60 protein-coding genes (1 of these 60 only partly in view) are annotated in these 55665 nt (G+C 61.4%); 2 read left to right on the top strand and 58 right to left on the bottom strand.

Annotated features, from left to right (window positions below):
• From phnH to ccmA, 16 genes are all read right to left on the bottom strand, one after another.
• Positions 1-156 carry the start of a phosphonate C-P lyase system protein PhnH gene (gene phnH / locus FIV38_RS13415; RefSeq protein WP_092234602.1) on the bottom strand. 435 nt of this gene lie to the left of the window's left edge, so the window shows 156 of its 591 coding nt (coding positions 1-156); its start codon is at positions 154-156; the stop codon falls past the left edge of the window.
• Positions 156-593, bottom strand: a complete 438-nt coding sequence (phnG, locus tag FIV38_RS13410; RefSeq protein ID WP_092234599.1) for a phosphonate C-P lyase system protein PhnG — start codon at positions 591-593, stop codon at positions 156-158. The genes phnH and phnG overlap by 1 nt, the downstream gene beginning before the upstream one ends.
• 11 nt (positions 594-604) lie before the next feature.
• Positions 605-1309 (bottom strand): phosphonate metabolism transcriptional regulator PhnF, encoded by a 705-nt coding sequence (gene phnF / locus FIV38_RS13405; RefSeq protein WP_166647836.1) that lies wholly within the window; start codon positions 1307-1309, stop codon positions 605-607.
• Between the two features lie 35 nt (positions 1310-1344).
• Positions 1345-2127 carry a phosphonate ABC transporter, permease protein PhnE gene (phnE, locus tag FIV38_RS13400; RefSeq protein ID WP_032859104.1) on the bottom strand — a complete coding sequence of 261 codons (783 nt, stop codon included), beginning with the start codon at positions 2125-2127 and terminating at the stop codon, positions 1345-1347.
• A gap of 142 nt (positions 2128-2269) precedes the next feature.
• A complete protein-coding gene (gene phnD, locus FIV38_RS13395) occupies positions 2270-3271 on the bottom strand; it encodes a phosphonate ABC transporter substrate-binding protein (RefSeq protein WP_092234596.1) in 1002 nt (333 codons plus the stop codon).
• A 32-nt stretch (positions 3272-3303) separates the two neighbouring features.
• The gene (gene phnC, locus FIV38_RS13390; protein WP_092234593.1) at positions 3304-4137 is read right to left on the bottom strand and encodes a phosphonate ABC transporter ATP-binding protein; all 834 of its coding nucleotides are present in this window, start codon (positions 4135-4137) and stop codon (positions 3304-3306) included.
• Between the two features lie 307 nt (positions 4138-4444).
• Complete coding sequence (locus tag FIV38_RS13385) at positions 4445-4840, bottom strand: flagellar basal body L-ring protein FlgH (protein ID WP_092234590.1); 396 nt, start codon at positions 4838-4840, stop codon at positions 4445-4447.
• 16 nt (positions 4841-4856) lie between these two features.
• Positions 4857-6050 carry a c-type cytochrome biogenesis protein CcmI gene (gene ccmI, locus FIV38_RS13380; protein WP_092234587.1) on the bottom strand — a complete coding sequence of 398 codons (1194 nt, stop codon included), beginning with the start codon at positions 6048-6050 and terminating at the stop codon, positions 4857-4859.
• Positions 6043-6516, bottom strand: a complete 474-nt coding sequence (locus FIV38_RS13375) for a cytochrome c-type biogenesis protein (protein WP_029292601.1) — start codon at positions 6514-6516, stop codon at positions 6043-6045. The genes ccmI and FIV38_RS13375 overlap by 8 nt, the downstream gene beginning before the upstream one ends.
• Entirely contained in the window at positions 6513-7049 is a 537-nt protein-coding gene (locus FIV38_RS13370) for a DsbE family thiol:disulfide interchange protein (protein WP_029292599.1), read from the bottom strand. Before FIV38_RS13370 ends, FIV38_RS13375 begins: the two co-directional genes overlap by 4 nt.
• Positions 7046-9034 (bottom strand): heme lyase CcmF/NrfE family subunit, encoded by a 1989-nt coding sequence (locus tag FIV38_RS13365; RefSeq protein ID WP_029292597.1) that lies wholly within the window; start codon positions 9032-9034, stop codon positions 7046-7048. Before FIV38_RS13365 ends, FIV38_RS13370 begins: the two co-directional genes overlap by 4 nt.
• Before the next feature lie 3 nt (positions 9035-9037).
• A complete protein-coding gene (gene ccmE, locus FIV38_RS13360) occupies positions 9038-9493 on the bottom strand; it encodes a cytochrome c maturation protein CcmE (protein ID WP_092234584.1) in 456 nt (151 codons plus the stop codon).
• Positions 9490-9666, bottom strand: coding sequence for a heme exporter protein CcmD (gene ccmD / locus FIV38_RS13355; protein WP_029292593.1), 177 nt, complete (start codon positions 9664-9666; stop codon positions 9490-9492). Before ccmD ends, ccmE begins: the two co-directional genes overlap by 4 nt.
• Positions 9663-10418 carry a heme ABC transporter permease gene (locus tag FIV38_RS13350; RefSeq protein WP_029292590.1) on the bottom strand — a complete coding sequence of 252 codons (756 nt, stop codon included), beginning with the start codon at positions 10416-10418 and terminating at the stop codon, positions 9663-9665. Before FIV38_RS13350 ends, ccmD begins: the two co-directional genes overlap by 4 nt.
• A gap of 85 nt (positions 10419-10503) precedes the next feature.
• On the bottom strand, positions 10504-11172 hold the full coding sequence (gene ccmB, locus FIV38_RS13345) for a heme exporter protein CcmB (protein WP_029292588.1): 669 nt from the start codon (positions 11170-11172) through the stop codon (positions 10504-10506).
• A complete protein-coding gene (ccmA, locus tag FIV38_RS13340; protein ID WP_029292586.1) occupies positions 11169-11804 on the bottom strand; it encodes a cytochrome c biogenesis heme-transporting ATPase CcmA in 636 nt (211 codons plus the stop codon). Before ccmA ends, ccmB begins: the two co-directional genes overlap by 4 nt.
• A gap of 197 nt (positions 11805-12001) precedes the next feature.
• Between ccmA and fliK the strand changes: the two genes are divergently transcribed.
• Both fliK and FIV38_RS13330 read left to right on the top strand, forming a co-directional pair.
• Positions 12002-13579 carry a flagellar hook-length control protein FliK gene (fliK, locus tag FIV38_RS13335; RefSeq protein ID WP_092234581.1) on the top strand — a complete coding sequence of 526 codons (1578 nt, stop codon included), beginning with the start codon at positions 12002-12004 and terminating at the stop codon, positions 13577-13579.
• On the top strand, positions 13576-13905 hold the full coding sequence (locus FIV38_RS13330) for an EscU/YscU/HrcU family type III secretion system export apparatus switch protein (RefSeq protein ID WP_029292582.1): 330 nt from the start codon (positions 13576-13578) through the stop codon (positions 13903-13905). The genes fliK and FIV38_RS13330 overlap by 4 nt, the downstream gene beginning before the upstream one ends.
• Positions 13906-14131: 226 nt before the next feature.
• Here FIV38_RS13330 and FIV38_RS13325 read toward each other — a convergent pair whose 3' ends face one another.
• The 42 genes from FIV38_RS13325 to FIV38_RS13115 form a co-directional block, all read right to left on the bottom strand.
• On the bottom strand, positions 14132-14524 hold the full coding sequence (locus tag FIV38_RS13325) for a DUF2802 domain-containing protein (RefSeq protein WP_029292580.1): 393 nt from the start codon (positions 14522-14524) through the stop codon (positions 14132-14134).
• On the bottom strand, positions 14525-15010 hold the full coding sequence (locus tag FIV38_RS13320; protein ID WP_029292578.1) for a chemotaxis protein CheW: 486 nt from the start codon (positions 15008-15010) through the stop codon (positions 14525-14527). It lies immediately after the preceding gene.
• A gap of 75 nt (positions 15011-15085) precedes the next feature.
• Positions 15086-15886, bottom strand: a complete 801-nt coding sequence (locus FIV38_RS13315; protein ID WP_092234578.1) for a CheW domain-containing protein — start codon at positions 15884-15886, stop codon at positions 15086-15088.
• An 84-nt stretch (positions 15887-15970) separates the two neighbouring features.
• Positions 15971-16759 (bottom strand): ParA family protein, encoded by a 789-nt coding sequence (locus tag FIV38_RS13310; RefSeq protein WP_029292574.1) that lies wholly within the window; start codon positions 16757-16759, stop codon positions 15971-15973.
• Positions 16760-16810: 51 nt separating this feature from the next.
• Positions 16811-17698, bottom strand: coding sequence for a flagellar motor protein MotD (gene motD, locus FIV38_RS13305; protein ID WP_029292572.1), 888 nt, complete (start codon positions 17696-17698; stop codon positions 16811-16813).
• A 298-nt stretch (positions 17699-17996) separates the two neighbouring features.
• On the bottom strand, positions 17997-18737 hold the full coding sequence (locus tag FIV38_RS13300) for a flagellar motor protein (protein WP_029292570.1): 741 nt from the start codon (positions 18735-18737) through the stop codon (positions 17997-17999).
• The gene (locus tag FIV38_RS13295; protein ID WP_029292568.1) at positions 18737-19858 is read right to left on the bottom strand and encodes a protein-glutamate methylesterase/protein-glutamine glutaminase; all 1122 of its coding nucleotides are present in this window, start codon (positions 19856-19858) and stop codon (positions 18737-18739) included. Before FIV38_RS13295 ends, FIV38_RS13300 begins: the two co-directional genes overlap by 1 nt.
• A 49-nt stretch (positions 19859-19907) precedes the next feature.
• Complete coding sequence (locus FIV38_RS13290; protein WP_092234575.1) at positions 19908-22115, bottom strand: chemotaxis protein CheA; 2208 nt, start codon at positions 22113-22115, stop codon at positions 19908-19910.
• 12 nt (positions 22116-22127) lie between these two features.
• Positions 22128-22916, bottom strand: a complete 789-nt coding sequence (locus tag FIV38_RS13285) for a protein phosphatase CheZ (RefSeq protein ID WP_029292564.1) — start codon at positions 22914-22916, stop codon at positions 22128-22130.
• Between the two features lie 18 nt (positions 22917-22934).
• Positions 22935-23309 (bottom strand): chemotaxis response regulator CheY, encoded by a 375-nt coding sequence (locus FIV38_RS13280; RefSeq protein WP_162473193.1) that lies wholly within the window; start codon positions 23307-23309, stop codon positions 22935-22937.
• Positions 23310-23477: 168 nt separating this feature from the next.
• Positions 23478-24218 (bottom strand): RNA polymerase sigma factor FliA, encoded by a 741-nt coding sequence (gene fliA, locus FIV38_RS13275; RefSeq protein ID WP_029292560.1) that lies wholly within the window; start codon positions 24216-24218, stop codon positions 23478-23480.
• Complete coding sequence (fleN, locus tag FIV38_RS13270; RefSeq protein WP_092234572.1) at positions 24215-25048, bottom strand: flagellar synthesis regulator FleN; 834 nt, start codon at positions 25046-25048, stop codon at positions 24215-24217. The genes fliA and fleN overlap by 4 nt, the downstream gene beginning before the upstream one ends.
• Positions 25049-25148: 100 nt before the next feature.
• Positions 25149-26465: a flagellar biosynthesis GTPase FlhF gene (gene flhF, locus FIV38_RS13265; RefSeq protein WP_029292553.1), complete on the bottom strand. Its 1317-nt coding sequence runs from the start codon at positions 26463-26465 to the stop codon at positions 25149-25151.
• Between the two features lie 11 nt (positions 26466-26476).
• Positions 26477-28591, bottom strand: coding sequence for a flagellar biosynthesis protein FlhA (gene flhA, locus FIV38_RS13260; RefSeq protein ID WP_169852090.1), 2115 nt, complete (start codon positions 28589-28591; stop codon positions 26477-26479).
• 134 nt (positions 28592-28725) lie between these two features.
• Positions 28726-28929 (bottom strand): cold-shock protein, encoded by a 204-nt coding sequence (locus FIV38_RS13255; protein ID WP_092234569.1) that lies wholly within the window; start codon positions 28927-28929, stop codon positions 28726-28728.
• Between the two features lie 328 nt (positions 28930-29257).
• Positions 29258-30394 (bottom strand): flagellar biosynthesis protein FlhB, encoded by a 1137-nt coding sequence (gene flhB / locus FIV38_RS13245; protein WP_029292547.1) that lies wholly within the window; start codon positions 30392-30394, stop codon positions 29258-29260.
• Between the two features lie 3 nt (positions 30395-30397).
• The gene (fliR, locus tag FIV38_RS13240; protein ID WP_029292545.1) at positions 30398-31183 is read right to left on the bottom strand and encodes a flagellar biosynthetic protein FliR; all 786 of its coding nucleotides are present in this window, start codon (positions 31181-31183) and stop codon (positions 30398-30400) included.
• A gap of 4 nt (positions 31184-31187) precedes the next feature.
• On the bottom strand, positions 31188-31457 hold the full coding sequence (gene fliQ / locus FIV38_RS13235) for a flagellar biosynthesis protein FliQ (protein WP_003192936.1): 270 nt from the start codon (positions 31455-31457) through the stop codon (positions 31188-31190).
• Between the two features lie 4 nt (positions 31458-31461).
• The gene (gene fliP / locus FIV38_RS13230) at positions 31462-32205 is read right to left on the bottom strand and encodes a flagellar type III secretion system pore protein FliP (protein ID WP_029292538.1); all 744 of its coding nucleotides are present in this window, start codon (positions 32203-32205) and stop codon (positions 31462-31464) included.
• Complete coding sequence (gene fliO / locus FIV38_RS13225) at positions 32205-32639, bottom strand: flagellar biosynthetic protein FliO (RefSeq protein ID WP_029292536.1); 435 nt, start codon at positions 32637-32639, stop codon at positions 32205-32207. Before fliO ends, fliP begins: the two co-directional genes overlap by 1 nt.
• A 1-nt stretch (position 32640) precedes the next feature.
• Complete coding sequence (gene fliN / locus FIV38_RS13220) at positions 32641-33108, bottom strand: flagellar motor switch protein FliN (RefSeq protein ID WP_029292534.1); 468 nt, start codon at positions 33106-33108, stop codon at positions 32641-32643.
• Between the two features lie 55 nt (positions 33109-33163).
• The gene (gene fliM, locus FIV38_RS13215) at positions 33164-34132 is read right to left on the bottom strand and encodes a flagellar motor switch protein FliM (protein ID WP_029292532.1); all 969 of its coding nucleotides are present in this window, start codon (positions 34130-34132) and stop codon (positions 33164-33166) included.
• Between the two features lie 9 nt (positions 34133-34141).
• Positions 34142-34645, bottom strand: coding sequence for a flagellar basal body-associated protein FliL (gene fliL, locus FIV38_RS13210; protein WP_029292530.1), 504 nt, complete (start codon positions 34643-34645; stop codon positions 34142-34144).
• A gap of 348 nt (positions 34646-34993) precedes the next feature.
• A complete protein-coding gene (locus tag FIV38_RS13205; protein ID WP_092234566.1) occupies positions 34994-36316 on the bottom strand; it encodes a flagellar hook-length control protein FliK in 1323 nt (440 codons plus the stop codon).
• A gap of 90 nt (positions 36317-36406) precedes the next feature.
• The gene (locus FIV38_RS13200) at positions 36407-36748 is read right to left on the bottom strand and encodes an Hpt domain-containing protein (RefSeq protein WP_092234563.1); all 342 of its coding nucleotides are present in this window, start codon (positions 36746-36748) and stop codon (positions 36407-36409) included.
• 30 nt (positions 36749-36778) lie between these two features.
• Positions 36779-38479, bottom strand: coding sequence for an ATP-binding SpoIIE family protein phosphatase (locus tag FIV38_RS13195; RefSeq protein ID WP_092234560.1), 1701 nt, complete (start codon positions 38477-38479; stop codon positions 36779-36781).
• An 8-nt stretch (positions 38480-38487) separates the two neighbouring features.
• Positions 38488-38793 (bottom strand): STAS domain-containing protein, encoded by a 306-nt coding sequence (locus tag FIV38_RS13190; protein WP_092234555.1) that lies wholly within the window; start codon positions 38791-38793, stop codon positions 38488-38490.
• 251 nt (positions 38794-39044) lie between these two features.
• On the bottom strand, positions 39045-39494 hold the full coding sequence (gene fliJ / locus FIV38_RS13185; RefSeq protein WP_092234552.1) for a flagellar export protein FliJ: 450 nt from the start codon (positions 39492-39494) through the stop codon (positions 39045-39047).
• A 6-nt stretch (positions 39495-39500) separates the two neighbouring features.
• Positions 39501-40859, bottom strand: a complete 1359-nt coding sequence (fliI, locus tag FIV38_RS13180) for a flagellar protein export ATPase FliI (protein WP_029292518.1) — start codon at positions 40857-40859, stop codon at positions 39501-39503.
• Positions 40849-41613, bottom strand: a complete 765-nt coding sequence (gene fliH / locus FIV38_RS13175) for a flagellar assembly protein FliH (RefSeq protein ID WP_092234549.1) — start codon at positions 41611-41613, stop codon at positions 40849-40851. The genes fliI and fliH overlap by 11 nt, the downstream gene beginning before the upstream one ends.
• Before the next feature lie 10 nt (positions 41614-41623).
• Positions 41624-42643 carry a flagellar motor switch protein FliG gene (gene fliG / locus FIV38_RS13170; RefSeq protein WP_029292514.1) on the bottom strand — a complete coding sequence of 340 codons (1020 nt, stop codon included), beginning with the start codon at positions 42641-42643 and terminating at the stop codon, positions 41624-41626.
• On the bottom strand, positions 42636-44411 hold the full coding sequence (gene fliF / locus FIV38_RS13165) for a flagellar basal-body MS-ring/collar protein FliF (protein WP_092234546.1): 1776 nt from the start codon (positions 44409-44411) through the stop codon (positions 42636-42638). The genes fliG and fliF overlap by 8 nt, the downstream gene beginning before the upstream one ends.
• A gap of 16 nt (positions 44412-44427) precedes the next feature.
• Entirely contained in the window at positions 44428-44757 is a 330-nt protein-coding gene (gene fliE, locus FIV38_RS13160) for a flagellar hook-basal body complex protein FliE (RefSeq protein WP_029292509.1), read from the bottom strand.
• Between the two features lie 131 nt (positions 44758-44888).
• Entirely contained in the window at positions 44889-46268 is a 1380-nt protein-coding gene (locus tag FIV38_RS13155) for a sigma-54-dependent transcriptional regulator (RefSeq protein ID WP_092234543.1), read from the bottom strand.
• Positions 46269-46473: 205 nt separating this feature from the next.
• The gene (locus tag FIV38_RS13150; RefSeq protein WP_092234540.1) at positions 46474-47685 is read right to left on the bottom strand and encodes a sensor histidine kinase; all 1212 of its coding nucleotides are present in this window, start codon (positions 47683-47685) and stop codon (positions 46474-46476) included.
• Between the two features lie 110 nt (positions 47686-47795).
• Entirely contained in the window at positions 47796-49271 is a 1476-nt protein-coding gene (locus tag FIV38_RS13145; protein ID WP_029292502.1) for a sigma-54 dependent transcriptional regulator, read from the bottom strand.
• Positions 49272-49444: 173 nt separating this feature from the next.
• A complete protein-coding gene (gene fliT, locus FIV38_RS13140) occupies positions 49445-49741 on the bottom strand; it encodes a flagellar protein FliT (protein WP_029292500.1) in 297 nt (98 codons plus the stop codon).
• A 25-nt stretch (positions 49742-49766) separates the two neighbouring features.
• Entirely contained in the window at positions 49767-50165 is a 399-nt protein-coding gene (gene fliS, locus FIV38_RS13135) for a flagellar export chaperone FliS (protein WP_092234537.1), read from the bottom strand.
• A gap of 139 nt (positions 50166-50304) precedes the next feature.
• The gene (fliD, locus tag FIV38_RS13130) at positions 50305-51663 is read right to left on the bottom strand and encodes a flagellar filament capping protein FliD (RefSeq protein WP_092234534.1); all 1359 of its coding nucleotides are present in this window, start codon (positions 51661-51663) and stop codon (positions 50305-50307) included.
• An 81-nt stretch (positions 51664-51744) separates the two neighbouring features.
• Positions 51745-52092, bottom strand: a complete 348-nt coding sequence (locus tag FIV38_RS13125) for a flagellar protein FlaG (RefSeq protein WP_092234531.1) — start codon at positions 52090-52092, stop codon at positions 51745-51747.
• Between the two features lie 330 nt (positions 52093-52422).
• A complete protein-coding gene (locus tag FIV38_RS13120; protein ID WP_092234528.1) occupies positions 52423-54081 on the bottom strand; it encodes a flagellin N-terminal helical domain-containing protein in 1659 nt (552 codons plus the stop codon).
• Between the two features lie 241 nt (positions 54082-54322).
• On the bottom strand, positions 54323-55665 hold a 1343-nt coding region (locus FIV38_RS13115; protein WP_146492561.1), incomplete at its 5' end, for a flagellin.

The following is a 55665-nucleotide window of genomic DNA, read 5'->3' as shown; positions in this document are numbered from 1 at the left end:
GGCGTAGGTGGCCGGCGCCAGGCCTTCGAGATGCGGGGCCGTGGACAGCGGCTGGATCAAGCCCGGTTCGGCCAAGGCCTTGAGCGCTGCGCGAAAGCTGCGTTGGGCATCCAGCACCGGATCGACAAACGCCGGTTGCAATAATTGAGCATTCATCAGTTTTCTCCTCGCACCAGGGTGAAGAACTCGACCTTGGTGGCGGCGGTATCGGCTTCTTTTTGCGCACGGCGCCGGGCCTGGGCGTTGGCCAGTGCGTCGATCAAATCACTGAGCCACTGGCTCGGCTGCGCGCTTTGCAGATGGGCATCGGCCAGGGCCGCCAGTTCGGCATGCACTTTGTCGCGCCCTGCGAGGTAGCTGTAGCCGGTGCGCCCATCGGCCAGGCGTACCACGCAACGGGTCACGCTCATTTCGCCGACGTTGAACGGTGCGCCATTGCCGCCCATGCGCCCGCGTACCAGGGTCATGCCGATTTCCGGGGCACGGATCAGTTGGTAATCGGCGTCGCGCAGGGCCGCTTCGTGGGGGATCAGTTCACTGCGAAGGGCGCGGGCAAGCACGCCGATCCAGTGTTGACGCGGGGACAGGCTCATCAAACTCTCCATCAGGTCAGCACCTGGTACTGGAAGCGATCCGAACGGCTGGTGGACTGCGCCAGCTCCACCGGGCGGCCATCGCGATCGCGGGAAAGGGTGAATACGGTCAAGGCTGGCAAGTGCCGGGGCATCATCAGCAGCGCAGCTTCATCACGGTTGGGCAGGCGCGCACCGATCAGGCTCTGGGTGCGGGTCAGCGGCAGGTCACGCTCGCGCAGGTATTGGCGCAGGGAGCCGCCGTTGTAGTCAGCCAGCAGCGGCGCATGGCTGGCGCAGTAGCGATGGCGGATCAGGCTGACCGGCTGCTGGTCAAGTTTGCGCAGGGTTTGCAGCTCGATCATCGGCGCCATCTCGGCGATCCCCAGATGCTGCGCTTCGTCACGGCTGGCGTAGCAATAACGGCGCTTGAGCAACAGCGCCTGCACCCCGTGGCCCTGGGCCGACAGTGATTGGCTGTAGGCGGTGTCGGCGCCCATCGGGTAGATCAGCGGCCGGTCCAGCACTTGCGTGCCCTTGCCCTGCTGACGCAGCAGGCTGCCTTCGAACACCAACTCATCAATGGCCCGACGCAGCGTGTGGCGGTTGACGCCAAAACGTTCAGCCAATTGCACCTCGCCCGGCAGGAAGTCACCGGCCTGGTAGTCGCTGAGTTCGCGACGCAGGATATCGGCGAGCTCGCGATACACCGGCTCATCTTGTCTAGACAACTGCATGCTTTAAAAAAGCGCCCTCAGGCACCCCTCCGAAGTCAGATAAACCGCTTGCGCAGGCGTTGGGACAGCACGTCGATCAGGCTCACGACCACAATGATCACCAGCAGCACCGCACAGGTCTGGACGAACTGGAAGGCGCGGATGTTCTCCCACAGGATCACCCCGATCCCGCCGGCGCCGACCATGCCCACCACCGTTGCCGAGCGCACATTGGCTTCGAAGCGGTAGAGCGCGTAGCTCACCCACAGCGGCATCACTTGCGGGATCACGCCGTAGATCACTTCCTGCAAGGCGCTGGCACCGGTGGCGCGCACCCCTTCCACCGGGCCTGGGTCGATGGCTTCGACCGCTTCGGCAAACAACTTTGCAAGGACCCCGGTGGTGCTGATCCACAAGGCCAGAACGCCGGCAAACGGACCCAGGCCGACCGCCACCACGAACAACATGGCGAACACCATCTCGTTGATCGAGCGGAAGGCGTCCATCACCCGGCGCAACGGCTGGTGAATCCACCATGGGGTGATGTTGTCGGCGCAGAGGATGCCCAGGGGTACCGAGCAGACAATCGCCAGCACCGTGCCCCAGAGGGCGATTTGCACGGTGACGATCATCTCCTTGAGGTAAGAGCGCCATTCGTGGAAGTCAGGCGGGAAGAAGTCGGCAGCGAAGGTCGCCATGTTTCCCGAATCGCGATACAGCGCCAGCGGGTTCATCTCGGCGCCCTTCCAGGCCCAGGCCAACAGCACCAGGAACAGGCCCCAGCCCAGGTATTGCGGCCAGGTGCGCTTGCCAACGGCTTCAGCGTGCAACGTAGTCATGGGTCACTCTCGATAATTGTTGGAACCGGGTTTGTGTGTGGGCTTGCTGGCGAATGCGGTGTGTCATTCAACCCATCCAGCGACTGATGCACCGCTTTCGCGAGCAAGCCCGCTCCCACATAGGCCCGGTTCCCACAGGGGGTTAGCTGTTTGCCGCGGTTTTCTTGTCCAACTCGGTCAGGCGCTGTTGCAGCTTGGCCAGGTCAGCGTCGATGTCGGCCAGCTTCTTGGCCTTGTCGGCGGCGTCGAGCTTGCTGTCGGCACTGATCGTGGTGCGCTGCTTGAACAGCTCCAGTTGGCGGATCGGCAGCAACTGGTCGTCGTTGGAAGCGAGGAACTTGCCCAGCTGCATGTTCTTGAGCACCGCCTTCTCTTCATCGGTGTCGCCGTAATTGGCAAAGAACTCACGGATCTTGGTTTTCTCGCTGTCGGTCAATGCCTTGCTCCACACCATCGGGTCGGCGGGGATCAGTGGCGACTTCCAGATCACCTTGAGTTGCGCGGCCTTGTCCGGTTGGGTCACTTCAAGGCGGTCCCAGCTTTCGGTGTTAAAGGTGGCCACGTCCAACTGCCCCTTGGCCACGCTCAGTGCGTTGACTTCATGGCTGGAGTTGAGGGTGCGCTTGAAGGCGGTGGCGGCATCCACGTTGTTCTTGGCGAACACGTAGTAGCCCGGCACCAGATAGCCCGAGGTGGAGTTGGGGTCGCCATTGCCGAAGGTCAGGTTCTTGGCGTTCTTGAGCATGTCTTCAACGGAGTTGAGGGGGCTGTCCTTGCGCACGATCAACAGGCTCCAGTAACCGGCGGCACCGTTGGCGGCGGCGGTCTGGGCGAAGATCTCACCGTTGGAGCGGTCCACCGCTTCCATCGCCGCCTTGTTGCCGAGCCAGGCCACATCGACCTTGTTGAAACGCATGCCCTGGATCAGGCCGGCATAGTCGGAGGCGAAGGTGGCGTTGATGGTCAGGCCGGTCTTCTTGTGCATGTCATCGAGAAATGGCTGCCAGATGCTCTTGAGGTTCTGCGAAGACTCGGTGGACATGATGCCGAAGTTGATCGCCTTGTCGGCAGCCTGGGCATTGCCCATGGCGACACTGGCCAACAACACCGCAGATAGAAAAACATGACCGATACGGTTCAGCATGGAACAGGCTCCTGTGGCTCGTGAGTAAGGGTTCAAGCGCGTGCCAGGGCCAGCCGCTGGGGCAACTCGGCGTGGCGGGACTGGTCGGAAAACATCAGACTGGTGTCGACATCGGCACCGTACAGATCGTTGAGAAACTGGCTGCTCATTGCGCTGCCCTGCCCGTCGAAATGAATGCGCCCACCCTTGAGCGCCACGGCACGCGGGCAATAACGCATGGCGTAATCGACTTGATGCAGAGTCACCACGACGGTCTTGCCGTCGCGGCGATTGATGTCGGCGAGGATCTCCATGACCTTGCGCGCCGACTCCGGGTCGAGTGAGGCGATGGGTTCATCGGCGAGAATCACCTCGGCGCGCTGGGTCAGCGCCCGGGCAATCGCCACGCGCTGCTGCTGGCCGCCGGACAGGGTCGAGGCGCGCTGCTGGGCCAGGTCCGCCAGGCCGACCCGCGCCAAAGAATGCATGGCACATTGCTTTTCCTCGGCATTGAACAACCCGAGGTTGCCGCGCCAGCGCGGCATGCGGCCCAGGCAACCGAGCAGCACGTTGTCGATCACACTCAGGCGATTGACCAGGTTGAACTGCTGGAAGATATAACCGATATCCGCCCGCAACCTGCGCACCCTGCCATTCAACCGCCCACTGGCCTGCACCTCCCGGCCCAGTACCTTGACGCTGCCGCCATTACCTTTGTCGCAACAGGCCAGGCCCGCCAAATGGCGCAACAAGGTGGACTTGCCGGAGCCGGACGCACCAATCAGCGCGACCATCTCACCCGTAGCGATGGTGAGTTCGAGATCGACCAGTGCGGTTTTCTTCGAAAAGGTCTTGTTCAAGTGATCGACATGGATAGCGGGAGTCATGGGCTTCTCTGTCTTGGTTTGAACAGCCTTCCATGGCTGTGTTTGAGTTCAAACGACAGTAGGCGCGGGAGGTGTCAGACCTATGACTTGCACATGACGGGAGGGGGGCGGCTTGATGAAGGTTTTATGAAAGGTTGGCTGACACGCAGGGTTCTCCTGTGGGAGCTGGCCAGCGATGGACGTCAACGATGACGCGGGCGTTCAGGATGACCGCAGCGTCTGGGAGTTTTTCGCTGGCAAAGGGTGATGGCATGGGTAGCGGTGTGCCAGGCGGGCAAGAAAAAGGCGACCCGAAGGTCGCCTTTTGTCATTTCGCGTACTGCTTGCTCAACCCCGGCGGTACACCCTGCACATTCGTCTCTTCCCATGGCCCGTTCGGGCTGATGGAGCGGCTCCAGCCGTTGCTCCAGCGGTAGTAGGTGCGCTGGCGGTAGAAGGTGTCCGGTTGCTCATCCAGCACGTAGACCTGCATCTTGCCGTCCCAATGGCTGGCAGCGCCGGGAGGCGGGGCGAAGGTCGGGGACTTGCTCGGCAAGGGTTTGGGCGGGGCGACGACCGGGCCGCTGGGTTTGCTGCTCGGCTGGGTCGATGGGCCCGACGGTGGAATGGTCGGGCCCGTAGGAGCTGGTGGTGGCCGATGAACCGCGCAAGCACTCAAGCCCAATACCAGGCTGAGCAGGGTGATACGAGCGATGGCGGTCATGGGCGTTTCCTCGAAATTATTGATCCGGACTGTCGATGGTCAACTGCTGGGTCGCGGTGGTGCTGCTGGCCAGGGGTTGACTGCGGCCGATCCACTCGCCGGCAGTCGGTTGACCGGCCCGTGAGATGCGCGCAACCAGTTGGACTTCGGCGAAGTTGGACAGTTTCAACTGCGGCATCATCGCGTCGGCATCGCCCAGTTCGACGGTCACCGGCAGGTCGGCCACGGTCACGCGCTTGGCCGCCAGTGGCGCCGGCGGGCCGGAAACGGCACGGGCGAAGATGAAGACGCTGTCAGTCGGCAGCGCACGGGCTTTGACGTCAGCCGCGAGGTCCACACGCACTTTCATCACGGCGCTCTTGACGCTAGGGGCGACAACACCGCCACCTTCTTTCAACTTCTCGGCTGCGCGGTCGATGCCGCCTTGCAGCGCTGCGCGGGAGTTGTCGTGCTCCGGCAACTGGGCCAGCAGGCGGTTCCAGTAGTCGATGGCTTCCTGGTAACGCTGGCCCTCAAAGGCGGCGATGCCCAGCAGGCCGAGGCTGGTGACTTCCTTCGGATCGAGCTTCAACGCTTCGTCGGTCAAGGCCTGAAGCTGCGGCGACCACTGTTTATTGTTGGCAAAGTACTGCGCCTGCGCCCACTGCCCGAGCAATTCTGGCTGGCGACCGGCGAGGGCCACGGAGCGCTCAAAGACCTTGGCAGCATCGGCTGAACGGTCCTGGGCCATGTAGGCGCGGCCCAGAAAGTACAGGCCTTCGGCCGAATCCGGTTGCGCTGCCGCTGCCCGTTCCAGGCGCTGGGTCATGTCGGCGAGGGACACCGGCGGCTCGGCGAATTCGCGGGTCAGTTCAACTTTGTCGATGGCGCCGTAATGCAGGTACAGCGCCAGGCCCAATACCGGCACCAGCACCGCGGCCAGCAGTGGCAGCGGTTTGCCCAGGCGCGATTCCCGGGGCTTTTCCACACCTTCGGTATCGGCCAGCAATTCACGGGCGGCTTCGGCACGACCGGTGTCGAGTTGCGCCGCGTTGAGCACGCCTTCGCTTTGTTGGGTTTGCAGTTCGGCAACACGTTCCTGATACAGCGCGACGTTCAGCGCGGTGCGGTCTTCTTCACGCTGGGCGCGACGTACGCGCAACACCGGGATCAACAGGAAACTCAAGGCAACCAGGAGCAGCAGGCCAGCTGCGAGCCAGAAATCAATCATCAGTTTTTTTGTCCAGCAGTTGGTCGAGGCGTTGGCGCTCTTGGGCAGATAGCGCGTCGCTGCCATCGGTGGGAGCGGCACGGCGACGGCGGACGATCACGGCCATGACCACCAGGCCGCCCAGCAACAGGGCAGCGGGGCCAAACCAGAGCAAGGCGGTCTTGCCGGTCAGCGCCGGCTTGTAGCGGACGAACTCACCGTAGCGATCAACCATGAAGTCGATGATCTGCTGGTTGTCCTTGCCCTCGCCCAACATGCGGAAAATCTCTTTGCGCAGGTCGGCGGCAATCGGCGCGTTGGAGTCGGCGATGTCCTGGTTCTGGCACTTGGGGCAGCGCAGTTCCTTGGTCAATTCGCGGAAACGCTCGCGGTCGCCATCCCGGGCGAATTCATAGGTATCGATGGCGGCATGGGCCACGCCCACCAGCCCCAGCGCCAATACAGCAGCGGTCAGCCAACGTTTCATGGCTTGGCCTCATCCACCAGGGCCTGGTACTTGGCCGCCAGTTGTTCGCGCCAGACCACTTCGTCGATCACCCCCACGAACTTGTCGCGGATCACGCCCTTGGCGTCGATAAAGAAGGTTTCCGGGGCACCGTAGACGCCGAGGTTCAGGCCCAGGTTGCCGTCTTCATCGCGCACGTCCAACTGGTACGGGTTGTGGAATTCTGCCAGCCACTTCAAGGCCGCCGCATTGTCGTCCTTGTAGTTGATGCCGTAGATCACCACGCCCTTCTCGGCCAGTTTGTTCAGCACCGGGTGCTCCACGCGGCACGAGATGCACCAGGTGGCCCACACGTTGACCAGGGCCGGTTTACCGATCAGATCGGCCTGGGTCAGGGTTTTGTCGCCTTGCACCGTCGGCAGCGAGAACGCCGGGAACGGCTTGCCGATCATCGCCGACGGCAGCTCGGCCGGGTCCAGGTACAGGCCGCGATACAAAAACACCGCGACCAGCAGAAACAGCGCCAGCGGCAATACCATCAACCAACGCTTCATACAGCGGCTCCTTGCATGCCAAGGGCTTCACGCACCCGGCTCTTGACCTTGACCCGGTAACGCCGGTCCATCGCGGCCAGCAACCCGCCGAAGCCGGTCAGCAGGCCACCGAACCAGATCCAGCGCACAAACGGTTTGACGTGCACCCGCACGGCCCAGGCGCCATCGCCCAACGGCTCGCCCAGTGCCACGTAGAGATCACGGGTGAACCCGGCGTCGATCCCGGCTTCGGTCATCATCGAGCTTTGCACGGTGTACAGGCGTTTCTCCGGGTGCAGCACGGCGATTTGCTTGCCGTTGCGCACCACGCGCACGGTGCCTTTGTCGGAAGTGAAGTTCGGCCCTTCGAAGTGCTTGGCACCTTCAAACACGAACTGGTAGCCCGCCAGGTCCATGGACTCGCCAGGGGCCAGGCGCAAGTCGCGCTCGGCGCTGTTCTGGCTGGACAACACCACGCCCAGGGCACACACGGCGATGCCGATGTGGGCGATCTGCATACCCCAGTAACTGCGGGTCAGGGTCGGCAGGCCTTTGATCAGGCCCTTGTGGCGGGTCTTGTCGAAGATATCGCGCACGCCGGCCAGCAACACCCAAGCCGCCAGCATGAAAGTCGCGAGCACGGCCCAGTTGAAGTCGCCGTAGGCAATCCCGGCAATCACCGACAAGGCGGCACTGCCCAGCAGCACCGGAGTGAGCATACCCAGCAGCCATTTGACCGGGGTGTCTTTCCAGCGCACCAGCACGCCAATCGCCATCACCACCATCAGCAGGCCCATCAACGGGATGAACAAGGCGTTGAAGTACGGCGGGCCGACCGACAGTTTGGCGCCGGTCAGGGCATCGAGCACCAGCGGGTACAGGGTGCCCAGCAGGATCATCGAAGCGGCGACCACCAGGACCAGGTTGTTCCCCAGCAGCAGGGTTTCCCGCGACCACAGGTTGAAGCCCACGTGGCTCTTGACCACCGGCGCACGCAGGGCGAACAGGGTCAGCGAGCCGCCCACCACGCACAGCAGGAAGATCAGGATGAACACGCCGCGCTCAGGGTCGGCAGCGAACGCATGCACCGACGTCAGCACGCCGGAACGCACGAGGAAGGTGCCCAGCAGGCTCAGGGAGAAGGCGGCAATGGCCAACAACACCGTCCAGCTCTTGAACACGCCGCGTTTTTCGGTGACTGCCAAGGAGTGAATCAGTGCCGTGCCCACCAGCCAGGGCATGAAGGAGGCGTTTTCCACCGGGTCCCAGAACCACCAGCCGCCCCAGCCGAGTTCATAGTAGGCCCACCACGAGCCCAGGGTGATGCCGATACCCAGGAAGGCCCAGGCGACGATGGTCCACGGCCGCGACCAGCGCGCCCAGGCGGCGTCGAGACGCCCGCCGAGCAAGGCGGCGATGGCAAAGGCGAAAGCCACGGAGAAGCCCACATAACCCATGTACAGCATCGGCGGGTGGACGATCAGGCCGATATCCTGCAGCAGCGGGTTGAGGTCGCGACCGTCCACGGGAATCTGCGGCAGAATCCGCTCGAACGGGTTGGAGGTCATGATCAAGAACAGCAGGAAGCCGATGCTGATCATGCCCATCACCGCCAGCACGCGCGCCAGCATCACTTGCGGCAACTGCCGGGAGAACACCGACACCGCAAAGGTCCAGCCGCCGAGGATGAAGGCCCACAGCAGCAGGGAGCCTTCGTGGGCACCCCAGACGGCGCTGAACTTGTAGTACCAGGGCAAAGCGCTGTTGGAGTTGCTGGCGACATAGGCGACGGAAAAGTCGTCGGTCATAAAGGCGTAGGTCAGGCAACCAAAGGCGAACGCCAGGAACGCGAACTGGCCCCAGGCGGCGGGTTGCGCCAGGCTCATCCACAGCCGATCACCGCGCCAGGCGCCCAGCAGCGGCACGATGGCCTGGACGATGGCAAAGCACAGGGCGAGGATCATCGCCAACTGGCCCAACTCGGGAATAAACAATGTAGAGGTCATTGCTTAACCCTCCTTGGCTGGGGTTGGCGCGGATTGGCCGCTTTCTTTCAGGGCCTTGGTCACTTCCGGCGGCATGTATTTTTCATCGTGCTTGGCCAGCACTTCATCGGCCACCACCACGCCCTGGGCGTTGATCTTGCCGAGGGCCACGATGCCCTGCCCTTCGCGGAACAGGTCCGGGAGGATGCCACGGTAGGTGATGGTCACGGACTTGTTGAAGTCGGTGACCACGAAGGTCACGTCCAGGGAGTCGCCGGAACGCTTCAGGGAGCCGGCCTCGACCATGCCACCGGCACGGATGCGCGTGTCTTGCGGCGCTTCGCCATTGGCGATCTGGGACGGGGTATAGAACAGGTTGATGTTCTGCTGCAAGGCGCTCAAGGCCAGGCCCACGGCAACGCCGACGCCCACCAGGATGGCAAGGATGATCAACAGACGCTTTCTACGCAGCGGATTCACTTATCGGTCTCCCGGCGCAGACGACGCGCCTCTTGTTGCAGGTAACGCTTGCGGGCCAGGATCGGCGCAACGACGTTGAGGGCCAGGACTGCCAGGCTGATGCCATAGGCGGTCCAGACGTACAGGCCGTGGTGGCCCATGGCGAGAAAATCACTGAAAGAGGCGAAACTCATCCACGGGCTCCCAGGCTGTTTTGCACTTCGACCTTGACCCAACTGGCGCGGGCTTCACGCTTGAGCACTTCGAGGCGCATACGCATCAGCAGCACCGCGCCGAAAAAGCAGTAGAAGCCCAGGACCATCAGCAGCAGCGGCGCCCACATTTCCACGGGCATCGCCGGTTTTTCGGTGAGGGTGAAGGTGGCGCCCTGGTGCAGGGTGTTCCACCACTCCACGGAGTACTTGATGATCGGGATATTGATCACGCCGACAATCGCCAGCACCGCGCAGGCCTTTGCGGCACTCTCACGATTGCTGATCGCGTTGCCCAGGGCAATCAGACCGAAGTACAGAAACAGCAGGATCAACATGGACGTTAGTCGCGCATCCCAGACCCACCACGAACCCCAGGTCGGCTTGCCCCAGATCGCCCCGGTCAGCAATGCAACCGCGGTCATCCAGGCACCGATGGGCGCGGCGCATTGCAGGGCGACGTCGGCCAGCTTCATCTTCCACACCAGGCCGACGATGCCGCACACCGCCAGCATCACGTAGCAGGACTGGGCCAGCAGCGCGGCGGGAACGTGGATATAGATGATGCGAAAGCTATTGCCCTGCTGGTAGTCCGGCGGCGCGAAGGCCAGGCCCCAGACCAGGCCGATACCGATCAGCAGGAAGGCGGCGACGGCGAGCCAGGGCAGCATTTTGCCGCTGATGCCATAGAACCACTTGGGCGAGCCGAGCTTGTGAAACCAGGTCCAGTTCATTGCTGTTTCCATCACGGTTGCTTCTTGTCGTTGCAAGAAGCTTAGGGTCTTTACTGACTCAGTGAAAACACTGGGTCAGACCTCATTATTCGCCGACGCTGATTTTCAGGCCGGCCGCTATAGCAAAGGGTGTCAGGGTTACCGCCAGGGCGGTCAGGCTGCCAAGCCACAAGAGGTAACCGGTCGCCGGCATCCCCATGAGCGCGGCCTGCAAGGCGCCGCTGCCCAGGATCAACACCGGGATATACAAAGGCAAAATCAGCAAGGCCAGCAACAGCCCACCGCGCTTCAAGCCGACGGTCAGTGCCGCACCGACGGCCCCCAGCAGGCTCAGCACCGGGGTGCCTAGCAACAACGAGGCCAGCAACACCGGCAGGCATTCGGAAGGCAGTCCCAACATCATCGCCAGCAGCGGCGCGAGCAGGACCAGCGCCAGGCCGGAGAAGGCCCAGTGTGCCAGTACCTTGGCCAGTACCAGAAGAGGCAGGGGGTGCGACGAAAGGACCCACTGTTCGAGGGATCCATCTTCGAAATCACTGCGAAACAGCCCGTCCAGCGAGAGCAGGACGGACAAAAGTGCCGCTACCCACACCAGTCCCGGAGACAAGGTTTGCAACAGTTTAGTCTCGGGGCCGACCGCCAAAGGGAACAAGGCGATGACAATCGCAAAAAACACCAGCGGGTTGGCCAACTCGGCCGGGCGACGACACAGCAAGCGAGCTTCGCGGGCGACCAACAGGGCAAAGACACTCATACCGACCACCGCCCCAGGTCCAGGTCACGGTAGCCGGCGGGCATGCGGGTCAAGGTGTGATGGGTGGTGAGGACCACCATGCCACCCTGCTCGCAATGCCGGGCCAGGTGTTCTTCAAGCTGGGCCACGCCCTGTTTGTCGAGGGCAGTGAACGGTTCGTCGAGGATCCACAGCGGCGGGCCATCCAGGTACAGCCGGGCCAGGGCCACGCGGCGTTGCTGGCCGGCCGACAGGGTATGGCAGGGAACATCTTCGAAACCCTTCAGGCCCACGGCGGCCAGGGCCTGCCAGATGGACTCGCGCGTAGCCGGGTGATGCAGGGCGCTGAGCCAACTGAGGTTTTCTTCAGCCGTCAGCACATCCTTGATTCCGGCGGCGTGGCCGATCCACAGCAGGTTGCGCGCCAGCTCCGTACGCTGTTCGTGCAGCGGTTTGCCGTTAAGGCGCACCTGCCCTGCCGTGGGCTGCATCAAACCGGCCAGCAGGCGCAGCAGGCTGGTCTTGCCGCTGCCGTTGGGCCCACTGATCTGCACCATGTCGCCGCCCGCCAGACGCAGTTCGAGGTGTTCGAACAGCATCCGCAGGTCTCGCTCACAGGCAAGCGCAACGGCTTCAAGTAGTGGACTGGTCACAAGATCGCGGGCCTTTACGGTTCAAGTCGGCGGTGGAACGGCCGTTAAAGAGATGCACAATAACTGCATTGGCGGCCTGTTTTAGAGAGCTGGATCAATCAGTTGTGATGTTTTTGACCCGCTCTTTGAAGACGGGCGGCATTATACATGCGATGCCCTACTCTAAAGAGGGCAATTTCCTTGAGACGGCGGCCACGATGACCGGTGACATCAACCTTCCGACCCTCCCCCCAGCCCCGGCCACCGGGCCCAGGCCTGCGCCTGCAGTGGGCGAACTGCTGAAACTGCTGGAGCCCCAGACAGGCTTGATCGACGCCGGAAAAACCGTGAACGCCGAGGTGCTGGCGCTCAAGCAAGGCGGTGAAGCCTTTCAGCTATTGCTCAAGCTGACCCTCGAAGGTGGCCGCCAAACCCTGGTACAGGCCGCCAGCAGCCAGCCGCTGCCCCTGGGCAGCAATGTCGCGGTGAGCCAGACGGCGTCCGGCGACCTGGCGATCAGCCTGCAACAGGCCCTCAGCGCCAATGTCGCGGCCCTGACCCGTATCGACACCAATCAATTGCCGTTGGGCACCTTGCTGCAAGCCAAGGTCCTGACCTCGCAGATGCTGCCCCAGGGCGCCGGGCAACCGGCGCTGTACCGCTCGCTGGTGTCGGTGCTCAACAGCGCCTTGAGCGGCACCACCCTGACCCTGGAAAGCCCGCAACCGCTGCGCGTCGGCAGCTTGCTCAGCGCCGTGGTACAGGGCGCGCAGACTCTGGATTTCGTGCCCTTGAGCGGGCTGCGCGATCAACTGGCGGTCAGTCAGCAATTGGCCACCCAGCAAAGCCGCCAGGGCTCGCTGGAAAGCCTGCTCAGCGCCCTGCAAAACCTGCCGCGCACTGCCGACCTGCCGGCGGATCTGCGCGCGGCGGTAGAGCGGGTGCTGGCCGGCATGCCCGACCTGGCCCAAGTCAGTAACCCCAAGGTGCTGGCGCAATTGCTGCACAACAGCGGCGCGCTGCTGGAAGCCAAGCTGCTGGCCGGGCAAAATCCGTTGGTCCCGCCTCTGGACATGAAGGGCAGCCTGCTGCGCCTGGTGGCCGAACTGATGCCCGCCCTCCCCGCCAGCACCAATCTCAATGCCATCCTGGCCGCCAACACCCTGGCGCAGATGCTGCCCAGTTTTGTGCGTAGCCCCTTGGGCACCCTCGGCCAGATGGGCGCCCGCACCGCGCCGGGCGGCTTCCCTCTGCCGGAGCGGCTGTTGCAGCGCCTGGAGGGTGAAAACAGCCTGGAAAACCTGCTGCGCCTGGCCGCCGGCGCCATCTCCCGTTTGCAGAGCCACCAATTGTCGAGCCTGGAACAGACCGGCACCACCGCCGACGGCCGCCTGCAAACCACCTGGCAGATGGAAATCCCCATGCGTACCCTGCAGGACATCGTGCCACTGCAGGTCAAATTCCAGCGCGAAGAACCGGCGCCGGACAAGGACGAGCCTGAACGCAAGATCGAACGCGACGCCAAAAAAATGCTCTGGCGCGTGGAGCTGGCGTTCGACATGGAGCCCCTGGGCCCGTTGCAGGTCCAGGCGCAACTGAGCGAAGGCAAACTCTCCAGCCAGTTGTGGGCCACCCGCCCGTTCACCGCCAGCCTGATCGAAAGCCACCTGGGCAGCCTGCGCGAACGCCTGGTGTCGTCGGGCCTCAACGTCGGCGACCTCGACTGCCACCTCGGCACCCCGCCCCGCGGGCCAAAGACCGGGCTGGAACAACGCTGGGTGGATGAAACCGCATGAAAAACCCCAACCCACCGCGCCAGGCCATCGCCCTCAAATACGACGGCAAAGCGGCTCCCGCCCTGACCGCAAAAGGCGACGACGCCCTGGCCGAAGCCATTCTGAAGTTGGCGCGGGAGCACGAAGTACCGATTTATGAAAATGCCGAGCTGGTGAAATTGCTGGCGCGCATGGAACTGGGGGACAGCATTCCCGAAGAGCTGTACCGGACCATCGCCGAGATCATTGCGTTTGCCTGGACGTTGAAGGGCAAATTCCCGGTGGGCTATGACCCGAATGCCGAGCCAGAGGAGCGGGATGTGACGGCGCGCGGGGATGATTACTGAAATCCCAAGGCTGTATGCCGACCCAAAATGTGGGAGCTAGCTATTGTGGCGAGCGGGCTTGCCCCGCGTTGGGCTGCGCAGCAGCCCCAAAACCAGCCTCCATGGTGTATCTGACACAATGCATTCGGCTTACTGGGGCTGCTGCGCAGCCCAGCTCGGGCGATGCGGCGTTCCGACAAGCCCGCTCGCCACAACGGCCCGCTTCCACATGGGAACTGCGGCCAGTTCAGGTTTTGTGCAATTTGCTCATCAACTGCGCCTCGGCCTGGGTCAGGCCGCAGGATTGGGTCAGTTCGTCCACCGTGGCGCCCATGCCCACCAGCTTCGCCGCTTGGGCGAAGGACAGGTTGGCCGGGTCGCGCTGTTCCAGTGCCGACAGTTTGTCGGGCAACGGGGCGAGGATTGAACGCAGTTCATGCACGTCCTCCCCCACCCGCACGGCGCTTTGCTGGTAGTTGTCCACGCGCTTGGCGATCTCGCGCAGGCGTTGATCGCGCACGGCGTCGCGCTCGGCCTGCTGCAGCACCAATTCGCGTTGTTGGCGCATATGGCGCAGCAACACCACCAGGGTCCCGACCCACAGCAGAGCCAGGACGATTACCGCTACCTCAAGCATCAATCAGATGTTCTCCAGGTCCGACCACTCTTCTTCGCTCATCATCTTGTCCAGCTCAACCAGAATCAGCAGCTCGCCGTTCTTGTTGCATACGCCCTGGATAAACTTGGCCGACTCTTCGTTGCCGACATTCGGCGCAGTCTCGACTTCCGACTGACGCAGGTAAACCACTTCGGCCACGCTGTCGACCATGATCCCGACCACTTGCTTGTCGGCTTCGATGATGACGATACGGGTGTTGTCGTTGACTTCAGTCGGCATCAGGCCAAAGCGCTGGCGGGTGTCGATCACGGTCACGACGTTGCCGCGCAGGTTGATGATGCCCAGCACGTAGCTCGGCGCACCCGGCACTGGCGCGATTTCGGTGTAGCGCAGCACTTCCTGCACGCGCATCACGTTGATGCCGTAGGACTCGTTGTCCAGCTTGAAGGTCACCCATTGCAGAATCGGATCATCCAAACCCTGTGCGGACGCTGACGACTTGTTCATACCCCTGACCCCTTCAAATACCGTTGATAACGGCGTGTGTTCTTCTTTGGCAGCACCGTGGCGCTGCGCCTCTTATCAAGTACGTTTGTTACCTGGCAGATCCTTTACCGCGCCGCTGGCAATCAGCTCCGCCAATTCGGCGACATCCAGCAGCGCGCACATATGTTCAATCACCGTGCCCGCCAGCCATGGCCGCTGGCCACGGTGGCTGCGCCATTTGATTTCGTTGGGGTCCAGGCGCAGCGAACGGCTGACCTGATGCACCGCCAGCCCCCATTCGTAGCCCTGCACCGAAATCACGTATTGCAGGCCCTGGCGGAAATCATCGCGATAGCGGTCGGGCATCACCCAGCGCGCAGTGTCCAGCACCTTGAGGTTGCCGGCCTGGCTCGGCAGGATCCCGAGAAACCACTCCGGCTGACCGAACAACGGCGTCAGTTCCTGGCCTTCCAGAGAATAGATCGACCCCAGGCACACCAACGGCACCGCCAGTGTCAGCCCGGCGACATCGAACAACAGGCATTCGAACGACTCGGCAGCCCAAGCCGGTCGACCATCGGTTTCCACCGGTGGCGGGGTAATGCTCGGCGGCCGATGCACCTCGGCCACCGGCGGTACCAGCACCAGCGGTACAGGCTCAGGCGCGACCAAAACGGCAACCGGCACCACCACCGCATCACGGGCCTGCTCTTCCAGGACCGCCAGTTGAAACTCATCCAGGCCGGCCTCAGCCTCGACCACAGGCAGCGCCAGCGCTTCATCCAGCACCAGGATCGGCTCGGGCAGTACTTCCTCGGTCGCCTCTTGCAGCAGCGCGTCCAGGTAGGACTGCAGCGCCAGTTGCGGCCGGGTCTTGATATCGACAGGACGACTCATCTGTATGCCCACGCGCAAGCCCCGTTAACCGTGTATTCAAAGGTTATCGGCGCGATGCCCCGTGGACTTGAATTGAGGTTCATTTCACGCCACCTGCGCCACAAGTTGCTGGGCCAGCAGGTGCTTGAGCAAGGCGCGGTACGCCAGTACGCCACGGCTCTTGCCATCGAATTGCGACGGCGCCAGGCCCGCGCGGCTGGCGTCACGCAGGCGCGTATCCACCGGGATATAGCCTTGCCAGATGGTGTCCGGGTAAGCGTCGCGCAGTACGCGCAAGGTGCCCAGGGAAGCCTGGGTACGACGGTCGAACAGGGTCGGCACGATGCTGAACGGCAACGCCTGTTTGCGTGAGCGGTTGATCATGGTCAGGGTGCTGACCATGCGCTCCAGGCCCTTGACCGCCAGGTGTTCGGTCTGCACCGGGATCACCAGTTGCTGGCTGGCCGCCAGGGCATTGACCATCAGCACGCCGAGCAATGGCGGGCTGTCGATGATTGCGTAGTCGAAGTCCTGCCACAGTTGCGCCAGACTCTTGGCGATCACCAGGCCCAGGCCGCTCTGCCCCGGCGACTGGCGCTCAAGGGTGGCCAGGGCGGTGCTGGAGGGCAGCAGGGAAATCTTCTCGTTGCTGGTGGGCAACAGCAGTTGCCCGGGCAAGCCGGTGGGCACACTGCCCTTGTGCAGGAACAGGTCGAAGCAACTGTGCTCCAGGGCATCGGGGTCGTAGCCGAAATAGCTGGTCATCGAGCCGTGGGGATCCAGGTCGACAATGACCACACGCTTGCCCGCCTCGGCCAGCAGACCGGCTAAGGCGATGGAGGTGGTGGTCTTGCCGACTCCACCTTTTTGATTGGCAACTGCCCAGACTCTCATTCGGATTGTTCCTCCCGGCAGGCACTGGCTCGACCGAGAAATAGCACGAGGTTATAGAGCCGGTGACGGAGAATTGACGGCACTCTCCCGAACCGGCGGCTTTACGGGCGTCGGTGCAGTTTGTGTGCCAGCCCGCTTCATTGCAGCATCAGGTTGTGCATTGGCCGCGCCGGTGGCGGTCAGGCTGCGGCGCACATCCAGGTTGCGCGACACCACCAACACCACCCGACGGTTGCGCGCGCGGCCTTCGGCCGTCGCATTATTGGCCACGGGCTGGAACTCACCGTACCCCACCGACGCCAGGCGCCCAGGGTTCACGCCCTGCATCGCCAGCATGCGCACGATGCTCGCCGAACGCGCCGACGACAGCTCCCAGTTAGTGGGAAATTGCGCAGTGTGGATCGGCTGGTCATCGGTAAAACCTTCGACGTGGATCGGGTTGTCGAAGGGCTTGAGGATGGCCGCCACCTTATCGATGATGCTGAACGCAATATCACTGGGCAGCGCATCGGCGCTGGCGAACAGCAGGCTGGAATTGAGCTCGATCTCCACCCACAGCTCGTTGCCGCGAATGGTCATCTGGTTGGAGCTGATCAGGTCGCCAAAGGCCGCACTGATATCGTCGGCGATGCTTTTGAGCGGATCGCTGCCGCCACTGATACCGGCGTCGGTCTCGTCGCTGTCCTTGACCAGGGGCTTGGCCGGGGTCATGGTCTTGGGCCGCTCATCGCCAATGGGAATCGGCTTGAGGGCCCGGTCGGAATCGGTAAAGACGCCCACCAGGGCTTCGGAGATGACTTTGTACTTGCCTTCGTTGATCGAGGAAATGGAGTACATCACCACGAAGAAGGCGAACAGCAAGGTGATGAAGTCGGCGTAGGACACCAGCCAGCGCTCATGGTTGACGTGCTCTTCAGGCTCGCGGCGACGACGGCTCACAGGCAATCCCCCTCGCAGGCTTGCTGTGGCAACTGGGCCTGTCGTGGCATGCGGGCTTGCTGTGGCAGCCGGGCTTGCTGTGGCGAGCGGGCTTGCCCCGCGCTGGGCTGCGAAGCGGCCCCAGTAAGCCGAATGCGTTGTGTCAGATACACCGTAGCGGCTGGTTTTAGGGCTGCTACGCAGCCCAGCGCGGGGCAAGCCCGCTCGCCACAGCCACAACCACAACCACAGCCACAGCCACAGCTAAAGCCACAGCCACCACCACAACCAGCCTGCTCGGCGCCGATGCTCATGGTCATCAATCCATGAAGCCCTGGAGCTTCAATTCGATGGAGCGCGGGTTCTCGCCCTCGGCAATCGACAGGATGCCCTCCAGGAGCATTTCCCGGTAGCGGGACTGGCGCATGGCAATGGATTTGAGCTTGCTGGCAATCGGCAGCAGCAACAGGTTGGCACTGGCCACGCCGTAGATGGTGGCGACAAATGCCACGGCAATGCCGCTGCCCAGTTGCGAGGGGTCGGCCAGGTTGCCCATCACGTGGATCAGGCCCATGACCGCACCGATGATGCCGATGGTCGGCGCATAGCCGCCCATGCTTTCGAAAACTTTGGCCGCGTTGATATCGCGGCTTTCCTGGGTGTAGAAGTCCACTTCGAGGATGCTGCGGATCGCTTCCGGCTCGGCACCGTCGACCAGCAGTTGCAGGCCTTTGCGCGCGTAGCTGTCGGGCTCGGCATCGGCCACGCCTTCAAGGCCGAGCAGGCCTTCCTTGCGAGCGGTGAGGCTCCAGTTGACCACGCGGTCGATACCGCCGGCCAGGTCCACGCGCGGCGGGAAAATGATCCACACCAGGATCTGCATGGCCCGCTTGAATGAGCTCAGGGGTGACTGCAACAGCGCCGCGCCGACGGTGCCGCCGATCACGATCAGTGCTGCCGGGCCGTTGGCCAGGGCGCCAAGGTGGCCGCCTTCCAGGTAGTTGCCGCCAATAATGGCGACAAACGCCAGGAGTATCCCAACCAGGCTCAACACATCCATCAGTGACAGGCCTCCACCAGGTGCTTGCCGATGTCATCCAGGCTGTAGACCGCGTCGGCCAGGTCAGCCTTGACGATGGCCATGGGCATGCCATAGATCACGCAACTGGCTTCGTCCTGGGCCCAGATCGAGCTACCGCCCTGCTTGAGCAGGCGCGCGCCTTCGCGACCGTCCGCGCCCATGCCGGTGAGGACCACCGCCAGAACTTTGTCACCGTAGGACTTGGCGGCCGAACCGAAGGTGATATCCACACACGGCTTGTAGTTCAGACGCTCATCACCCGGCAGGATTTTCACCGCGCCGCGACCGTCGACCATCATTTGCTTGCCACCGGGGGCCAGCAAGGCCAGGCCCGGGCGCAGGATATCGCCGTCTTCGGCTTCCTTGACGCTGATGCGGCACAGCTTGTCCAGGCGCTCGGCAAAGGCCTTGGTAAATGCGGCGGGCATGTGCTGGATCAGCACGATGGGCGCGGGGAAGTTGGCGGGCAACTGGGTCAGGACGCGCTGCAAGGCCACCGGGCCGCCGGTGGACGTACCGATCGCCACCAGTTTGTAGGCCTTGCGCTTGGGCGCAGGCGACGCAGGAGTTGGCGCCGCCGTGCGCGTCGGCGCCACGGCAGGCCGTGCCACTGGCGCGGGAGCCGGACGCCCGAAACTGCTGCTGGTCGGTGCAGGTGCCGCTACCGGAGCGGGAGCCACCGGGGCACGGAAGCTGCTGCGGTTGCTGCGCGAGATGCTGTGCACTTTCTCGCAGAGCATCTGCTTGACCTTCTCGGGGTTGCGCGAGATGTCTTCGAAATTCTTCGGCAGAAAGTCCACGGCGCCAGCGTCCAGCGCATCGAGGGTCACCCGGGCGCCTTCGTGGGTCAGCGACGAGAACATCAACACCGGGGTCGGGCAACGCTGCATGATGTGGCGCACGGCGGTGATGCCATCCATCATCGGCATCTCGTAGTCCATGGTGATCACGTCCGGCTTCAACGCCAGGGCCTGATCAATCGCCTCTTTGCCGTTGGTGGCCGTACCGACCACCTGGATGTTGGAATCCGCTGAAAGAATTTCCGAGACGCGGCGGCGGAAGAAACCCGAATCATCCACCACCAGAACCTTGACTACCATAACCACTCCGTTAGGCCGGGCGAGGGACAATCGCCCTGCCCGGGCCGAATCAAATACGCCGTGCGGCGTAACGCTTGAGCATGCTCGGAACATCGAGAATCAGCGCGATCCGACCGTCACCGGTAATGGTCGCACCCGACATGCCTGGCGTTCCTTGCAGCATCTTGCCCAATGGCTTGATGACCACTTCTTCCTGGCCAACCAGTTGATCGACGACAAAGCCGATACGCTGGGTGCCCACGGACAGGATCACCACGTGGCCTTCGCGCTGCTCTTCATGAGCGGCGGATGCCACCAGCCAACGCTTGAGGTAGAACAAAGGCAGGGCCTTGTCCCGCACGATCACCACTTCCTGGCCGTCGACCACATTGGTGCGCGACAGGTCGAGGTGGAAGATCTCGTTGACGTTGACCAGCGGGAAAGCGAACGCCTGGTTGCCCAGCATCACCATCAGGGTCGGCATGATCGCCAGGGTCAACGGCACCTTGATGACGATCTTGGAGCCCTGGCCCTTGGTCGAGTAAATATTGATCGAGCCGTTGAGCTGGCTGATCTTGGTCTTCACCACGTCCATGCCCACGCCACGGCCGGACACGTCGGAAATCTCGGTCTTGGTCGAGAAGCCCGGGGCAAAAATCAGGTTGTAGCACTCGGTATCGGTCAGGCGATCGGCCGCGTCCTTGTCCATGACGCCGCGCTTGACCGCGATGCCGCGCAGGATATTGGAGTCCATGCCTTTGCCGTCATCGGTGATCGACAGCAGGATATGGTCGCCTTCCTGTTCGGCCGCCAGGATCACTTTGCCCAGGCGCGGCTTGCCGCTGGCTTCGCGCTCTTCCGGGGTTTCCACACCGTGGTCAACCGCGTTGCGCACCAAGTGGACCAGCGGGTCGGCCAGGGCCTCGACCAGGTTTTTGTCGAGGTCGGTTTCTTCGCCCACCAGTTCCAGGGCGATCTCTTTTTTCAACTGCCGGGCCAAGTCACGGACCAGGCGCGGGAAGCGCCCGAAGACCTTCTTGATCGGCTGCATGCGCGTCTTCATCACCGCGGTCTGCAGGTCGGCAGTGACCACGTCGAGGTTCGACACGGCCTTTTGCATGGCTTCGTCGCCACTGTTCAAGCCCAGGCGCACCAGGCGGTTACGCACCAGCACCAGTTCGCCGACCATGTTCATGATGTCGTCCAGGCGCGCGGTATCTACCCGCACGGTGGTTTCGGCTTCACTGGCCGGGGCTTTTTCGGCAGCGGCCGGCGCGCGGGCTGGCGCCGGGGCGGCGGCACGTGCTGGAGCCGGTGCAGCGGCCTTGGCGGCAGCGGGTGCCGGTTTGGCCACCACTGCTGTAGCGGTCGCGGTGGCTGCGGCGGCAGGCGCCACTTCAGAGAACTTGCCCTTGCCGTGCAATTCGTCCAGCAGGGATTCGAATTCGTGGTCGGTGATCAGGCCATCCGCCGCCGGTGCTGCAGCAGGCGCCGCCGCAGCAGGTGCAGCCGCCGCAGCGACTGCGGGCAAGGCATCGGCAGCAAACGAGCCCTTGCCATGCAACTGATCGAGCAGCGCTTCAAATTCGTCGTCGGTGATATCGGTGCTGGCCGCTGGCGCAGCAGCCTCCACAGGCGGCGGTGTGGCCGCCACGGCGTCCGGCGCGAACTGGCCCTTGCCGTGCAACTGGTCGAGCAAGGACTCGAACTCGGCGTCGGTGATGTCTTCGCTGGTCGGCACCATGGCCGGCGCAGCCGCTGCCGGTGCTTCGGCCTCGGCCTTGACGGCATTGAGGGAGTCCAGCAGTTGTTCGAATTCGCTGTCGGTAACGTCGGGTTCGGCAACCGGTTCAGGCGCCGCTTCAACCACCGGGGCGGCGGCCAGGGCGGCAGGTTCTGCCAGGCGCGCCAGGGCGGCCAGCAGTTCCGGGGTGGCGGCAGTAATCGGTGCGCGTTCACGCACTTCATTGAACATGCCGTTGACCGCGTCCAGGGCTTCGAGGATCACGTCCATCAATTCCGAATCAACGTGCCGCTCACCCTTGCGCAGGATGTCGAACACGTTTTCGGCGATGTGGCAGCACTCCACCAGCTCATGGAGCTGGAGGAAGCCGGCGCCCCCTTTTACAGTGTGAAAACCGCGAAAAATTGCATTGAGCAGGTTCGCATCATCCGGTCGGCTTTCCAGCTCGACCAGTTGCTCGGACAACTGCTCTAGAATTTCGCCGGCCTCTACAAGGAAATCCTGAAGGATTTCTTCATCGGCGCCGAAGCTCATATTGCGTGCTCCTTAGAAGCCTAAACTGGACAGCAAATCGTCTACGTCATCTTGACCTGACATAACGTCTTCACGTTTATCGGCATGAATCTGCGGACCTTCACCCTTGGCGAGGTGTTTTTGTGGATCTTTTTCCGAGAGGATCGCTTCGCGGTCATGTTCGATGCCGGCAAAACGGTCGACCTGGCCAGCCATCAGCACCAGCTTGAGCAAGTTGCTTTCCACTTCAGTGACCAGCAGGGTCACACGCTTGATCACCTGACCGGTGAGGTCCTGGTAATCCTGGGCCAGCAGAATGTCATTGAGGTTGCTGGAAACCGTACGGTTTTCCTGCTCGCTGCGTGACAGAAAACCTTCGACCCGACGCGCCAGGTCACGAAATTCTTCTGCGCCTACTTCGCGACGCATGAAGCGCCCCCAGTCAGCGCTCAACGCCTTGGCCTCATTGGCCATGCCGTTCACCAGAGGCGTGGCGTTTTCCACCAGGTCCATGGTGCGATTGGCTGCCGCCTCAGTCAGCCTGACCACATAGGACAGGCGTTCGGTGGCATCGGTGATCTGCGAGATTTCCTCGGCCTGGGGCATGTGCGGGTCGATCTGGAAATTGACGATCGCACTGTGCAACTCACGGGTGAGCTTGCCCACTTCCTGGTACAGGCCGCGGTCGCGGGTCTGGTTGAGCTCATGGATCAACTGCACCGCGTCGCCGAACTGGCCTTTTTCAAGGCTGTCGACCAACTGGTGAGCGTGTTTTTTCAAGGTCGACTCAAAGTCCCCCTGCGATGTTTCTTTATGCTCCATAGCTCCCCCGTGGCGACATCAACCGTGGATGCGTTCAAAGATCTTTTCGATCTTCTCTTTCAACGCCAATGCAGTGAATGGCTTGACCACGTAGCCGTTGACCCCAGCCTGGGCGGCTTCAATGATCTGTTCACGCTTGGCTTCGGCGGTCACCATCAACACCGGAAGATTGCGCAGTTTTTCATCGGCGCGCACATGGCGCAGCAGATCGATACCGGTCATGCCAGGCATGTTCCAGTCGGTTACCAGAAAGTCGATGCTCCCGCTGTTGAGGATCGGAATCGCCGTAATACCGTCATCCGCCTCGACCGTGTTAGTGAACCCAAGGTCACGCAACAGGTTTTTTATGATCCGCCGCATCGTTGAGAAGTCATCAACGATGAGGATTTTCATGTTCTTGTCCAATTCGACCTCCAAGCAGTCTTAAACGCGTCCAGCACCTGGGCGCGCCATATCATTCAACAGGCATTACACAAAAAGGACTGCCGGGGCGCACCACGAGCCGCTCCCGCCCGGCTTGCGCCCTGGCGGTTATCGCTCACAGTGTCCCCACACTGCCTGTCAGCGCGCTCGCCACTCTCCCAAACGCCCCCGCAAGCGGGCCGCGCATTGGCTATGTAGCTGGCTGACCCGCGATTCGCTGACCCCCAGGACCTCACCGATTTCCTTGAGGTTCAGCTCTTCGTCGTAGTACAGCGCCAACACCAGCCGCTCACGCTCCGGCAGGTTGGCAATCGCCTCTGCCAGGGCGCCCTGGAAGCGTTCATCTTCCAGGTCGCGTGAAGGCTCCTGGTGAGCGCTCGCGCCGTCCTCGTGCAGCCCTTCATGTTCGCCGTCCTGTAGCAGGTCGTCGAAACTGAACAGGCGGCTGCCCAAGGTATCGTTCAAAATCCCGTAGTAATCGTCGAGACTCAATTGGAGTTCGGCCGCAACTTCGTGATCTTTAGCGTCGCGACCGGTTTTTGCTTCAATTGAGCGAATTGCGTCACTCACCATCCGGGTATTGCGGTGGACCGAACGCGGCGCCCAATCACCTTTACGCACTTCATCGAGCATCGCGCCACGGATGCGGATACCCGCATACGTCTCGAAACTCGCACCCTTGCTCGCGTCGTACTTGGTCGACACTTCGAGCAGGCCGATCATCCCCGCCTGGATCAGGTCTTCGACCTGGACACTGGCGGGCAGGCGTGCCAGCAGGTGGTAGGCAATGCGCTTGACCAGAGGCGCATAGCGCTCGATCAATTCGCCCTGGCTGTCACGCGCTGATTTTTTGTAAAGGTTGTAGCCGCTGGCTGTCATAGCACCGGTCCTGCACTCGTCTGATGCACCAATCGCTCGACGAAAAACTCCAGATGCCCCCGGGGATTGGCGGACAGTGGCCAGGTATCGACCTTCTGAGCAATTGCCTTGAACGCCAACGCGCATTTCGAACGAGGGAACGCTTCATAGACTGCACGCTGCTTTTGCACAGCCTTGCGCACACACTCGTCATAGGGAACTGCGCCGACGTATTGTAAGGCGACATCGAGGAAGCGATCCGTGACCTTGGTCAACTTGGCGAACAGGTTGCGCCCCTCTTGCGGGCTCTGGGCCATGTTGGCCAGCACGCGGAAGCGGTTCATGCCGTAGTCGCGGTTGAGCAGCTTGATCAGGGCGTAGGCGTCGGTGATCGAGGTGGGTTCGTCGCAGACCACCAGCAACACTTCCTGCGCGGCGCGTACGAAGCTGACCACCGACTCGCCGATCCCGGCGGCGGTGTCGATCACCAGCACGTCGAGGTTGTCGCCGATATCACTGAAGGCCTGGATCAGGCCGGCATGCTGCGCCGGGCTCAGATGCACCATGCTCTGGGTACCGGAGGCGGCCGGGACGATACGAATCCCCCCTGGCCCCTGCAACAGCACGTCGCGCAGCTCACAGCGGCCCTCGATGACATCGGCCAGGGTGTGTTTGGGCGTCAGTCCCAGCAGAACGTCAACGTTCGCCAGGCCCAGGTCGGCATCCAGCAGCATGACGCGGCGGCCAAGCTCTGCCAGGGCCAGGGACAAATTCACTGACACGTTAGTTTTCCCGACGCCACCTTTGCCGCCGGTCACCGCGATCACCTGTACGGGATGCATGCTGCCCATGTTCTTTCTTTACCTTGTCTTGCTTAGCCGCAGGCTACATAGGGTGGCCGCGGTAGCAGACCATCGATGTAGGTACATTGCACTGTGTTTCATGTTGCCTTCAGCCGACCCGCTTGGCTGGGTTGTGATAGAGGTCGGCGAACATATCCGCCATCGCCTCTTCACTGGGTTCGTCCTGCATTTGCACACTGACTGCACGGCTGACCAACTGATGACGGCGCGGCAGATGCAAGTCATCCGGGATCCGCGGCCCGTCGGTCAGGTAGGCGACCGGTAGTTCATGGCTGATGGCAAGGCTCAACACTTCGCCCAGGCTTGCCGTTTCATCCAGCTTAGTCAGGATGCAACCGGCCAGCCCGCAACGCTTGTAGCTGTGGTACGCAGCAGTCAGAACCTGTTTTTGGCTGGTTGTTGCAAGTACCAGGTAATTTTTCGACTTGATCCCACGCCCGGCCAGGCTTTCCAGTTGCATGCGCAACGCCGGATCGCTGGCTTGCAGGCCGGCGGTATCGATCAGCACCACGCGCTTGCGCAGCAGCGGGTCGAGGGCGTTGGCCAGGGATTGGCCCGGGTCGACATGGGTCACCGGCACATTGAGGATGCGGCCCAAAGTCTTGAGCTGCTCCTGGGCACCGATGCGGTAGCTGTCCATGCTCACCAGGGCAATATTGTGGGCGCCGTACTTGAGTACATAACGGGCGGCCAGCTTGGCCAGGGTGGTGGTCTTGCCCATGCCGGCAGGGCCGACCATGGCAATCACGCCACCTTCTTCAAGGGGTTCGATTTCCGGGGTCTGGATCATCCGCGCCAAGTGGGCCAGCAGCATGCGCCAGGCCTGGCGAGGTTCTTCGATACCGGTGGTCAGCTCCAGCAGGTCACGCGACAACGGGCCGGACAAGCCGATGCGTTGCAGGCGACGCCAGAGGTTGGCCTGTTGCGGCTTGCTGCCTTGCAACTGGTTCCAGGCCAGCGAGCCCAACTGCACTTCCAGCAGTTCGCGCAGGCCGTTGAGTTCAAAGCGCATCGAGTCGAACACGCGCTGGTCGACCGCCGCAGCCGGCGCCGGCGCAGCAGGGCGCGGCGGCTCGACGAAGGTCGGCTCCACCAGGGGCTCGGCCGCGGTCAGCGGCAGGCCGGCAAACAGTTGGCGGTTGGTGGTCGCATCGCTGTCGCCACGCATGCTCAGCTCGGCCTGGGCCGAGACAATGCGCGAGGCGGTCTTGCGCAACTCGTCTTCGAGTTCCATGTTTGGCACGCGCGGCGCCAAGGCCTGGGGTTTGTAATCCAGGGCAGCCGTCAGCTCGACACCGCCGGCAATGCGACGGTTACCGATAATCGCTGCGTCGGCGCCCAGTTCATCACGAACCAGCTTCATGGCCTGACGCATATCGGCGGCGAAAAAACGCTTTACTTGCATAACCCACTACCTCAGCCGTTGGGCCCTACTGTCGCGACGATAGTCACTTGCTTGTTGTCAGGAATTTCCTGATAAGCCAATACGTGCAAATTCGGTACTGCCAGGCGTCCAAACCGCGACAACATCGCCCGGACGGGGCCGGCTACCAGCAGAATCACCGGTTGGCCCTGCATTTCCTGACGTTGTGCGGCGTCGATCAACGAACGCTGGAGCTTTTCAGCCATGCTTGGCTCCAGCAAGACGCCCTCTTCCTGGCCTTGTCCGGCCTTCTGGATACTATTGAGCAATATTTGTTCCAACCTTGGTTCCAAGGTGATTACAGGCAGCTCAGAGTCAAGCCCTACAATGCTTTGGACGATGGCACGCGACAAACCGACGCGTACCGCCGCCACCAGCGCGGCAGTATCTTGACTCTTGGCAGCATTGTTGGCGACAGCCTCGGCAATGCTGCGAATATCGCGCACCGGCACCTGTTCGGCCAACAGCGCCTGCAAAACCTTGAGCAGTTGCGACAGCGACAACACCCCCGGCACCAGCTCTTCGGCCAGTTTAGGCGAGGCTTTGGCCAGCAATTGCATGAGTTGCTGGACTTCTTCGTGGCCAATCAGCTCATGGGAGTGTTTGTACAGAATCTGGTTGAGGTGCGTGGCAACCACGGTGCTGGCGTCGACCACGGTGTAACCCAGCGATTGTGCCTGGCTCCGCTGGCTGACTTCGATCCACACCGCGTCCAGGCCAAAAGCCGGATCTTTGGCGGTTATGCCGCTCAGGGTGCCAAATACCTGCCCGGGGTTGATCGCCAACTCGCGGTCGGGGTAGATCTCGGCTTCGGCCAGGGTCACGCCCATCAGCGTCAGGCGATAGGCGCTGGGGGCCAGGTCGAGGTTGTCGCGGATATGCACGGTGGGCATCAAAAAGCCCAGGTCCTGCGACAGCTTCTTGCGCACACCCTTGATCCGCGCCAACAACTGGCCGCCCTGGTTGCGGTCCACCAGGGGGATCAGGCGGTAGCCGACTTCCAGGCCGATCATGTCGATGGGCGTCACGTCATCCCAGCCCAACTCCTTGGTTTCCTGGGCACGGGCCGGCGACGGCAGCAGGTCCTGCTGGCGTTCCACCTCTTTCAAGGCCTGGACCTTGACCGTGTTCTGCTTCTTCCAGAACAGGTACGCGCCGCCAGCGGCCAGGGCGGCCATGCTCAGGAACGAGAAGTGCGGCATGCCCGGCACGATGCCCATGATCGCCATGATGCCGGCCGCCACGGCCAGGGCCTTGGGCGAGGCGAACATCTGGCGGTTGATCTGCTTGCCCATGTCTTCGGAGCCGGACGCACGGGTCACCATGATCGCCGCAGCTGTTGATAACAACAGTGATGGCAATTGCGCCACTAATCCGTCACCGATGGTCAGCAGGGCGTACACCTTGCCCGCATCGCCGAAAGTCATGCCGTGCTGGAAGATCCCCACCGCCATGCCGCCGATCAGGTTGATAAACAGGATCAGCAGGCCGGCGATGGCGTCGCCGCGCACGAACTTGCTCGCACCGTCCATGGAGCCATAGAACTCGGCTTCCTGGGCCACCTCGGAACGGCGGGCCTTGGCCTGGTTCTGGTCGATCAGGCCGGCGTTAAGGTCGGCGTCGATTGCCATTTGCTTGCCGGGCATCGCGTCGAGGGTAAACCGCGCGCTCACCTCGGAGATGCGCCCGGCACCCTTGGTCACTACCACGAAGTTGATGATCATCAGGATCGCAAACACCACGATACCGACCACGTAGTTACCGCCGATCACCACCTCGCCGAAGGCCTGGATCACCTTGCCCGCCGCAGCGTGACCGTCCTGGCCGTGCAGCATCACCACCCGCGTGGAGGCCACGTTAAGGGCCAGGCGCAGCAGCGTGGCAACCAGCAAAATGGTAGGGAAGACCGCGAAATCCAACGGCCGCAGCGCGTAGACGCAGACCAGCAGCACGACGATCGACAGGGCAATGTTGAAGGTGAAGAACACGTCCAGCAGGAACGGCGGCATCGGCAACATCATCATTGCCAGCATCACCAGCAGCAACAGCGGCACACCCAGATTGCCTCGCGAGAGGTCTGTCAGGGTGCCACGGGCTGTGCTGAACATATTAGAGCGATCCACCGGTATTCCTCGTGTCCCTTAAAGCAAAACTTTGACGCCAGGAGGCGACTTGAAGGCGCTATTGCAAGAAGCCTTCCAACTTTTGCTTGAGGACTACCGGTGGTACGCCAGGATGCTGGCTAGAGCGGCTTGACGTCTACCGCTTGCTTGCCTTTTGGACCCTCGATGACATTGAACTCGACCTTTTGGCCCTCTGCCAGTGCTCTGTAACCACTACTGGCAATGCCGGAAAAGTGAACAAACAGGTGCTCTCCACCACCGTCCGGCGTAATAAAGCCAAAGCCCTTTAACTCGTCGAACAACTTTACTGTGCCCGTTGCCATTGCCCTTCTCCCGGATCAGCCCATTCTTCACGGCCTATCAAAGCGCGCTACGCGAGTGCTGGCTACTGTCAAAGTTGACAGGTTGCGCGCAACTTCAGACCGATGGTAAGGGCTTGCAGGGGGCTTATGGATCGTCTGTGGGTTGTGGATTTGTCTGTGGCGAGCGGGCTTGCCCCGCGCTGGGCTGCGTAGCAGCCCCAATAGGGCCGCCGCGTAGTGCCAGGCAAACCGAGGTGGCTGGTTTTTGGGCTGCTTCGCAGCCCAGCGCGGGGCAAGCCCGCTCGCCACAAACAAACCCCTAAAACCCAGGCAAGCCCCCAGTTGCTACTCAGGAATCGCGCTGCAAATCCGGCGGAATCGGCAAATCCTTGAGCGGATCCGGACGCTTGCCCTTACCCGCACGGTATTGGCGGATCTGGTAGACGTAGGCCAGCACCTGCGCCACCGCCAGGTACAGCCCGGCCGGGATTTCATGGTCAAGGTCGGTTGAGTAGAAGATCGAACGCGCCAGCGCCGGTGATTCCAGCAGCAGGATATCGTTGGCCTGGGCGATTTCGCGGATTTTCAAGGCGGTGAAGTCACTGCCCTTGGCCAGCAACAGCGGCGCACCGCCCTTCTCGGCGTCGTATTTGAGCGCCACGGCATAGTGGGTCGGGTTGGTGATGACCACGTCGGCATCGGGCACCGAAGCCATCATCTTGCGCTGGGACATCTCGCGCTGCAGCTGGCGGATGCGCTGCTTCACTTCCGGCTTGCCTTCCTGGTCTTTGTGCTCGTCGCGCACTTCCTGCTTGGTCATCAGCAGTTTCTTGTGGCTTTCCCACAGCTGGATCGGCGCATCCACCGCTGCAATCAGGATCAGCCCGCAGGCCATCCACAATGAGCTCCACCCCACCAACTGCACGCTATGGATGATTGCCAGGTCCAGCGGCTCATGGGCGATACGCAGCAGGTCGTCGATATCTGACTTCAACACCACCAACGCCACGAACAGGATGATAAAGAATTTCGCCAAGGCCTTGAGCAGCTCCACCACGGCCTTGGCGGAGAACATGCGCTTGATCCCGGCACCGGGGTTCATCCGGCTGAATTTTGGCGCCAGGCTGCCGGCCGCAAACAGCCAGCCGCCCAAGGAGATCGGCCCGATGATCGCCGCCAGGAGCAAGGTGATCAGCACCGGTTGCGCGGCAAGGATCGCGATCTTCCCCGAGTGCAGCAGGTAGATGCCCATGGCACGCGGGTCCAGCAGCACTTCCCGGGGCAGGGAGAAGTTGTGCTTCATGATTTCCATCAGGTCCTGGGCCAGGCCGCCGCCGTAGATCAGCAGGCCACCGGCACCGGCGAGCATCACCGCGAGGGTGTTGAGCTCTTTGGAGCGGGCAATCTCGCCCTTTTCCCTGGAGTCCTTTTTACGTTTCTCCGTGGGGTCTTCTGTTTTGTCCTGACCACTCTCGCTCTCGGCCATGGCTCAGCGCGCCCGTGCCAGATCACGTAAGAACTGCAAGGCGTCACTGGCCAGCGGTTGATACTGATTGAGAATGTCGGCCAGGCCGACCCAGAAAATCCCCAGACCCAACACCAGGGTCAGCGGGAAACCAATGGCGAAGATGTTCAACTGCGGCGCAGCGCGGGTCATCACGCCGAACGCAATGTTGACCACCAGCAACGCGGTGATCGCCGGCAGCACCAGCAGCAACGCGGCGCCCAGCACCCAACTGAGGCGACCGACCACTTCCCAGAAGTGATTGACGATCAAGCCCTCGCCCACCGGTAACGTGGTGAAGCTCTCGGTGAGGATCTCGAACGCCACCAGATGGCCGTTCATTGCCAGAAACAGCAAGGTCACCAGCATGGTCAGGAACTGCCCGATCACCGCCACCGATACGCCGTTGGTGGGGTCGACCATGGAGGCGAAGCCCATACCCATCTGGATCGAGACGATTTGCCCGGCAATCACGAAAGCCTGGAAGAACAGGGTCAGGGAGAAGCCCATCAAGGCGCCGATCAGGATCTGTTCGGCGATCAGCAACAGCGCACTGAGGTCCAGGGCGTTGACCGGCGGCATCGCTGGCAGCGTCGGCACGATGACCACCGTAATCGCTACCGTGAAAAACAGGCGTACGCGCTTGGGGACCAGCGTGGTACCGATCACCGGCATGGTCATCAGCAAGGCGCCCACCCGAAACAGCGGCAGGATGAACGCAGCCACCCAGGTGCTGATCTGGGTGTCGGTCAACGCCAGCAAGGACTGCATCAGGTCAGCCGATCAACTGCGGAATACTGCCGTACAACTGCAGGATGTATTCCATGAAGGTCTGCACCAGCCAGGGGCCGGCAACGATCAGCGTCACCAGCATCACCAGCAGGCGCGGAAGGAAGCTCAAGGTTTGTTCGTTGATCTGCGTGGCGGCCTGGAACATCGCCACCAGCAACCCCACCAACAGGCTGGGCACCACCAGCACGGCGACCATCAGGGTGGTCAGCCACAGTGCTTCACGAAACAGGTCGACGGCGACTTCTGGAGTCATGGCGCTATACCCCTCCGAAACTGCCGGCCAGGGTGCCGATAATCAGCGCCCAACCATCCACCAGTACAAACAGCATGATCTTGAACGGCAACGAAATGATCAGCGGCGACAGCATCATCATCCCCATGGCCATCAGCACACTGGCCACCACCAGGTCGATGATCAGGAACGGGATAAAGATCATGAAGCCGATCTGGAACGCGGTCTTGAGCTCGGAGGTGACAAACGCCGGCACCAGGATGGTCAAGGGTGCCTGGTCCGGGCTGGCGATGTCAGTGCGCTTGGACAGGCGCACGAACAGTTCCAGGTCGCTGGACCGGGTCTGCGACAGCATAAAGTCCTTGATCGGGCCCTGGGCCTTTTCCACCGCGTCCTGGGCCGTCATTTTCTCTGCCAGGTAGGGTTGCAGGGCTTGCTGGTTCACCTTGTCGAACACCGGCGCCATGATGAACAGCGTCAGGAACAGCGCCATGCCGGTGAGGATCTGGTTCGAGGGGGTCTGCTGCAGGCCCAGGGCCTGGCGCAGGATCGAGAACACGATAATGATCCGGGTAAAGCTGGTCATCAGCATGACGAACGCCGGGATAAAACTCAGCGCGGTCATGATCAGCAGGATCTGCAGGCTGACCGAATACTCCTGGGCGCCGGCCGCATTGGTGCCCAGGGTGATCGCAGGGATCGACAACGGGTCCGCGCCGAACGCCAGCGGCGCTGCCAGCAACAGCATGAGCGTCAGTAGAACGCGCATTACTTCTTATCCTTCTGGTCCTTGCCCATCAGCTCCATCAGGCGCTGGGCGAACTCCGGTGTGGCGGCCTCGGTCTGGGCCACGCTCACCGGATGCTTGAGCACATGCAACGGGGTAATACGGCCTGGGGTGAGGCCGAGCAGGATCTGCTCTTCGCCCACCTGCACCAGCACCAGGCGGTCACGCGGCCCCAAGGCCCGCGAGCCCACCAGTTCAATGACCTGGGCGTTGCCCGGGCCGATGCGTTGCACCCGGCGCAACAGCCAGGCGAGGACGAAGATCAGCCCCACCACCAGCAACAGGCCCAGCACCAACTGGGTCAGTTGCCCCGTCACGCTGGCGCCGGCGGCGGGCACGGCGACCTGGGCCACCGGTTCAGCCGCCATCACGCCCAGGGGCAATGCCCACACGAGTCCCAGCCAGCGGCGCGCCATCTCAGCGCAGCTTCTTGATACGTTCGCTGGGGCTGATCACGTCAGTCAGGCGGATGCCGAACTTCTCGTTGACCACTACGACTTCGCCATGGGCAATCAATGTGCCGTTGACCAGCACATCCAGCGGCTCGCCGGCCAGGCGGTCGAGCTCGATCACCGACCCCTGGTTGAGCTGCAGCAGGTTGCGGATATTGATCTCGGTACTGCCCACTTCCATGGAGATCGACACCGGGATATCGAGGATCACGTCCAGGTTCGGACCATCCAGCGATACCGGCTCATGGTTCTTCGGCACGCTGCCGAACTCTTCCATAGGCAAGCGGTTGCCCACGGGTGCAGTGGCGGCGTCGGCTGCCAGCAAGGCGTCGATATCGTCCTGGCCTGCATCGCCGGTTTCTTCCAGGGCTGCCGCCCATTCGTCAGCCAGGGCCTGGTCTTCGGCGGAAGTGTTTTCGTGTTCGGTAGCCATTACATGTCCTCGGCGCAGCAAAAATCATGAATTAGGGATGCATCATCGGGTTGAGTCAGCGACGGTTGATCGGCTCGACCACCTGCAACGCCAGGTTGCCCTTGTGGGAACCGAGCTTGACCTTGAACGACGGCACGCCGTTGGCGCGCATGATCAATTCGTCTGGCAGTTCGACGGGAATCACATCCCCCGGCTGCATATGCAAAATGTCCCGCAGGCGCAATTGGCGACGCGCCACGGTGGCGCTCAGCGGCACGTCGACATCCAGCAGGTCTTCGCGCAGGGCCTTGACCCAGCGTTCGTCCTGGTCGTCGAGGTCGGACTGGAAGCCCGCATCGAGCATCTCGCGCACCGGCTCGATCATCGAGTACGGCATGGTCACGTGCAGGTCGCCGCCACCGCCATCGAGTTCGATGTGGAAGGTGGAGACCACAATGGCTTCGCTGGGCCCGACGATGTTGGCCATGGCCGGGTTCACTTCCGAGTTGATGTACTCGAAATTGACTTCCATGATCGCCTGCCAGGCTTCCTTCAAATCGATAAAGGCCTGCTCCAGCACCATGCGCACCACGCGCAGCTCGGTAGGCGTGAATTCACGGCCTTCGATCTTGGCGTGACGGCCGTCGCCGCCAAAGAAGTTGTCCACCAGCTTGAACACCAGTTTGGCGTCGAGGATGAACAGCGCGGTACCACGCAGGGGCTTGATCTTGACCAGGTTGAGGCTGGTGGGCACGTACAGCGAATGCACGTACTCGCCAAACTTCATTACCTGCACGCCGCCCACTGCCACGTCCGCCGAGCGGCGCAGCATGTTGAACATGCTGATACGGGTGTAGCGGGCAAAACGTTCGTTGATCATCTCCAGGGTCGGCATGCGTCCACGGACGATGCGATCCTGGCTGGTCAGGTCATAACTTTTGACGCTGCCGGGCTCGGCAGCCATTTCGGTCTGTACCAGACCATCGTCGACGCCATGCAACAGGGCGTCGATTTCATCCTGGGACAGCAGGTCTTGCACGGCCATGTCGTGATCCTACTGCAATACGAAATTAGTGAAGAGCGCCTGCTCGACCACGACTTTGCCCAGTTCTTTCTGGGCCACTTCCTGCACGCTGGCAGTGACTTTCTGGCGCAGCATTTCCTGGCCCACCGGGGTGGCCAGGCTGTCGAAACTCTGCCCGGAGAACAGCATCACCAGGTTGTTGCGGATCACCGGCATATGCACCTTGAGGGCATCGAGGTCCGCCTGGTTGCGCGCCAGCAGGGAAATACTCACCTGCAGGTAGCGTTGCCGACCGTTCTGGTTGTAGTTGGCGACAAAGGCCGGGAGCATCTGCTCGAAGATTGCCGGTTGCTTGACGTTGCTGGCGGTCTCGGCCGCAGGTACCGGCTTGCTCTGGGCACTGTGCATAAAGTACCAGGTAGCCCCCACCGACACGCCGATGGCCAATAACAAGGCCAGGACAATCAACAGGATCATCTTGAGCTTGCCCTTGCCTGCTGCAGGAGCTGTTGCTGCGTCGTCACTCTTCGCCATGCCAATAATCCGTCACTATTCGGGGTTTCATAGATCCACGGGAAGGCAAGAGCAAGTGTTATGCCAGAGTTGTCTGGAGTGAGAGGGGGAATGCGTCAATGTGGGAGCGGCCATCGGTATCTACACAACCTCCAGGAACCGACAAACTCCCCCGTGGCGAGCGGGCTTGCCCCGCGCTGGGCTGCGAAGCAGCCCCAATAAGCCGAATGCGGTGTATCAGGTAAACCGTAGTGGCTGGTTTTGGGGCTGCTTCGCAGCCCAGCGCGGGGCAAGCCCGCTCGCCACAGGGGGCCTGTCTGCTTGGGACTATGTGTAGATACCGCTATTGCAGGCAAGCCAGGTCAGGTTTTAGGCGTAGTAGTCCACAGCACTGGAGCCGATAACGGACTGGGCTATCGGCGCCGCCACTTCGGTGACTTCGCCGGCAAGGCCAGTGTCATGCCCATCGTTGTGCCCACCACTGCCACTGACACCACGGGCCTGGTTCTGCTGTTGGTCCTGGCCCTGGCCCTGCCAGCCACGGGACTGGTCGGACACGTTCACATCGACCTGGCCCATGCCCTGCTGGGCGAACATCTCCCGCAGGCGCCCGGACTGGCTTTCCAGGGCCTCGCGCACGGCGGCATGGCCGCTCATGAAATTCACCTGGGCCTGCTGGTCGGCGGTGATGTTCACGCGGATATCCAGGCGCCCCAGTTCGGCCGGCTGCAATTGGATATCGGCAGATTTGAGGTTGGCGCTGGACAGGTACATGACCCGGTTCACCACTTCCTCGGTCCAGCCACCCTGGTGCATGGCCAGCGGCTGGTTGTTCAGCGGCAAGGCGTTGGCAGTCTTGGGCGTGGCGGCCTGGGTCAAGGCGGCCAGGCGATTGGCGAAGTCATCGACGCGGGTGTCGCTGCTCGCGCCTTTCAAATCCTTGAGGCCATCTTCGATCAGGCCACTGAAAGCCTTTTCGCCCCCCTGGTCGGTGCTGTCCTTGGCCGCCTGCTGGTCGACCATGGCCGCCAGGCCGTTGGTGAAGTTCTGCGCGGCGGTGGGTTCAGCCTGGGCCGGCAAGTTCTTTTGCGCCGCCTGGCTGCTGGCTGAGACATGGCCGCCCTGCTCCATCGCCAGGCGCACCGCCGGCAACGAGTCCAATGGATCGGCTTCGGGGTCGAAGGCCGGCGCGACCTCCTCCGTGACCGGCGGCGTGGTCACCAGCAGCGGCGTGCTGACGTCATCTGCCGCGCCAGCCTGGGCCGCCACTGGGGCGGGGGCCACCGCCGCGATCACGGCTGGATCAAGCACCGGGTCGACTGCCGGTGGCTGGGCTTGCGCCAGATCCTTGTCGGCACTTTTATCGTCATCGCTGCTGGCTGCCGTGTCTGCCTTGGCGGGCGGCTTGGCAGGCAAAGTCTTGCCGCTATCGGCAACTGCTGGAGTGCCAGCGGCAGGCTTGTCGTTGCCGACATCCTTCTTCGCGCTGGCCTCGGCCGGCTTGTCGCGGCTGGGCTTGGGCGCCATTTCCACAGCCTTGGAAGGTGCCGCCTTGGACTCCTTGGCGAACACCTGTGCAAAGCCTGGCGCTTTGGCCCGCGCGTCCGCGGCCGTTGCCTGCGCATTGGCGGGGGAAGCCTGCGGCTTGACCGCGGGGGCGGCCTGCAGGAGCGAGTTGGGGGCTAGAGGCATAGTTCAGGTCTCCGCTGCGCAGGGTCGAGGGCGCAGGCAGAAGATAGAGAGCAAAAGTCGGGCCAGCTTTGCAAACCGGCCCGGGCAACCCTAGAAGCGCTGGCGCTCCGATTCATACAGCGGCTTGACCAAGGCAAACTCGTGGTCGATCTGGTCGACCAGTTTGCCCAGGTCGGTCACCTGCGCCTTGGCTGATTCTGCCTCCAGGCGCTGGCACAGCCGCGCCAGGCGCACCGCACCGAGGTTGCCGCTGCTGCCCTTGAAGCTGTGGGCAATCTGCCCCAGCGCCTTGGCGTCATCGCGCGCCTTGCGCAGTGCTTCGACGCGCTTTTGCGAGTCATCGAGGAAGGTGTCGAGCAAAAGGGGGTATTCACCCTCCATCACTTCCCGCAAACCCACCAACACTTCAGGGTCCATATGTATCTGCGTCACTTGCTCGCTCCTTGATCAAGAATCGGCGGATTATGCCAGAGCCACCCAGCAAAACTCCACGCACACGCTGCGCCCGCCATCGGTCCAGCGTACATCGCTGCTCAGTTGCCGGACCAGGTTCAGCCCGCGCCCAGACAGACGGTCGATATCCAGCGGCCGCGCCAGCATGGCTTCCACGTCAAAGCCCGGACCACTGTCTTCGATACGCAAGCTCAGGCGCCCACCCACTTCGGTCGGCAGCACATCCACATGTATGCGTACATAACCACTGTTCAACTGGTCGAGCCGCTCGCTGCGCAGGCGATAGTAGCGGGCAAAGCCCTGCACATCGCGCTTGAGCTGGGAGTCCAGGCCCAGCACGCCATGCTCCAGCGCATTGGAATACAACTCGGCCATTACGCTGTACAGCGCGCCACTCTGGCCGCGCAGGCCGTGGATTTCCAGGAGCAGTTGCAGCAAGTACGGCAACGGGTTGTAACGTTTTAGGGTTTCGGCGCGAAATTCAAAACTCACTGACCAGTCCAGCGGGCACGACTGCCCACTGTCGGTGTATTGCATGGTCGAAGAATGCAAAACCTGGCCGGGCAACAGGCTGATTTCCACCAGGCTCACATCATCGCGTACCTGGCCACGAAACCCGGCAAGGGCTTGTTCGATTTCCTCAAACAGGCACTCAGGCTCGCGGTTGGCGGCGAACACCTCAAGCAAACGCTCCACCCCAAACAATTGTTCGCTGGCATCCGCCGTATCAATCACCCCATCGGACAGCAGGAACACCCGATCCCCCAGGGCCATCGGCCAGACTTCAGTGCCATCGTCAAAGACCTCGGGCGCCAACACGCCCAGCGGCAAATGCCGGGACACCAACGGCGTGCGCCTGCCGGTGGCCACTTCATGCACATAGCCATCGGGCATCCCGCCGTTCCATACCTCCACCACCCGCCGCTGCACGCTGAGGCACAACAGCGTGGCACAGCAGAACATGTCCACCGGCAGGATGCGCTTGAGCTTGGCGTTCATCTCCCGCAGGGTCTGCGCCAGGCCATAGCCCTTGGCGGTCATGCCGTAGAACACCTCGGCCAGGGGCATCGCGCCGACGGCCGCCGGCAGCCCATGGCCGGTGAAATCACCCAGCAGCACGTGCATGTCCCCCGATGGCGTGTAGGCCGCCAGCAGCAGGTCGCCGTTGAACAGCGCATAGGGTGATTGCAGGTAGCGAATGTTCGGGGCCGCGTTGATGCAGCCGGAGTGGGCGACCTTGTCGAACACCGCCTTGGCCACCCGTTGCTCGTGCAGCAGGTAGTCATGGTGGCGGGCGATCAGGTCGCGCTGCTCGAGGACCGTGGCCTGCAACCGGCGCAGGCGGTCCATGGCGTTGATCTTCGCCGCCAGGATGACCTGGTTGTAGGGCTTGGCCAGAAAGTCGTCGCCGCCGGCATCCAGGCAGCGCGCCAGGGCTTCACTCTCACGCAGGGAGGTAAGGAAGATGATGGGCACCAGCGCCTCGCCAGCCAGCTGCTTGATCTGCCGGGCCGCCTCGAAGCCGTCCATCACCGGCATCAGGGCATCCATCAACACCAACTGCGGGCGGTCGCGGGCAAACACCTGCACCGCTTCGGCGCCATTGCTGGCGGTCAGCACGTGATGGCCCTGGCGGCGCACGATGGTCGAGAGCAATAGCAGATCAGTGGCGCTGTCTTCGGCGATCAGCACGGTCAGGGTTTCAGGCACTTGAGTGCTCAAGTGATATCGAACAGCTTTTCGAAGTTGGAGATGGCGAGGATCTTGCGCACGTCGGAGTTGCTGTTGATCACACGCACATCCGCGTTATCGCCCCCGGCATGATCACGCAACAGCAGCAACATGCCCAAGGCCGAGCTGTCGAGATAGGTGGCCTCTTTCAAGTCCACCACGTAGACATCGGGAACCTTGTAGAACCGCTCATAGGAATCACGAAAGGGCTGGTGACTACCGAAATCGAATCGGCCCTTGATTGCGATCGTCAACTGCTTCCCATCCAGGGACACTTCTGACTCGACTGACATACGACTGCTTCCTTGTCGTGGGTATGTGCAACAAGGTGTAGCAGGTGATCACAGAGTGGGCAACAAGCAGCAGCAAATGTGGTGTTTGTTGTGGGCAAGGTGCTGTCGTGGCGAGGGGGCTTGTCCCCCGCTGGGCTGCGTAGCGGCCCCAATAAGACCGCTGAGTTTTTCAGATAGACCGGGCCGGCAGGTCTTGGGGCTGCTGCGCAGCCCAGCGGGGGACAAGCCCCCTCGCCACAACAAGCGTGCGGCTAGTACTGATCCTGGCGGGGCAAGCGCTGGGACAGTTCATCTAACAGCTTCTGCTCGCGCTTGTCTTCCAGGGCGCGGGCTTCGTCGATGTAGCGCTGCACCAGCTTGCGCAGGCCTTCAACCCGGGCGTAGGCCTGTTGCCAGCCTTCGCGGGCCTTGTCGAGGTTGTTCTGGTGCCAGGCCAGGCTCTGGCGCTGCTGGCCGACGGCGCTTTCCAGTTGGTTGAGAAAGCGCTGGTAATTCATCAGCCACTGCCCGGAAACGCCCTTGCTGCCGCGATCGATCCACTGCTGCTGGTACTCGCCCCGAAAGCGTTCCAGGTCGCCCAGTTTGCTCTCGGCCAGGCGCACCTGGCCCTGGAAATGCCCCAGGCGCTGGGCGGCGGTGCGTTCGGCGCTTTCAGCCATCTCCACCACCGGCGCAAGACGCGCGGCGCGACTGCTGGCCATGCGGGGTTAGCCGCCAGGCGCAGGTGCGAACACCGACGCCAGGTGCGCTTCGCTTTCGGCCATGCTGATGTTGTCGTTCAGGCCCTGGCGCAGGTAGGTCACCAGTTGCGGTTGCAGGGCAATCGCCAGGTCGGTCTCGCGGTCACCACCGGCCACATAGGCGCCGACGCTGATCAAGTCGCGGCTCTGCTGGTAGCGCGACCACAACTGTTTGAACTGCTGGGCGCGGGTCATATGCTCGGCGCTGACCACCGAGGGCATGACCCGGCTGATGGACGCTTCGATATCGATGGCCGGGTAGTGCCCTTCCTCGGCCAGGCGCCGGGACAGCACGATGTGCCCATCGAGCACGCCCCGCGCCGAGTCGGCAATCGGGTCCTGCTGGTCATCGCCTTCGGACAATACGGTGTAGAACGCGGTGATCGAGCCACCACCGGCCTCGGCATTACCGGCACGTTCCACCAGCTTGGGCAGCTTGGCGAAGACCGACGGCGGATAGCCTTTGGTGGCAGGCGGCTCGCCAATGGCCAGGGCGATTTCCCGCTGGGCCTGGGCGAAACGCGTGAGGGAGTCCATCAGCAACAGGACATTCTTGCCCTTGTCGCGAAAATATTCGGCAATCCGCGTGCAGTACATGGCCGCGCGCAGACGCATCAGCGGCGCATCGTCCGCCGGCGACGCCACCACCACGGACCGCTTGAGGCCTTCTTCACCGAGGATGTGCTCGATGAATTCCTTGACCTCACGGCCCCGCTCACCGATCAGGCCGACCACGATGATGTCGGCCTCGGTAAAGCGCGTCATCATGCCCAGCAGCACACTCTTGCCCACGCCGGTACCGGCAAACAGGCCCAGGCGCTGGCCGCGACCGACCGTCAATAAACCGTTGATGCAACGAATACCCACGTCCAGCGGCTGGCTGATGGGGTTGCGCTTGAGCGGGTTGATGGTCGGGCCGTCCATCGGCACCCAGTCTTCGGCCTTCATCCCGCCCTTGCCGTCCAGCGCACGACCGGCGCCGTCGAGTACGCGGCCGAGCATGCTCATGCCCATCGGCAGGCGCCCGGTATCCGCCAACGGCACCACGCGTGCGCCTGGCGCAATACCGGCGAGGCTGCCAACCGGCATCAGGAAAATCTTGCTGCCGGAAAAGCCCATGACTTCCGCCTCCACCTGCACCGGGTGGTAGCTGTCATCGTTGATTACCAGGCAGCGGCTGCCCATGGCCGCGCGCAGGCCTTCGGCTTCGAGGGTCAGGCCGACCATGCGCAGCAGGCGGCCTTCCAGGATCGGCTGGCCGGGCAACTCGGTGGCTTCGATATAACCACCCAGGCGCTTGGCGAAGCTGGTGCGATCAAGGCGCATCAGGTGCGTCCAGGTCCGTGCTCAGGTCCGGTGCCGCCGGGTGCAGCGCCTGTTCGTGCAACTGGTCGAACAGCTTGGCCATGATCTGCGTGATACGCGTCTCGACCGTGGCGTCGATCCGGCTGTGCTCGGTCTCGACCCGGCAACCACCGGGCTGCAACGCGGCATCCTCGACAATGCGCCAGGTTTCCTCATGGCGCTCGCGCAGGGCTTTGACCTGCTCGAAATCCTGCGGGTTGATGTACAGCCGCACATTGCCGACGCCCAGGGGCAACAGCTTGAGGGCTTCGCGCATCACGCTTTCAATCTGGCTGGAGTCCAGCGCCAGTTCACGCTGGATAACCTGGCGGGTGATGTGCTCCACCAGGCCGACCATGGCTTTTTCCAGCTGCGAGTCCTGCTCGGCAATCGGCGTGAACAGGTTGCCCATCAGCCGTTCGAGGCTGGCCAGTTTCACAGCGAGGGCCGCGTCAGCTTCCTGGCGAACCTTGAGGGTGGTGCTGTGGAACCCCTCTTTCTCACCCGTGGCGAAGCCTTCGTTGTAAGCCTCCTGGCGGATGCTTTCGAGCTCTTCGAGGGTCAGTGGCTGGACTTCGTCCAGGGGCACTTCTTCCATTTCCACCGGGGTCTCTTCGACCGGCTCGGGCTCGGGTTCGGGCTTATGCGGGTCGAAGCTGGGCAGCGACCAGACGTCGAACCCGCCGACGTCCCGGGCGCGAATCAAGTCGCTGGGCGTCTCATCATTGTTCGACATGCGCTGCGCCTTAGATCATTTCTTCGCCGCCCTTCCCGCCGAGAACGATTTCTCCGGCTTCGGCCATACGGCGGGCAATGGTGAGGATTTCTTTCTGCGCGGTTTCCACGTCGCTGACGCGCACCGGGCCCTTGGCTTCGAGGTCGTCGCGCAGCAGTTCGGAAGCACGCTTGGACATGTTCTTGAAGATCTTTTCCTTGACGCCCTCGTCCGAGCCCTTGAGGGCCAGCACCAGTACATCGGAGGACACTTCGCGCAGCAACGCCTGGATGCCACGGTCGTCGACATCGGAGAGGTTGTTGAACACGAACATCAGGTCTTCGATCTGCACCGACAGGGTGTCGTCGATCTCGCGGATCGAGTCCATCAGCTGGCCTTCGACCGAGCTGTCGAGGAAGTTCATGATGTCGGCCGCGCGCTTGATACCGCCCAGGGTGGTGCGTGCGGCGTTGGAGTTGCCGGAGAACTGCTTCTCCAGGATCGTGTTCAGTTCTTTCAAGGCCGCCGGCTGCACGGTGTTCAACGATGAGACGCGCAGGATGATGTCCAGGCGCACCTTGTGGTCGAAATGGCCGAGCACTTCGCCGGCCTGGTCCGGGTCCAGGTAGGCCACGACAATCGCCTGGATCTGCGGGTGCTCGTAACGGATCACGTCCGCCACCGCTCGCGGTTCCATCCACTTGAGGCTGTCGAGGCCGCTGGTGTTGCCGCCCAGCAGGATGCGGTCGATCAGGCCGTTGGCTTTGTCTTCGCCCAGGGCCGAGGTGAGCATCTTGCGGATATAGCTGTCGGAGCCAACGCCCAGGCTGGTCTGGTCGCCGACGATCTCGACGAACTCGCTCATCACCTGCTCGACTTGCTCGCGGTGCACATTGCGCATCTGCGCCATGGCGACGCCGACCCGTTGCACTTCCTTGGGGCCCATATGGCGCAGCACTTGGGCCGCGTCGGTCTCACCCAGGGACAGCAACAGCACGGCGGCTTTGTCGACCCGGGTCAGCTTGGCAACAGAGGCTCGATTATCACTCATCTGCGTTGATCCACTCTTTCACGACCTGGGCCACACGACCCGGGTCTTCTGCCACCAGACTTTTGATTGCATTCAACTGCGCGTCGTAACCTTCGCTCGGGCTTGGCAGCAGAATGCTCTGCGGCCCGCCGAGGCTGACGCGGTCGTTGGCCAGTTCGCCATCCAGGCCGCCCATGCCACCCAACTCGACATCGCCGAACGGCGCCAGCTGCTTCTTGCCGTGGCCGGTGATGTTGTTGAGCACAGGGCGCAGCACGCCAAACACCAGCACCAGGATGAACAACACCCCCAGCACTTGCTTGACGATGTCCCAGAACCAGGGTTGAGAGTAGAACGGAATATCGGCAATCACCTCACCGCGCTCCAGGGAGAACGGCATGTTGATCACGCTGACGCTGTCACCACGGCTGGCATCGAAGCCCACGGCGTCCTGCACCAGGCGGGTGAAGCGCGCCAATTCATCGGCGGTCCACGGGGCGCGGGTGGTTTCGCCGTTGGCGGCGTTGATCTTGACCTGGTCATCCACCACCACCGACACCGACAGGCGGTTCAAGCGCCCTTGCTGTTGCTTGGTGTGGCTGATGGAGCGGTCCAGTTCGAAGTTTTTCGTCGATTGCGAACGCTTGTCGGCGGGATACGGCGCGAGCATCGGCTGGCCGGTGGCCGGGTCCATGATCTGCTGACCATTGGCGTCCAACAGCGGCTGGCCGGGCTGGATCGCGCTGGCGGTCGCGGCGGCGCCACCGGTGGTTTGCGGGGCACTGGCCGGCGCTGGCGGCTGATTGCTCAGGGCACCGGGTACGCCTTGCGGAGGACCATTGGCGGCAGTGCGTTGTTCGCTGGTCGATTGCTCGCTGCGCAGGGCCGGCTGGTCCGGGTTGAACTGCTCGGAGGTCGATTCGACGGCGCTGAAGTCCACGTCGGCGGACACTTCAGCCTTGTAGCGGTCGTTGCCCAATACCGGTTGCAGGATGTTGTGCACACGTTGGGTGAGCATGCTTTCCATGCGGCGACTGTAGTCGAACTGCTTGCCGGCCATGGTCAGCGCGGAGTTTTCCGCCTGGTCGGAGAGCAGGTTGCCCTTCTGGTCGACCACGGTGATCTGTGACTTGCTCAGCTCAGGCACGCTGGTCGCCACCAAATTGACGATGGCCAGGACCTGGCCCGGCTCCAGGGAGCGCCCGGCAAACAGTTCGACCAATACCGAAGCGCTGGGCTTGCGCTCGTCGCGCACAAATACCGAGCTTTTCGGGATCGCCAGGTGCACACGGGCACCCTTGACGTTGTTCAGGCTGGCGATGGTGCGCGCCAGTTCGCCTTCCAGGCCGCGACGGTAGCGGGTGGCTTCCATGAACTGGCTGGTGCCCAGGCCCTGGTCTTTATCGAGGATCTCAAAACCGATGTTGCCGTCGGTCGGTGCCACGCCGGCGCCGGCCAGCTTCAAGCGGGCACGGGCGACGTCGTCGGCCTTGACCAGCAAGGCGCCGGAGTTGGGCTCCACGGTATAGGCGATATCGGAGGCGGCCAGGGTTTCCATGACCTGCTTGGCATCCATCCCCGCCAGGCTGCCATAGAGTGGCCGGTAATCGGGTTGCTGGGACCACAACACCACGGCAAAACCAATCGCTACGCTGGCAGCCAGGCCGACCATCAGGCCCACCTGACGCAACATGGTCATTTCGGAGAGGTTTTCCAGGAACGACAGGCCAAACAGCGGCGGCTTGCCGTCTGTCTTGGCGGGTACGTTATCCACGACTGCTTCTGCCATGACTTAAATCTCGTCCTTAAACCGGCATCTGCATGATGTCTTGATAAGCCTGAACCAGCTTGTTGCGCACTTGGGTCAAGGCTTGGAAGGAAACGCTGGCTTTCTGGGATGCGATCATCACGTCGGTGAGGTCGACGCCACTCTTGCCGATTTCGAAAGCGGTCGACAGTTGGCTGGACGCCTGCTGGGTATCGCTGACTTTGTTGATGGCTTGACCGAGCATATCGGCGAAGCTGCTTTGGCCCAATTCCGGCGCTTGCACGACGGATTTCGGCTGGGACATGGCGTCCATTTGCATGGATCGCATATCCAACATCAACCGATTGAACTCAACACCTTGGCTCATGAACTTCTCTCTCCGACGACCCGCAATTTTTTGACACTACGCAGCGGTTAGTAGGGGTGGTAGCAACAAGGGTGCCAGCTCCATGGCAACTCGTAAGAAAAGCCGACAAACCTTGTCAGCTGATGTGTATCTCAGCTGGCGAAAAGGAACGCTTCCACGTCCATCCCCGCATCGCGCATTTGCGCCAGCTTGTAGCGCAAGGTGCGCGGGCTGATGCCCAGGCGCTCGGCAGCCTCCTTGCGACGGCCACGTTCGGCACGCAGGGTGTCGATAATCATCTGGAATTCGCGGCGGCGCAGGTCGTCGCCCAGGCCACCGGCGGCCTCGGCCGGCGCGCTTTGCAAAGGCGCGGGGGCCAGGCTCGGCATGGGCGCCGTACCGGCTCCGACCGCCAGGCAGAAGTCCTGGGGCTGGATCAGGCCGCCCTGCTGCAAAATCAGCGCACGCTGGATCGCGTTGTCCAGTTCACGCACGTTACCAGGCCATGGGTAACTGATCAGGCAGGCCTGGGCCTCGGCCGACAGGCGCGCCTGGGCATGCTTCATTTTATTGACGTGTTTGTTCAACAGGCGCTCGGCCAGCGGCACGATATCGGCCGGGCGCTCACGCAACGGGCGCCAGGCCAGCGGGAAGACCGAGAGCCGGTAGAACAAGTCTTCACGAAAGCGCCCCGCCGCCACTTCGCCGGCGAGGTCACGGTTGGTGGTGGCGACCACGCGGATATCCAGCAGGATCGGCTTGCGTGCGCCGACCCGCTCCACTTCGCGCTCTTGCAGCACGCGCAGCAGCTTGGCTTGCAGGCCGAGGGGCATTTCGGAGATTTCGTCGAGCAGGATGGTGCCGCCATCGGCCTGCTCAAACTTGCCGGCCTGGGCGGCGATGGCGCCGGTAAAGGAGCCTTTCTCATGGCCGAACAGGGTGGCTTCGAGCATGTTGTCAGGGATCGCTGCACAGTTGATCGCGATAAACGGTTGGCTGGCGCGGTGGGATTGCTGGTGGATATAGCGCGCCAACACTTCCTTGCCGGTACCGGACTCGCCAGAGATCAGCACCGTGGAATCGCTGCGGGCGACCTTGGCCGCCAGCTCCAGCAGTTGCGCACTGGCCGGTTCGCAGGCAATCGGTCCCTCACTGTCTGCCGCCCCGACGACGCCGAGAGCATGGCGCGCCACCAGCTCGATCAAGGCCTTGGGCTCGAATGGCTTGACCAGATAATCTGCTGCGCCCTGGCGCATGGCATCGACTGCGCGCTCTACCGCTCCGTGGGCGGTCATCAACAGCACCGGCAGTTGCGGCTGGCGTGCCCGCAGCAGGCCGAGCAACTGGTGGCCGTCCATGCCAGGCATGTTGACGTCACTGACCACCAGGCTGAAGGACTCTTGCTCCACCGCCCCCAAGGCTTCCTCGGCCGAACCGACCGCCCGATAGTCATGGCCCGCCAACAACAGCGTGTCAGCCAGTGCTTCACGCAGGGCGCGATCGTCTTCAACCAGTAAAACCTTGATAGCCATTTATCCTTACTCCCATCCTTTTCAAGGTTTTTGAAAAGGCAGCTGCATTTTTGCCCCGTGGCGAGGGGGTTTATCCCCCGTTGGGCTGCGTAGCGGCCCTAAAACCGCTCACTCGGTCTATCAGAAAAAGTCATCGATCTTATTGGGGCTGCTATGCAGCCCAACGGGGGATAAACCCCCTCGCCACAGGGCATAAGCGTGTTGTTTACTCCGCGCTTGCCGTGCCCGGAAACAGCGGCAGCGTTATCAATGCACAGGTGCCGCGCCCCACACGGGAACGCAAGTGCAATTCTCCCTGATGGGCACGGGCCACTGCCTTGACCACGGTCAGCCCCAGGCCGGTGCCGTTGGTCTTGGTGGTAAAGAAAGGTTCGCCCAGGCGCTGTAACACGGCTGGATCAATCCCACTGCCGCTGTCGCTGATACACAGGCGCAGGGTTTGCTCGCGGCTGTACAGGTGCACTTTGAGCCGCGCGCCCGGGCCGCTGGCCTGGCTGGCGTTTTCGATCAGGTTGAGCAGCGCGCCCACCAGGGTGTCGCGATTGCACAGCAGCTCGCCCCAATGGCTGTCGCACTGCCAACGTACCGAGGCTTCCTGTACATGGGTGGCGGCGGCGGCCTGCAGCGACTGCATCAAGGCGGCGGGCGTGACCCGGTCGGTCAGCGGCAATTCGCCACGGGCGAATACCAGCATATCGCGCACTTGGTGCTCCAGTTCATGCAGGCGCTCCTTGAGCCGCCCGGCAAAACGCTGGTGGGTGGCGGTCGGCAATTGCTCATCAGTCAAATGGCTGGCGTAGATCAACGCAGCGGACAACGGCGTGCGGATCTGATGCGCCAGCGAAGCCACCATCCGCCCCAGGGACGACAAGCGCTCATGGCGCGCCAGTTGGTCTTGCAGGTGACGGGTTTCTGTCAGGTCGTTGAGCAGCACCAGTTGACCGGGCTCGGCGTCCAGGGAACGGGTGGCGATGGACAGGCGGCGCCCGTCCTTGAGAGAAATTTCGTGGCCGTCGTCTTCACGGGGGGCAAAGCAGCGGGTGATGACATGGCGCCACAGCTCGCCTTCCAGCGGCAGGCCCAGCAGGTCACAGGCCGCTGGGTTGGCTTCGCGCACGCGGCCCTGGTCGTCGATCACGATCACGCCACCGGGCAACAGGTCGAGGAGGTTTTGCAGACGGTTGGCCAGGCGCTCTTTCTCGGCCAGCTCTTGCATGCGCTGGGCACTGACCACCGCCAACTCGCCCTTAAGCTCCGAAACCCGGGCTTCCAGCAGGCTGTAGGAGTCTGTCAACTGGCTGGACATCTGGCTGAACAGCGAAAACGCCTGCTCAAGCCCTTGCCGGCTGATCTGCTCTACGGACGGGACAAGTCCCTGGGTGTCAGGGACTGAAGAAAGGTGGGCGGCGTGGGGCATCGTGCTCTCTCGCTTGGCTGACCGTCAGTTAAACGGAACGTTGCGAGTGCTATAGCAATACCCGTGCCTAAAAAAATATCCTTATTTTTCAGCAGGTTAAAAAACAGGCGTCAATCATCCGCCTGTTCATCACCTTCACGTCGGCTCATGCCGTACTTGCGCATCTTCTCCACCAACGTGGTGCGGCGGATGCGCAGGCGCTCGGCGGCACGGGCGACGATGCCATTGGCGTCGTCCAGGGCTTGTTGGATCAGCCCTTGTTCGAGGCTGCCGAGGTAGTCCTTAAGGTCCAGGCCTTCGGGGGGCAACATGGCGGTGGCACCGAAGTCCGGGGTATGGCCATTGATCGCCACTCGTTCTTCGAGGTCGCTGCGCAGGCTGTCCACCAATTGCTCGTCTTCGTCGTCGACGTAGCGGAATTTCTTCGGCAACTCGACCACGCCGATCACCCCGTACGGATGCATGATCGCCATGCGTTCCACCAGGTTGGCCAGCTCGCGCACGTTGCCCGGCCAGCCGTGGCGGCACAGGGACATGATTGCAGCGGAGTTGAAACGGATCGAGCCGCGCTTTTCGTGCTCCATGCGCGAGATCAGCTCGTTCATCAGCAACGGGATGTCTTCCACCCGCTCACGCAGTGGAGCCATCTCGATGGGGAATACGTTGAGGCGGTAGTACAGGTCTTCGCGAAAGCTGCCGACCTCGATCATGCTTTCGAGGTTCTTGTGGGTGGCCGCGATGATGCGCACGTCGACGCTCTGGGTCTTGTTGCTGCCCACGCGTTCGAAGGTGCGCTCCTGCAACACGCGCAGCAGCTTGACCTGCATCGGCAGCGGCATATCGCCGATTTCGTCGAGGAACAGGGTGCCGCCATTGGCCAGTTCAAAACGCCCGGCACGGCTGGTGATCGCCCCGGTAAAGGCGCCCTTCTCGTGGCCAAACAGTTCGCTTTCGAGCAGTTCTGCCGGGATCGCCCCGCAGTTGACCGGCACGAAAGGTCCGTCGCGACGCTTGGAATGGTAATGCAGGTTACGCGCAACCACTTCCTTGCCGGTACCGGACTCGCCGAGGATCAGCACGCTGGCGTCGGTATCGGCCACTTGCTGCATCATCTGGCGCACGTGCTGAATCGCACGGCTGGTGCCGACCAGGCTGCGGAACAGGTTGGGTTCGCGGTGACGACCGCGCTCGCGGGCCTGGTCGTACATCTCGCGATAGACCTGGGCACGGTGCAGGGAGTCGAGCAATTTGCTGTAGCTGGGGGGCATTTCCAGGGTGGAAAGCACACGGCGGCGCTGGTCTTCCGGCAAATCCACGGAAGAAATATCGCCCATCAGCAACACGGGAAGGAACTCATCCCAGGTTGAGAGTGTCTTTAACAGGCCAAGAACTGCGCCAGGAGCGTTTACCGTCCCGATCAGCACACAGATGACTTCACGGCTCGATGACAAAGAGCTGACGGCCTGCTGCCAATCGTGGCTGCCGCAGGGTAAATTTTCTTCACCAAGAAAATTCAAAATCACCGCCAAATCGCGGCGACGGACGCTATCGTCATCAATCAGCAGAATTTTCGTTTCACGCCACATGCAATAGCAACTTCCCTAGTAAAACTCTAATGCCCTCGAATCGGGGCAATCTAGATAGCTGTAGGCGTTTTCTGCGCTACGGTTACCTGACGTCTGAAAATAGCACTAGTTAAGTCAAAATTATGCGAGCAGTCAAATTTATGACGCGCTATGTTCGGATTAACTGAGCCAGATCAGCCGAACAGATGGTAAACCTTTGACGCATTTTTCGCTTGGTTGATCTGCGACATCTCTTCAAATATCGCCTGGCGCTCGCCGGTCGTCACCTCCAGCAGCTGTTGGTAGACCACCAACAGGCTCTCCAGCTTCTCGCGCAGCGCACCCTCGTCCACCGGCGCTTCACTGAGCACTTCGTCGATACAGGCGCGGCAACCCATGTCCAACTCGCCGATAGCATCCCAATTGCGTTCTGCCAGCGCACCGATCAAGGCGTCGCGGGTTTCGTCAATGCGTTGCAGTGCGTGGCTCATGCTGTGTTCCTCAAGGCCGGCGGCCTTAATTGGCTGCCTCGGCAGCAATGGCATCCCAACCGCTTTTAACAGTGATCAGCAGGCCTGCAACCTCATCAATCATCTGAGCGTCGTTGCCACTGTTGGCCTCAACCAAACGAGATGTCATGTAGGCATAAAGCTCATCCAGACGCTTGATCGACGTCGGATCTTCAACCTTTTCCGGATCCAGACCTTCGCGCAACCCCGAAATGATTTCAATCGCCTTGCCGAGCATCAACCCTTTCTGTGCCACATCGCCACGGCTCATAGCGCCTTTTGCCTGCGCCAAACGATCCAACCCACCCTCCATCAGCATCTGCACAAGACGGTGCGGACTGGCTTCGGAAATCTGCGCGTGGGAATTGACCTTCTGATACTGACGAAGGGCTCTCATGGGGTTCATATCTCTAACTCCCTACCGGAAATAGCTGAAAAACTGTTCTAACTATTATGTCGACCACGCGACAAAAAACTTTAAAACGCTAGCGCATAGGCCCGGATCAAAAACGCAATTGATCCAAACCCAAAGAGCCAAGCGCTAATCAGGTCGTCTTGGGATTATTCAATGAGTTGAGCGTAGTCATGATACTGCTACTGCTGGCCCGGAGCTTAGCCACCAAGGAGTCCATGGCATTGTACTTTGCGCTTAGGGACAACTGCAGACTCTCGATTCGACGGTCAAGGGCTTTCTGCTCGGTGTCCAGATCCGTCAGTTTAGCGTCCAGGCTACTGGTTCGCGACGCCAGAACTCCAGTAGTACCCACATAGCTGTCAGTAGCTTTAGTCATGCGGGTGATCAAACCCTTATCGCCGGTGAACAAACCCGCGACATCCGCCCCACCAGTAGCTACCGCCTTGTCCCACTTTTTATTGTCAAGGGACAGCAGGCCAGTCTTCTGGTCAGTGTTTAGGCCAATCTGCGATAGGCTGGCCAGGGCGCCCGAACCCGAGCCGTTAAGCAGCTCACCACGCAAGGTAGAAACCAACTGACGCATAGTCGCGTCACCAGTCAGAGCACCCGCCGTAGTAGTCGCAGTTTCTCCAGTGGCAGTTACCTTGGTCTGGCTGTTGATCGAGCCAATTAAAGCATTGTAGGCCGTAACAAACGACTGCACCGAGGTCTTGAGGGTATCGGTATTGCTCGCCACCTTGATGGAACTGTCACCCTTTGCGATCAACTCCAGATTCACACCACTGATCGCCGACGTAACCTTGTTACTGGTGGACTCCATTGCAATACCATCAATGGTGTACTCAGCATTTTGTGCAAGCTCACCCACTCTCGTAAAAGTGCCCAGGCCAAGCGTACCGGAAGCAACGGTAATATCGCTGCCCTTGCCAGTGGTCTGCGAAGTCATCACCAAGCGCGAACCATTGGCGTCAGTCAGAATATTTGCACTAAGGCCTTTAGACTGTAGCTGGGTATTGATCAGATCACGCGTCTGTTGCAGCGTGGCACCCGCCGGGATCGATACCCTATGGTCGGTATCAGATTGGGAAATCGTAAGTATCTGAGCCTCCGAACCGGAGTTAACGACCGTCGAAGTACCATCAGCAAACACTGCCGATTGGGTTTTGGATGCAGTAGCGAGTTTCTCTACATGCAGCGCATAGCTGCCACTGGAGGCGGAGTCACCCAAGGTCACCTTGGCGAATTTCTCTTCAGAGGACGTGGCGGCCAGGCCCGTGAATGAGGAGGCCGTATTCAGCTTGGCGATGGCCGCACGATAAGCTTCCATCGCAGACTTAACACTGCCGACAGCGGACAACTGCGTAGTCGTGGTCTTTTGCTGGGCGGTAATCTGCGCTTGCTTTGGTGCCTTTTCTGCCTCCACCAAAGCCTTGACGATTGCCTGTGTATCGACGCCAGATCCCACGCCACTGATCGTTGAACTCGCCATCTTTTTGCTCCTTAACCGGTGGCTGCAGCTTTCTTGACAAAAGCCCCTTCAAGCGCAGACACAAACAATTTTCATGCCAATTCAGGCTTTCATATCAAACAGCAGGCTGCTGGCATCGGTCAAACTCTGTGCCAGTTTCAATGCGGTTTCCGAGGGAATTTGTCGAATTACCTCTCCACTATCGGTAGCAATAACTTTGACCACCACCTTCCCTGTAGAGTCATCGATGGAAAAATCCAGCTCACGCCGCGCTGCCTGTACGAACTCTCGAATATCTGTCACCGCTTTCTCCAAATCGTCCCGCTTGGGCTCGCGGGCGGCCTGGGCGGTCACCTCGACTTTGGGCTGATTGACGATCTCGGGCGTCTTCGCGACTTGGGCCGCTGCAGCCGTCGTGTAGGATAAGTTCAGCTTCACGCTCATATCCATCTGTGCCACCTAATTATTCAAGTGAAAAAATAGAAGGCTACGCCACAGTGTGCCCCAGCCAATTGCCGCACCGCCCTACTCAAGCTTTGACTTCAGGGCAGACCGTTTTTAAAAATTGTACTGTCGACCTAGCAACTGCCTGAGGTGATTTATAAAGCCTCGTAAGGTATATCGACCCAAAAACGTGTAGCTTGAGAATTTTTGCGGATTATTTTCCTAAACACGACTGTAGGCCGTGTTTTCAATCAGATCGATCTCGCCCGCAAACGGAGCCAGAAAAGACGGAAGGGCGCACTAGGCGCCCTTCCGTCTTTAACCAGCCTTATGCGATTACTGAAGCAGTTTCAGTACCGACGATGGCAGTTGGTTAGCCTGCGACAAAATGGCAGTAGAAGCCTGTTGCAGGGTTTGCTGCTTGGTCAGCTCGGCAGTCTCCGAAGCAAAGTCGGCGTCCTGCACACGGCTACGGGCAGCAGTGGAGTTTTCCGAAATGCTTTGCAGGTTGGCAACGGTGCTGGTGAAACGGTTTTGCACTGCACCCAACTGGGAACGCTGGCTGTCGATCTGCTGGATCGCATCGTTCAGCGCCTGAACCGATCGCTGCGACGAAGCTGCATCCTGGATGCTCAGGTTGGAAACGGTGGTTTCCACGGTAACTGCCGTCGACGTGGCAGCTGTCAGACCCAGTTGAGCCAGACCAGTGCCAGCGCTGCCATTGGCAACGGTGAAGGTCTTGTTGGAGAACAGCGCCAGGGTGTTGTCAGCATTTTTGCTGGCCGTAACGCCGGTACTTGCACTGTTGATCGAGGAAACGATCGCGTCAGCGGTGTCACCCTTCTTGAACTTCACTTCTACGCCGTTCAGGACCACCGAAGTGTCGGCGGTCAGCTTAGCTTGGGACGTACCTGCTTGCAGACCAATTTTGGCCAAAGCACCCGGGCCGTTGGCAGTGCCACCGTTATCCAGCTTGATAGCCTTGCCATCTTCAGAGGTCAACAACAGACGACCGTTTGCAACGCTAGCACCTACACCAGTAGTGGCTTTTTCAGCTTCAATGGCACCAGCGACAGCAGCCAGGTCCATGCCATTCGTGAGATTGACCAGCGTACCATTGACGCTGATGTCGGTATCACCAACCAGCGTGCGCGCAGCTGCGGTCGCAGTTCCAAAGCCCGCTTCTGCACTGTTACTTGTGGCAGTGAAGGCACTATCAGACTGAAGCACCAACTCATTCGCCGCACTCAGCGAGGCGGTGACGCCAGTGGAGGACGTTTTTTCATTGATCAGCGCTACGGCCTGACCGGCAGTGGTGCCCGTCGCCAGATCAATAGTGGTGTCATTGAGTTTCAGAGTGTTGTTGGCTGTTGCCGTGGTATATGCCGCAGCACCTTGCGCCGCAAACGGCAGCGATGAGCTTCCAACTACCGAAGCCGCCAGGTCAGTCGCAGCACCTGCGGCCTTGGCTTCGCCGAAGGAACCTTTCAGGCCTGTAGCACTGATATCAGTCATACCGAACGAGATGGTTTCATTGGCATTGGCGCCGATCTGGAAGCCTACGTTGTCGAACGAACCGTCCAGAAGTTTACGGCCACCGAAGTTGGTAGTCTGGGAAATACGGGTCAATTCACCGGTCAGCGCCGTGAATTCCTGCTGCAGGGACGTACGGTCGTCATCGCTGTTCGAACCGTTCGCCGATTGCAGGGCCAGTTCACGCATACGCTGCAGAATGTTGGTCGATTCTTGCATCGCGCCTTCAGCAGTCTGGGCAATCGACACGCCGTTGTTGGCGTTAGCCACAGCGACAGTCAGGCCTTTGACCTGACTGGTCAGACGGTTAGCGATCTGCATGCCGGCAGCATCGTCTTTGGCGCTGTTGATTTTCAGGCCCGAAGATAGGCGGCTCATCGAGGTGCTCAACGCGTCGGAAGCCTTGTTCAGATTCTTCTGAACGCCCAGAGAAGTGATGTTGGTATTGACAGATAAAGCCATGACAAAGTCCTCGTAAATGGTATTAGCGGCTTCCGACCGGGCAACCGCCTGGCTTGATAGTGAAAACCTTACACAAGAGTTATCGTCGACATCGCCGGCTTCTTTAGGTTTTTTTTGCAGTCCGACCCTTTTCCACTTGCAAATAGCACTGAATCTTGCTCTAGAAGAGTGTTATCAGCTTGAATCCAGACAAAAAAAGGGCGCACTAGGCGCCCTTCCGTCTTTAACCAGCCTTAAGCGATTACTGAAGCAGTTTCAGTACCGACGATGGCAGTTGGTTAGCCTGCGACAAAATGGCAGTAGAAGCCTGTTGCAGGGTTTGCTGCTTGGTCAGCTCGGCAGTCTCCGAAGCAAAGTCGGCGTCCTGCACACGGCTACGGGCAGCAGTGGAGTTTTCCGAAATGCTTTGCAGGTTGGCAACGGTGCTGGTGAAACGGTTTTGCACTGCACCCAACTGGGAGCGCTGGCTGTCGATCTGCTGGATCGCATCGTTCAGCGCCTGAACCGAACGCTGCGACGAAGCTGCATCCTGGATGCTCAGGTTGGAAACGGTGGTTTCCACGGTAACTGCCGTCGACGTGGCAGCTGTCAGACCCAGTTGAGCCAGACCAGTGCCCGCGCTGCCGTTGGCAACGGTGAAGGTCTTGTTGGAGAACAGCGCCAGGGTGTTGTCAGCATTTTTGCTGGCCGTAACGCCGGTACTTGCACTGTTGATCGAGGAAACGATCGCGTCAGCGGTGTCACCCTTCTTGAACTTCACTTCTACGCCGTTCAGGACCACCGAAGTGTCGGCGGTCAGCTTGGCTTGGGTAGTACCCGATTGCAGACCCAACTTGGACAGCGCGCCCGGACCGGTAGTAGCGTTAGTACCGTTATCCAGCTTGATAGCTTTACCGTCAGCAGAAGTCAGAACCAAACGGCCGTCCTGCTGGGAAGCAGTCACACCAGTAGCGGCTACGGTAGCAGTGGCATTAATTGTACCGATTGCCTGGGTCAGGGTCTGGCCAGCAGCGATAGTCACTGCAGTGCCATTGATATTGATTTCAGCGCCACTGACCAGGCCAGTGAACGCAGCAGCAGGGGTAGCCACCGCCGGGCCGACTTCGGTAGTGCTGCCTTGGACACTAAAGGCGGTTGCCGAAGTCATTTTCAACTGACCAGTATCAACTACTGCGGTCACGCCGGTTTTGCTCGACTGCTGGTTAACCAGATCAACCGCCTGAGCCAGGGTAGTGCCCGTGCCCATTGCAATGTCAGTACCGTTGACAGTCAAAACGCGAGCGGCTGTAGTGGTAGTGAACGCGTTGGTGGTACCAAAGCCCGCAAACTGGCCTTCGGCCCCCGTCACTTTGGCAGACAGATCAGTCGCCGCACCAGCAGCCTTGGCTTCGCCGTAGGAACCTTTCAGGCCGGTAGCACTGATATCAGTCATACCAAACGAAATGGTTTCGTTGGCGTTGGCGCCGATCTGGAAGCCTACGTTGTCGAACGAACCGTCCAGAAGTTTACGGCCACCGAAGTTGGTAGTCTGGGAAATACGGGTCAATTCACCGGTCAGCGCCGTGAATTCCTGCTGCAGGGACG

Origin of the sequence: Pseudomonas proteolytica (assembly GCF_007858275.1) — a bacterium.
Lineage (GTDB): Bacteria > Pseudomonadota > Gammaproteobacteria > Pseudomonadales > Pseudomonadaceae > Aquipseudomonas > Aquipseudomonas proteolytica.
Note: the sequence above shows the minus strand (reverse complement) of the source record. Positions and strands in the feature narration are given on the sequence as shown.

What these genes read in the sequence shown, in the direction of transcription:
- fliF (WP_092234546.1), bottom strand. Translation starts at nt 44,411, where the DNA reads ATGGCAGAAGCAGTCGTGGATAACGTACCCGCCAAGACAGACGGCAAG.
- phnG (WP_092234599.1), bottom strand. Translation starts at nt 593, where the DNA reads ATGAGCCTGTCCCCGCGTCAACACTGGATCGGCGTGCTTGCCCGCGCC.
- FIV38_RS13150 (WP_092234540.1), bottom strand. Translation starts at nt 47,685, where the DNA reads ATGCCCCACGCCGCCCACCTTTCTTCAGTCCCTGACACCCAGGGACTT.
- FIV38_RS13145 (WP_029292502.1), bottom strand. Translation starts at nt 49,271, where the DNA reads ATGTGGCGTGAAACGAAAATTCTGCTGATTGATGACGATAGCGTCCGT.
- FIV38_RS13310 (WP_029292574.1), bottom strand. Translation starts at nt 16,759, where the DNA reads ATGAGAGTCTGGGCAGTTGCCAATCAAAAAGGTGGAGTCGGCAAGACC.
- flhB (WP_029292547.1), bottom strand. Translation starts at nt 30,394, where the DNA reads ATGGCCGAGAGCGAGAGTGGTCAGGACAAAACAGAAGACCCCACGGAG.
- FIV38_RS13300 (WP_029292570.1), bottom strand. Translation starts at nt 18,737, where the DNA reads ATGGATGTGTTGAGCCTGGTTGGGATACTCCTGGCGTTTGTCGCCATT.
- FIV38_RS13370 (WP_029292599.1), bottom strand. Translation starts at nt 7,049, where the DNA reads ATGAAGCGTTGGTTGATGGTATTGCCGCTGGCGCTGTTTCTGCTGGTC.
- fliM (WP_029292532.1), bottom strand. Translation starts at nt 34,132, where the DNA reads ATGGCCGTGCAAGACCTGCTGTCCCAGGATGAAATCGACGCCCTGTTG.
- ccmD (WP_029292593.1), bottom strand. Translation starts at nt 9,666, where the DNA reads ATGAGTTTCGCCTCTTTCAGTGATTTTCTCGCCATGGGCCACCACGGC.
- FIV38_RS13375 (WP_029292601.1), bottom strand. Translation starts at nt 6,516, where the DNA reads ATGAAACGTTGGCTGACCGCTGCTGTATTGGCGCTGGGGCTGGTGGGC.
- fliJ (WP_092234552.1), bottom strand. Translation starts at nt 39,494, where the DNA reads ATGGCCAGCAGTCGCGCCGCGCGTCTTGCGCCGGTGGTGGAGATGGCT.
- FIV38_RS13365 (WP_029292597.1), bottom strand. Translation starts at nt 9,034, where the DNA reads ATGACCTCTACATTGTTTATTCCCGAGTTGGGCCAGTTGGCGATGATC.
- FIV38_RS13125 (WP_092234531.1), bottom strand. Translation starts at nt 52,092, where the DNA reads ATGGATATGAGCGTGAAGCTGAACTTATCCTACACGACGGCTGCAGCG.
- FIV38_RS13315 (WP_092234578.1), bottom strand. Translation starts at nt 15,886, where the DNA reads ATGAGTCGTCCTGTCGATATCAAGACCCGGCCGCAACTGGCGCTGCAG.
- fliL (WP_029292530.1), bottom strand. Translation starts at nt 34,645, where the DNA reads ATGGCGAAGAGTGACGACGCAGCAACAGCTCCTGCAGCAGGCAAGGGC.
- FIV38_RS13295 (WP_029292568.1), bottom strand. Translation starts at nt 19,858, where the DNA reads ATGGTAGTCAAGGTTCTGGTGGTGGATGATTCGGGTTTCTTCCGCCGC.
- FIV38_RS13290 (WP_092234575.1), bottom strand. Translation starts at nt 22,115, where the DNA reads ATGAGCTTCGGCGCCGATGAAGAAATCCTTCAGGATTTCCTTGTAGAG.
- FIV38_RS13280 (WP_162473193.1), bottom strand. Translation starts at nt 23,309, where the DNA reads ATGAAAATCCTCATCGTTGATGACTTCTCAACGATGCGGCGGATCATA.
- fliK (WP_092234581.1), top strand. Translation starts at nt 12,002, where the DNA reads ATGACCGGTGACATCAACCTTCCGACCCTCCCCCCAGCCCCGGCCACC.
- fliA (WP_029292560.1), bottom strand. Translation starts at nt 24,218, where the DNA reads ATGACAGCCAGCGGCTACAACCTTTACAAAAAATCAGCGCGTGACAGC.
- FIV38_RS13330 (WP_029292582.1), top strand. Translation starts at nt 13,576, where the DNA reads ATGAAAAACCCCAACCCACCGCGCCAGGCCATCGCCCTCAAATACGAC.
- fliN (WP_029292534.1), bottom strand. Translation starts at nt 33,108, where the DNA reads ATGGCTACCGAACACGAAAACACTTCCGCCGAAGACCAGGCCCTGGCT.
- FIV38_RS13285 (WP_029292564.1), bottom strand. Translation starts at nt 22,916, where the DNA reads ATGGAGCATAAAGAAACATCGCAGGGGGACTTTGAGTCGACCTTGAAA.
- fliE (WP_029292509.1), bottom strand. Translation starts at nt 44,757, where the DNA reads ATGAGCCAAGGTGTTGAGTTCAATCGGTTGATGTTGGATATGCGATCC.
- phnE (WP_032859104.1), bottom strand. Translation starts at nt 2,127, where the DNA reads ATGACTACGTTGCACGCTGAAGCCGTTGGCAAGCGCACCTGGCCGCAA.
- fliG (WP_029292514.1), bottom strand. Translation starts at nt 42,643, where the DNA reads ATGAGTGATAATCGAGCCTCTGTTGCCAAGCTGACCCGGGTCGACAAA.
- phnF (WP_166647836.1), bottom strand. Translation starts at nt 1,309, where the DNA reads ATGCAGTTGTCTAGACAAGATGAGCCGGTGTATCGCGAGCTCGCCGAT.
- phnD (WP_092234596.1), bottom strand. Translation starts at nt 3,271, where the DNA reads ATGCTGAACCGTATCGGTCATGTTTTTCTATCTGCGGTGTTGTTGGCC.
- flhF (WP_029292553.1), bottom strand. Translation starts at nt 26,465, where the DNA reads ATGCAAGTAAAGCGTTTTTTCGCCGCCGATATGCGTCAGGCCATGAAG.
- FIV38_RS13190 (WP_092234555.1), bottom strand. Translation starts at nt 38,793, where the DNA reads ATGTCAGTCGAGTCAGAAGTGTCCCTGGATGGGAAGCAGTTGACGATC.
- FIV38_RS13255 (WP_092234569.1), bottom strand. Translation starts at nt 28,929, where the DNA reads ATGGCAACGGGCACAGTAAAGTTGTTCGACGAGTTAAAGGGCTTTGGC.
- FIV38_RS13385 (WP_092234590.1), bottom strand. Translation starts at nt 4,840, where the DNA reads ATGACCGCCATCGCTCGTATCACCCTGCTCAGCCTGGTATTGGGCTTG.
- fliI (WP_029292518.1), bottom strand. Translation starts at nt 40,859, where the DNA reads ATGCGCCTTGATCGCACCAGCTTCGCCAAGCGCCTGGGTGGTTATATC.
- FIV38_RS13320 (WP_029292578.1), bottom strand. Translation starts at nt 15,010, where the DNA reads ATGAACAAGTCGTCAGCGTCCGCACAGGGTTTGGATGATCCGATTCTG.
- FIV38_RS13205 (WP_092234566.1), bottom strand. Translation starts at nt 36,316, where the DNA reads ATGCCTCTAGCCCCCAACTCGCTCCTGCAGGCCGCCCCCGCGGTCAAG.
- ccmI (WP_092234587.1), bottom strand. Translation starts at nt 6,050, where the DNA reads ATGATTGATTTCTGGCTCGCAGCTGGCCTGCTGCTCCTGGTTGCCTTG.
- phnC (WP_092234593.1), bottom strand. Translation starts at nt 4,137, where the DNA reads ATGACTCCCGCTATCCATGTCGATCACTTGAACAAGACCTTTTCGAAG.
- fliD (WP_092234534.1), bottom strand. Translation starts at nt 51,663, where the DNA reads ATGGCGAGTTCAACGATCAGTGGCGTGGGATCTGGCGTCGATACACAG.
- FIV38_RS13120 (WP_092234528.1), bottom strand. Translation starts at nt 54,081, where the DNA reads ATGGCTTTATCTGTCAATACCAACATCACTTCTCTGGGCGTTCAGAAG.
- flhA (WP_169852090.1), bottom strand. Translation starts at nt 28,591, where the DNA reads ATGTTCAGCACAGCCCGTGGCACCCTGACAGACCTCTCGCGAGGCAAT.
- fleN (WP_092234572.1), bottom strand. Translation starts at nt 25,048, where the DNA reads ATGGGCAGCATGCATCCCGTACAGGTGATCGCGGTGACCGGCGGCAAA.
- fliP (WP_029292538.1), bottom strand. Translation starts at nt 32,205, where the DNA reads ATGCGCGTTCTACTGACGCTCATGCTGTTGCTGGCAGCGCCGCTGGCG.
- fliQ (WP_003192936.1), bottom strand. Translation starts at nt 31,457, where the DNA reads ATGACTCCAGAAGTCGCCGTCGACCTGTTTCGTGAAGCACTGTGGCTG.
- FIV38_RS13350 (WP_029292590.1), bottom strand. Translation starts at nt 10,418, where the DNA reads ATGAACTGGACCTGGTTTCACAAGCTCGGCTCGCCCAAGTGGTTCTAT.
- fliS (WP_092234537.1), bottom strand. Translation starts at nt 50,165, where the DNA reads ATGAACCCCATGAGAGCCCTTCGTCAGTATCAGAAGGTCAATTCCCAC.
- fliO (WP_029292536.1), bottom strand. Translation starts at nt 32,639, where the DNA reads ATGGCGCGCCGCTGGCTGGGACTCGTGTGGGCATTGCCCCTGGGCGTG.
- fliH (WP_092234549.1), bottom strand. Translation starts at nt 41,613, where the DNA reads ATGTCGAACAATGATGAGACGCCCAGCGACTTGATTCGCGCCCGGGAC.
- fliR (WP_029292545.1), bottom strand. Translation starts at nt 31,183, where the DNA reads ATGCAGTCCTTGCTGGCGTTGACCGACACCCAGATCAGCACCTGGGTG.
- FIV38_RS13155 (WP_092234543.1), bottom strand. Translation starts at nt 46,268, where the DNA reads ATGGCTATCAAGGTTTTACTGGTTGAAGACGATCGCGCCCTGCGTGAA.
- ccmB (WP_029292588.1), bottom strand. Translation starts at nt 11,172, where the DNA reads ATGAGTGTCTTTGCCCTGTTGGTCGCCCGCGAAGCTCGCTTGCTGTGT.
- fliT (WP_029292500.1), bottom strand. Translation starts at nt 49,741, where the DNA reads ATGAGCCACGCACTGCAACGCATTGACGAAACCCGCGACGCCTTGATC.